This is a genomic window from Bacillus sp. AFS040349, assembly GCF_002577655.1.
Lineage (GTDB): Bacteria > Bacillota > Bacilli > Bacillales > Bacillaceae > Metabacillus.
The window spans coordinates 1-41,338 of sequence record NZ_NUMC01000136.1; the positions used below are offsets into that span (position 1 = coordinate 1).

The 41,338-nt window shown below is 35.0% G+C and carries 38 protein-coding genes and 2 pseudogenes; 25 read left to right on the forward strand and 15 right to left on the reverse strand.

The features are described from left to right. The first annotated feature begins 94 nt into the window (after nt 1–94). On the forward strand, nt 95–250 hold the full coding sequence (locus COD11_RS27105; RefSeq protein ID WP_176551215.1) for a hypothetical protein: 156 nt from the start codon (nt 95–97) through the stop codon (nt 248–250). A gap of 52 nt (nt 251–302) precedes the next feature. On the opposite strand, the gene COD11_RS23030 is transcribed toward COD11_RS27105, so the two are convergent. The 3 genes from COD11_RS23030 to COD11_RS23040 are packed head-to-tail and all read right to left on the reverse strand — an operon-like array spanning nt 303 to nt 3,559. After that, complete coding sequence (locus COD11_RS23030; protein ID WP_098799246.1) at nt 303–2,300, reverse strand: hypothetical protein; 1,998 nt, start codon at nt 2,298–2,300, stop codon at nt 303–305. Continuing rightward, on the reverse strand, nt 2,275–3,177 hold the full coding sequence (locus COD11_RS23035) for an ABC transporter ATP-binding protein (protein ID WP_098799247.1): 903 nt from the start codon (nt 3,175–3,177) through the stop codon (nt 2,275–2,277). The genes COD11_RS23030 and COD11_RS23035 overlap by 26 nt, the downstream gene beginning before the upstream one ends. Then, complete coding sequence (locus COD11_RS23040; protein ID WP_098799248.1) at nt 3,152–3,559, reverse strand: GntR family transcriptional regulator; 408 nt, start codon at nt 3,557–3,559, stop codon at nt 3,152–3,154. The genes COD11_RS23035 and COD11_RS23040 overlap by 26 nt, the downstream gene beginning before the upstream one ends. Before the next feature lie 182 nt (nt 3,560–3,741). On the opposite strand from COD11_RS23040, the pseudogene COD11_RS28270 reads away from it, so the two are divergent. From COD11_RS28270 to COD11_RS23060, 5 genes and pseudogenes are all read left to right on the forward strand, one after another. Then, a pseudogene (locus COD11_RS28270) lies at nt 3,742–4,275 on the forward strand (protoglobin domain-containing protein); the annotation flags it as partial. A gap of 273 nt (nt 4,276–4,548) precedes the next feature. Further along, complete coding sequence (locus COD11_RS28275) at nt 4,549–5,052, forward strand: methyl-accepting chemotaxis protein (protein WP_483296312.1); 504 nt, start codon at nt 4,549–4,551, stop codon at nt 5,050–5,052. 195 nt (nt 5,053–5,247) lie between these two features. Beyond that, on the forward strand, nt 5,248–7,143 hold the full coding sequence (locus COD11_RS23050; protein ID WP_098799250.1) for an ABC-F family ATP-binding cassette domain-containing protein: 1,896 nt from the start codon (nt 5,248–5,250) through the stop codon (nt 7,141–7,143). A gap of 389 nt (nt 7,144–7,532) precedes the next feature. Beyond that, nucleotides 7,533–8,258, forward strand: coding sequence for a 5-formyltetrahydrofolate cyclo-ligase (locus COD11_RS23055; RefSeq protein ID WP_098799251.1), 726 nt, complete (start codon nt 7,533–7,535; stop codon nt 8,256–8,258). A gap of 85 nt (nt 8,259–8,343) precedes the next feature. After that, a complete protein-coding gene (locus COD11_RS23060; protein WP_176551216.1) occupies nt 8,344–9,435 on the forward strand; it encodes a nitric oxide synthase oxygenase in 1,092 nt (363 codons plus the stop codon). A gap of 46 nt (nt 9,436–9,481) precedes the next feature. Here the strand turns inward: COD11_RS23060 and COD11_RS23065 are convergent, their stop codons facing one another. Continuing rightward, nucleotides 9,482–9,613, reverse strand: a complete 132-nt coding sequence (locus COD11_RS23065; RefSeq protein ID WP_098799252.1) for a YflJ family protein — start codon at nt 9,611–9,613, stop codon at nt 9,482–9,484. A gap of 349 nt (nt 9,614–9,962) precedes the next feature. Here COD11_RS23065 and COD11_RS23070 point away from each other — a divergent pair, with 349 nt between their 5' ends. Both COD11_RS23070 and COD11_RS23075 read left to right on the forward strand, forming a co-directional pair. Further along, nucleotides 9,963–10,937, forward strand: a complete 975-nt coding sequence (locus COD11_RS23070; protein WP_098799253.1) for a methyl-accepting chemotaxis protein — start codon at nt 9,963–9,965, stop codon at nt 10,935–10,937. Beyond that, a pseudogene (locus tag COD11_RS23075) lies at nt 10,923–11,441 on the forward strand (methyl-accepting chemotaxis protein); the annotation flags it as partial. The gene COD11_RS23070 and the pseudogene COD11_RS23075, both read left to right, overlap by 15 nt. Before the next feature lie 53 nt (nt 11,442–11,494). Here COD11_RS23075 and COD11_RS23080 read toward each other — a convergent pair. Further along, nucleotides 11,495–12,772 carry an MDR family MFS transporter gene (locus COD11_RS23080; RefSeq protein ID WP_098799255.1) on the reverse strand — a complete coding sequence of 426 codons (1,278 nt, stop codon included), beginning with the start codon at nt 12,770–12,772 and terminating at the stop codon, nt 11,495–11,497. Nucleotides 12,773–13,024: 252 nt separating this feature from the next. Between COD11_RS23080 and COD11_RS23085 the strand changes: the two genes are divergently transcribed. Together COD11_RS23085 and COD11_RS23090 are read left to right on the forward strand one after the other, a co-directional pair. Further along, the gene (locus COD11_RS23085) at nt 13,025–13,690 is read left to right on the forward strand and encodes a hypothetical protein (RefSeq protein WP_098799256.1); all 666 of its coding nucleotides are present in this window, start codon (nt 13,025–13,027) and stop codon (nt 13,688–13,690) included. A 230-nt stretch (nt 13,691–13,920) separates the two neighbouring features. Then, nucleotides 13,921–14,853, forward strand: coding sequence for an alpha/beta hydrolase (locus COD11_RS23090; protein ID WP_098799257.1), 933 nt, complete (start codon nt 13,921–13,923; stop codon nt 14,851–14,853). Between the two features lie 180 nt (nt 14,854–15,033). Here COD11_RS23090 and COD11_RS23095 read toward each other — a convergent pair whose 3' ends face one another. Both COD11_RS23095 and COD11_RS23100 read right to left on the reverse strand, forming a co-directional pair. Then, nucleotides 15,034–15,711, reverse strand: coding sequence for an ABC transporter ATP-binding protein (locus COD11_RS23095; RefSeq protein ID WP_369689298.1), 678 nt, complete (start codon nt 15,709–15,711; stop codon nt 15,034–15,036). Nucleotide 15,712: 1 nt separating this feature from the next. Beyond that, the gene (locus COD11_RS23100) at nt 15,713–16,207 is read right to left on the reverse strand and encodes a GNAT family N-acetyltransferase (protein ID WP_098799259.1); all 495 of its coding nucleotides are present in this window, start codon (nt 16,205–16,207) and stop codon (nt 15,713–15,715) included. A 127-nt stretch (nt 16,208–16,334) separates the two neighbouring features. Here COD11_RS23100 and COD11_RS23105 point away from each other — a divergent pair, with 127 nt between their 5' ends. Continuing rightward, the gene (locus COD11_RS23105; protein WP_098799260.1) at nt 16,335–16,850 is read left to right on the forward strand and encodes a type 1 glutamine amidotransferase domain-containing protein; all 516 of its coding nucleotides are present in this window, start codon (nt 16,335–16,337) and stop codon (nt 16,848–16,850) included. A 56-nt stretch (nt 16,851–16,906) separates the two neighbouring features. Here COD11_RS23105 and COD11_RS27110 read toward each other — a convergent pair whose 3' ends face one another. Beyond that, nucleotides 16,907–17,062 (reverse strand): hypothetical protein, encoded by a 156-nt coding sequence (locus COD11_RS27110; RefSeq protein ID WP_176551217.1) that lies wholly within the window; start codon nt 17,060–17,062, stop codon nt 16,907–16,909. A 58-nt stretch (nt 17,063–17,120) separates the two neighbouring features. Beyond that, complete coding sequence (locus COD11_RS23110; protein WP_098799261.1) at nt 17,121–17,348, reverse strand: DUF1128 domain-containing protein; 228 nt, start codon at nt 17,346–17,348, stop codon at nt 17,121–17,123. Between the two features lie 198 nt (nt 17,349–17,546). On the opposite strand from COD11_RS23110, the gene COD11_RS23115 reads away from it, so the two are divergent. The 3 genes from COD11_RS23115 to COD11_RS23125 are packed head-to-tail and all read left to right on the forward strand — an operon-like array spanning nt 17,547 to nt 19,202. Continuing rightward, nucleotides 17,547–18,017 (forward strand): low molecular weight protein-tyrosine-phosphatase, encoded by a 471-nt coding sequence (locus COD11_RS23115; RefSeq protein WP_098799262.1) that lies wholly within the window; start codon nt 17,547–17,549, stop codon nt 18,015–18,017. An 18-nt stretch (nt 18,018–18,035) separates the two neighbouring features. After that, on the forward strand, nt 18,036–18,368 hold the full coding sequence (locus tag COD11_RS23120; protein WP_098799263.1) for a YtxH domain-containing protein: 333 nt from the start codon (nt 18,036–18,038) through the stop codon (nt 18,366–18,368). Nucleotides 18,369–18,377: 9 nt separating this feature from the next. After that, complete coding sequence (locus COD11_RS23125) at nt 18,378–19,202, forward strand: YihY/virulence factor BrkB family protein (protein WP_098799264.1); 825 nt, start codon at nt 18,378–18,380, stop codon at nt 19,200–19,202. A 249-nt stretch (nt 19,203–19,451) separates the two neighbouring features. On the opposite strand, the gene COD11_RS23130 is transcribed toward COD11_RS23125, so the two are convergent. After that, the gene (locus tag COD11_RS23130) at nt 19,452–19,598 is read right to left on the reverse strand and encodes a BH0509 family protein (protein WP_098799281.1); all 147 of its coding nucleotides are present in this window, start codon (nt 19,596–19,598) and stop codon (nt 19,452–19,454) included. A 154-nt stretch (nt 19,599–19,752) separates the two neighbouring features. After that, nucleotides 19,753–20,949, reverse strand: coding sequence for an MFS transporter (locus tag COD11_RS23135; protein WP_098799265.1), 1,197 nt, complete (start codon nt 20,947–20,949; stop codon nt 19,753–19,755). Nucleotides 20,950–21,096: 147 nt separating this feature from the next. On the opposite strand from COD11_RS23135, the gene COD11_RS23140 reads away from it, so the two are divergent. Continuing rightward, nucleotides 21,097–21,483, forward strand: a complete 387-nt coding sequence (locus COD11_RS23140; RefSeq protein WP_098799266.1) for an OsmC family protein — start codon at nt 21,097–21,099, stop codon at nt 21,481–21,483. A gap of 47 nt (nt 21,484–21,530) precedes the next feature. Here the strand turns inward: COD11_RS23140 and COD11_RS23145 are convergent, their stop codons facing one another. Continuing rightward, nucleotides 21,531–21,950, reverse strand: a complete 420-nt coding sequence (locus tag COD11_RS23145) for a pyridoxamine 5'-phosphate oxidase family protein (RefSeq protein WP_098799267.1) — start codon at nt 21,948–21,950, stop codon at nt 21,531–21,533. Between the two features lie 390 nt (nt 21,951–22,340). On the opposite strand from COD11_RS23145, the gene COD11_RS23150 reads away from it, so the two are divergent. Further along, nucleotides 22,341–22,949: a YczE/YyaS/YitT family protein gene (locus COD11_RS23150; protein WP_098799268.1), complete on the forward strand. Its 609-nt coding sequence runs from the start codon at nt 22,341–22,343 to the stop codon at nt 22,947–22,949. A 131-nt stretch (nt 22,950–23,080) separates the two neighbouring features. Beyond that, entirely contained in the window at nt 23,081–23,875 is a 795-nt protein-coding gene (locus COD11_RS23155; protein WP_098799269.1) for a YfkD famly protein, read from the forward strand. A 23-nt stretch (nt 23,876–23,898) separates the two neighbouring features. Here COD11_RS23155 and COD11_RS23160 read toward each other — a convergent pair whose 3' ends face one another. Both COD11_RS23160 and yfkAB read right to left on the reverse strand, forming a co-directional pair. Continuing rightward, nucleotides 23,899–24,747: a mechanosensitive ion channel family protein gene (locus COD11_RS23160; RefSeq protein ID WP_098799270.1), complete on the reverse strand. Its 849-nt coding sequence runs from the start codon at nt 24,745–24,747 to the stop codon at nt 23,899–23,901. A 9-nt stretch (nt 24,748–24,756) separates the two neighbouring features. After that, complete coding sequence (yfkAB, locus tag COD11_RS23165) at nt 24,757–25,878, reverse strand: radical SAM/CxCxxxxC motif protein YfkAB (protein WP_098799271.1); 1,122 nt, start codon at nt 25,876–25,878, stop codon at nt 24,757–24,759. 161 nt (nt 25,879–26,039) lie between these two features. Here yfkAB and COD11_RS23170 point away from each other — a divergent pair, with 161 nt between their 5' ends. The 7 genes from COD11_RS23170 (at nt 26,040) to COD11_RS23205 (ending at nt 35,431) form a co-directional block, all read left to right on the forward strand. Beyond that, nucleotides 26,040–26,228, forward strand: a complete 189-nt coding sequence (locus COD11_RS23170) for an SE1561 family protein (RefSeq protein ID WP_098799272.1) — start codon at nt 26,040–26,042, stop codon at nt 26,226–26,228. Between the two features lie 192 nt (nt 26,229–26,420). Then, complete coding sequence (locus tag COD11_RS23175) at nt 26,421–27,959, forward strand: fumarate hydratase (protein WP_141549738.1); 1,539 nt, start codon at nt 26,421–26,423, stop codon at nt 27,957–27,959. Nucleotides 27,960–28,186: 227 nt separating this feature from the next. Then, entirely contained in the window at nt 28,187–31,228 is a 3,042-nt protein-coding gene (locus COD11_RS23185; protein ID WP_098799274.1) for an efflux RND transporter permease subunit, read from the forward strand. A 111-nt stretch (nt 31,229–31,339) separates the two neighbouring features. Further along, entirely contained in the window at nt 31,340–32,140 is an 801-nt protein-coding gene (gene pdaA, locus COD11_RS23190) for a delta-lactam-biosynthetic de-N-acetylase (RefSeq protein ID WP_098799275.1), read from the forward strand. An 86-nt stretch (nt 32,141–32,226) separates the two neighbouring features. Next, nucleotides 32,227–33,093, forward strand: coding sequence for a DNA-3-methyladenine glycosylase family protein (locus tag COD11_RS23195; protein ID WP_098799276.1), 867 nt, complete (start codon nt 32,227–32,229; stop codon nt 33,091–33,093). A 16-nt stretch (nt 33,094–33,109) separates the two neighbouring features. Then, on the forward strand, nt 33,110–34,513 hold the full coding sequence (gene rlmD, locus COD11_RS23200) for a 23S rRNA (uracil(1939)-C(5))-methyltransferase RlmD (protein ID WP_098799283.1): 1,404 nt from the start codon (nt 33,110–33,112) through the stop codon (nt 34,511–34,513). A 201-nt stretch (nt 34,514–34,714) separates the two neighbouring features. Then, a complete protein-coding gene (locus tag COD11_RS23205; protein ID WP_098799277.1) occupies nt 34,715–35,431 on the forward strand; it encodes a response regulator transcription factor in 717 nt (238 codons plus the stop codon). Nucleotide 35,432: 1 nt separating this feature from the next. Here COD11_RS23205 and COD11_RS23210 read toward each other — a convergent pair whose 3' ends face one another. Beyond that, the gene (locus COD11_RS23210; protein ID WP_098799278.1) at nt 35,433–35,567 is read right to left on the reverse strand and encodes an anti-repressor SinI family protein; all 135 of its coding nucleotides are present in this window, start codon (nt 35,565–35,567) and stop codon (nt 35,433–35,435) included. 115 nt (nt 35,568–35,682) lie between these two features. Here COD11_RS23210 and COD11_RS23215 point away from each other — a divergent pair, with 115 nt between their 5' ends. After that, nucleotides 35,683–40,863, forward strand: coding sequence for an ATP-binding sensor histidine kinase (locus tag COD11_RS23215; protein WP_176551219.1), 5,181 nt, complete (start codon nt 35,683–35,685; stop codon nt 40,861–40,863). The last annotated feature ends 475 nt before the right edge of the window (nt 40,864–41,338 follow it).

Sequence of the window (41,338 nt, forward strand, 5' to 3'; positions counted from 1 at the left end):
TGACATAGTACGCTGTCACTACCCGGTTTTTGTCGAATTAAAATAACTTATTTGTACATATTAAAAATGATATTGCTGTAAGGAGGGGTCATTTATGTCTAAAGAAGGCAGACAAAATTCGGAGCAATCAACTAAGCAGATGGCAAAGCAACAAGGCAAAAATGATATTGAATTTGGTACAGATGTTCAAATAGGAAATAGTCAGCATCAGAGCCAAAAGAAGAGCGGTAGACAGATGAATAAAAAGTAAGTTGAACTAATAAAGAAGCAGCTAAAAAGTTATTAGCTGCTTTCTTTCATTTCTATTTTATCTGCTCTTTCATCTGATCTGTCATATACTTATCAGGTATAGAACCATACCATTCATTTCCGTCCTTTAGAATGAGTTTCACATAATAAGTATGATCTGATGAATACTCAGTAAAGTGGCGGATAAGTGTTGTTAGAGACTCTTTATCAGTTATTGTCGCATGCTTTTGACCAGTTTGATAATACTCTTCTGGTGAGAACATATCTTCAGCTTGATTTTGAGGGTTTACAATTGTCAATTCAGCTTCCTTAATATCATGAACATCAATCCGAGCATCCTCTAAATAACCATGTTCATCTAACCACTTCGTAACATTGTCATAAGACTTTTTCCAATCAATTGAATAGCCGTCAAAAAAATGTTCCTCGTTATTACTACGCTTGAATTCAATGTCAATATAAGCCCAAGGAGTTGCTGGACTGACAATATCTTCTATAGATTGAGAGAGTATATCTTTTTCTAATACTCTTCTAAATTCTTCAATTTCTTTTTTATCTGAAATCGTAATCGTATTAGTGTGATGCCCAGGACCAACTGGATGAATTCTCATATTTAAAATATCTTCTCTTTGTAACTGGAAGAATTCAGGTTTGTTAACAATATAACCCTCTGATTCCATTACAGGTGTAAGATTTTTTTGGAAGGCTTCAGCAGGTAATTGATACTCGCGTGTAAATTGTTTACCGTCCTTCAGTCGGTATGTAATGAATCCTTGTACTTTGTTTATATCTGAATGCTGCTGTGATTCAATAAAATCTTTTTGATTGATAATTTCTTCATGGAGGTTTCTTACGTCTTGGATATAAAGCTTATTATCGGAAAATGGGTCAATATCGTTTCTAATTAACTCTTGCATATCATACTTATTACCGAAGTAAACTTCTTCGATTTGATCCATTCTAGGTAGATTAGCTTCATAATTGATTAAGTCTGTTTTAATACCTAATAGTACAGCGATAAATATAACACTGTAAATGATAAATCCTGTAAAGAAATGGAGGCGAAGGATACGCCATGTTTTGAGTAAAACCATTTCAGCTACTGTATAACCAATTAACGCTCCAATGATATAGCCAAATATAATCCAATTCCAATTAAGATCACCTGTAGCAGAAAAATAACTGCCACCTAAAATCATACTGCAAAAAGTTACACCATATTTAAAAATCGGTCTTAAGAAAGGAAAGGCAATAACATCAGTTGCTCGTTCTAGCTGTCTTAATTTATATAAAACTAAACCAATAACAAAAAAGAACACAGTAAAAAGAATATAGATCATTATTTCAAGGATTGAATATGGTTGAGGTCCTTCCCAGCTTCCAACGAATCGTAGAAATGGAGATAGATACATAAGTTCTTCTTCTATAAAGGCAGTCGTAAACCCAAAGAGAAGAAAAGAGAGATTATATGTAACCATCGTAACCATACCAATAGGTAAAAAAAGAAGTATATAAGTTAAAATTGCCTGTACAGTTGACATCCCTGTAATAAAACCAACTGCAATGGAAAAAGAAAACATCATGCACGTTAATAAAGTAACAATACCTATCCAAGAAAAAAGATCTGAAATTGTTAGAATATTAGAAAACCCTTCAATTGTATTTGTCACAAAGAATGTAATAATGGCCGTTATAATGATCGGTACAATTAATAGAAGTAGACCACTAATTACATGACTGACATATAATGTTTTTCTTTTAATAAGAAGGCTATGGATCATATCTACTGAAGCTTCATTTTGTATGTAGCGGAACAGTAATAATCCTGCAGCAACTGGGACTGCAAAGTATAGAACGATTTGTATCTCTGGATTCACCATTAAATAATTCTTATAATCTGAAAAAATGACATATTTTCTAGATGCGATTTGAAGGAGGCCAAGTGGTAATGTAAATAAAAGACTAACTAAATAGACAAGGCTAATCCATCCAAATTGTCTGAAGTCTTGCTTGATGACAGCATTTTTATAGAAGGATTTTCTCGATTTCATAACCCACATCCTCCATTTCATAAATAAATATTTCTTCTAATGTTAAAGGTAATAGATCATAAAGCAAAACATCTGTTGAATGAATGATTTTACTAATTTTTTCTTCACTACCTCGAACAATTAAAAGAGAAACACTTCCTCGTTTTTCATAATGTAAAATATGCAGCTGATTTAATAGATGCTCCTCGTGTGTAGGATCAGCTAAAGCTAGTTGAACCTTATGGGTATCAGATTTTAAGTCATCTATTTCTTTTTCAATCATGATTTTTCCCTTATGCATAATCCCAACATGATCGCATAAGTCCTCGATTTCTCGAAGATTGTGAGAAGATATAATAATTGTCATTTCTCTTTCAGCTACATCTTGAAATAATAGATTTTTAATTTTTTGCCTCATAACAGGATCAAGACCGTCGATTGGTTCATCGAGGATCATGACATCTGGCATCGCTGATAAAGCAAGCCAAAAGGCCACTTGTCGCTTCATGCCTTTAGATAGTCTATGTACCTTTTTATTTAAGCCAATATTAAAGGCTGAACTAAGCTGCTCAAAACGTTTTTGGTTCCATTTTGGATAATACTCTCTGTATTGAGATGCCATTTGAGCTACTGTCGCTTGCGGGAAAAAATAAAGAACATCTGGAATAAATATAACCCGTTCTTTTATTTGTACATTTTCGTAAGAGGGTATGCCATCAATCAAAATCGTTCCCTTATCAGCTCGATTAATGCCTGCGATTATTTTTAAAAGTGAGGTTTTTCCAGCCCCATTAGAGCCTAATAATCCATAGATTGATCCTTTCTTAACATGAAGGGTAAGGTCATCTACAGCAAGGTGATCGTTATATTTTTTATTTACGGAATTTACCTGAATCATTGTATTTTACCCCCTTTGTTTGGTGATGTGCTTCATCAAATAATACGTATAAATCTTCTTTTGTTAACCCTAAATAGATCGCTTCGGCAATTAGTTTTTTTATGTCGCTTTTTAGATCATCCAATTGTTCATTGCTTGGCATATGTTCTATTGCAGAAACAAAGTTTCCCTTCCCTTTAATGGAGTAGATATATCCTTGATTTTCAAGCTCACGATAAGCTCTTTGAATCGTATTTGGATTAATCGTTAACTGACTTGAGAGCATTCGAACAGAAGGTAATTGCTCATCAGGCTTAAGAATCCGGTTGATGATAAGCTCTTTTATTTTGTCGACTAATTGCTCATATATGGGCTTTCTGCTTCTTACATCTAATTGAAACATTTGTAACCCCCTTCGTCTTAACTGTATTAATATACTTAATACAGTTAATGGTAAAGTTTTATGGAAGATAATGCAATATAAAATTTAGATATTTTAAGTTATTTTGTAGGTGTAAAGATATACAAATGTAGTACAAATATTATACAATAATGAAAACGTGAAACTGAGAGGATGGAAGACAGATGTTTGGATTAAAGAAAAAACCAATAGAGGATTATACATTTCAACCAAAAATTAATTTTCCAGAAGACCATGAAATTGCGGTTGTTTCTGATAAAGAAATTTCTTTAAGACTTCAGTATATGGGCTTTAAAAAAGAATATCTTGAAATACTACAACAATCACAACCTTTTTTATTAGATATCATCGACGAGGTACTGCAAAATGTTCTAAATCACCTTTTCAAACAACCACTACTACAAAAGATAGCCACAGAAAATACGACTAGAGATCGGTTATACAAAGTGTTTGTACATTATTTTAAAAGTATCCTTAGTGGAAATCTTGATGAAGAATATTTTCAAATGAGAAAAAGAATTGGAAGTACACACAATGGTGCTAGTTTACCAGCGTCATGGTTTATTGCTACTTATTCTGCATTGAACACCTTGTTAATTCCTCAAATTGTAAAAAAGTTTGAAAAGGATCCAGAAATGCTATCAAAGGTTCTTTTGGCTGTAACACATGTGACAAATCTTGATTCACAATTAGTAATTGAAAACTATATTGGATCAAGAATGAATGAGCTGGAGCAACTAAATGCGTCCAAAGAGTCTCTACAGAAGGAATTAGTAGCTATTAGTCAAGAAGTTGCAGCTTCAGTAGAAGAAACGGAAGCAACGATCTATGAAACAAGTACAAAAGCTGACCAAATACGAAAGGAAATAGAATTAACTCAGAAAAGTAGTCAAAATCTAGTTAGCTTAACAAATGAAAATGAATCACAAATGGGATCAATGATTGGTACCTTTAATGATGTTATTGGCGGGATGGACAAGTCAATCAAGGGAATTATTGATTTGAAAAATACTTCAGAAATGATACTGGCTATGACAAGAAGCATCGAAGAAATTGCTGATCAAACAAATCTATTAGCATTAAATGCCTCAATTGAAGCGGCTAGAGCTGGTGAAGAAGGAAAAGGCTTTGCCGTTGTGGCATCAGAAGTAAGAAAACTCGCAGAAAACTCTAAAAAGATGAGTAATGAGATCAAAACATTAGTTGAAAAAAATAATAACTCTACTAAACATTTAGTTGATAATATGAAAGCGATGAATGACTCAACTCAAGCATCACAAGATAAAATTCAGCAGGTAAAAGGTGGATTACTTACAGTAAAGATGGAAATGGTAAACTATTTATCAATGTTTGATCGCAATAAACATGATCTTGATTCTATTGTTCAATCTATTAAAGAGATTAATCATACAACGAGCAGTTTATCTGTATTAGCTAACTCTTTATTAGAGAAAGCTGAGGATGGTCAACAGTAGATTAGGAGATGCCGCGTAATGCGGCTTTTTGTGTTTGGTGCTTACGCAGCTATTTTTGTCGAATGATAGATTATATGGCAAAATTGATAGATAAAAAAGGAAGTCCTTAATTTTGCCTCTATTGCTCCCACTTTTCTTACTATTAACTACCTGTTATGCTATACAATAGATAAAATTGTTGAAGGATTGGATAAAATGAGCATATTACAGGTAGAAAATCTATATAAAACATATGGTGAAAAGACATTATTTGACCATATATCATTTACCATTGCAGCAAAGCAGAGGATTGGATTAATAGGAGTTAATGGAACGGGAAAATCAACACTATTAAAGGTGATTGCGGGCATAGAGTCAGCTGATTCAGGTGAGATAACTCATTCAAATACAATAAGAATTGAATATTTATCACAGCAGCCAGAATTAACTGAGAACTTAACAATTTTAGAGCAAATCTATTACGGTGATGCCCCGATCATGCAGGTAATGAGAGAATATGAACTTGCTCAAAGTGAACTTGAACGGGACCCAGAAAATGAAACAAAGCTCAAGCATCTCATGAATGTGCAGGCGAAAATGGATCAGCACGATGCTTGGGAAGCAAATACTGTAGCAAAAACAATATTAACGAAACTAGGAATTACCGACTTTCAAAAGCCGGTCAACCATTTATCAGGTGGTCAAAAGAAACGGGTTGCTATTGCTAAAGCCTTAATTCAGCCTGCAGACATACTCATTCTCGATGAGCCGACGAACCATCTTGATAATGAGACAATTGAATGGCTTGAAGGCTTTCTAGCACAATATAAAGGTTCTATTGTTCTTATCACTCATGATCGTTACTTTTTAAACCGTGTAACAAATCAAATATTTGAATTAGATCAGGGCCAGCTTTATACATATTCAGGTAACTATGAGGTTTTCCTAGAGAAAAAAGCTGAGAGGGAAATGAACGCAGAGCTAGCTGAAGAAAAACGTCAGAACTTGTTAAGACGCGAATTAGCCTGGCTTAGACGAGGTGCAAAGGCACGAACTACTAAACAAAAGGCACGAATTGGTAGAGCGGAGGAACTTCAGGAACAAAAAGGACCTGCAGCAAAGCAAGATTTAGATTTTTCGATTGGTTCCACTCGACTAGGGAAAAAGGTGTTAGAGCTTGAACATATTTCTAAAGCTTATGATGGCAGAAGCCTTATAAATGATTTTAGTTATTTAATTACTCCAGGTGAAAGGCTTGGAATTATCGGTCCAAATGGAACAGGAAAGTCGACACTTTTAAATATTATGGCAGGGCGTATTAAAGCTGATCAGGGAACAATTGATGTAGGAACAACGGTTAAAATTGGTTTTTATACACAAGAGCATGAAGAAATGGATGAAAACCTTCGTGTTATTGAATATATTAAAGAAACAGCTGAAGTAGTCTATACGATTGATAATCAAGTCATAACAGCTGAGCAGATGCTTGAACGCTTTTTGTTCCCTCGCTCAGCTCAATGGACCTACATTCGTAAGCTCTCAGGTGGAGAAAGAAGAAGGCTCTACTTATTAAAAGTTTTAATGGAGGAGCCAAATGTTCTTTTTCTAGATGAGCCAACAAATGACCTTGATACACAAACATTAAGTGTGTTAGAAGATTATTTGGATCAATTTCCGGGAGTTGTGTTAACTGTATCCCATGATCGCTATTTTCTTGATCGTGTAGTCGATCATCTGATCGTTTTTGAAAGCAATGGAAATATTACTCGATTCCAAGGCAGTTATTCAGATTTCATGGAAGAGAAAAAACTACAGGAAATGAATTCAGTAAAAGAAGAAACAGCTACCGATAAAACCTCATACAAAAAGGATAAGAAAAAACGCCTTTCCTATAAAGAACAGCAGGAATGGGAAGGAATTGAGGATAAAATTGCCGAGTTGGAAGAACGAAAAGAGCAACTAGAACAGGAGATTGCTGCAGCAGGAAGTGACCTTGGAAAAGTACAAGAGCTTTATAAAGAGCAAGAGAAAGTCGAGCAAACCTTGGACGAAACCATGGAACGTTGGGAAGAATTATCTCTTCTAGTTGAAGAAATTGAACAGAGTAAATAATGGAAGAAGACTTAGTGCACCCTATGAAGTGTATTAAGTCTTTTTAGCTTTTTGATAGGTAAGTTATCTTGTGGAAGAGCACGATCTATAAATTTAATTAAACATTTGTTCAAACTTACATTGAGGAATTACATGGGTTGTGTTGTCTGTAGTCAGGTCAAACCGGCTTCTGATCAAGTCAAAATCATAAGACGTTAAGTCAAAACAAGGATTGGTCACGTCTAAATCCGGTAGTCACGTCAAAAGGTTCTCCGTTCTCAAAATGCAGTCAATCCATTCGAACTATCCGAATTGAAACATACACTTCATATAATCCTCATACGTGTGTATCCTTTTCACTTTGTTTATAATACAGGTAACAAACGTAATAGAATGGAGTTTAGTTTTATATGAAAACAAAGGATGAAATTAGACATAAGGTTTGGAATCAGCTTACTGAGGAGAAGAACGGGCGCTTTCCTTTTCCTCTAGTAAATCGGATTCTTAACTTTAAAGGATCGGAAATTGCTGCAGCTCATATTACAACATTGCCGGAATATAAAGAAGCAAAAGTGATTAAAGTAAATCCTGATGCTCCACAGCTTCCGTTGCGTAAACAAATTCTTTTAGATGGGAAGGTATTACTTGTCCCTACTCCACGTCTTAAGGCTGGTTTTATTTTGGTAAAACCGGAGTGGGTTCCTGCTGGGGAGGAACGTAAAGCCGCAAGCTTAAGTCACATTAAATCATATGGAAAAGAAATTCCTTTAACAGAAATACCGCCCATTGATTTAATGGTCGTTGGTTCGGTTGCAATTCATTCGGACGGGAGAAGACTGGGGAAAGGGGAGGGCTATGCTGATCGTGAATATGCAATTATCCGTGAGTTGGGTAACCCACCTGTTCCAATTGTTACGACTATTCATAGTACCCAATTAGTTGGTGATGATATTCCTAGAGATACATTCGATTTAACGGTAGATTGGATTGCAACTGAAAATGGACTTACAAAAACTAATTCTCCATATGAAAAACCTAATGGTGTTGAGTGGAACCATGTTTCAGAGGAAGAAATGATCGAAATGCCGGTATTAAAACAGCTTTGGGACCTAAAGTATTCTAAGAAAGAAATTTAATCAACGAGAGTTTAGAATAGACGCAAGGAACGGACAGGAAGTAAGATATAAGAAAATATGTAAGAACTTTTAAGAGGTGACCAGATTGGTTGCAAACGTGCAGCTAGAACATGAAGCAATTGAATTTATAAAAATCGCTTATAAAGAACTTGGGAAATCAAGCGACCAAATAGATGAACGAATAAAAGAACTTAAATCTCAAATAGAATACAAAGGCTATTACGACCATACCTTTGAAGAGCTCGAGCATGGAGCGAAAATGGCATGGCGAAACAGTAATAAATGTATTGGGAGATTATTTTGGAATTCATTAACTGTATTTGATCAACGCCATACACAATCAGAAGAAGAGGTTTTTCAAGCGTTGCAAAATCATATTTCCTTTGCTACAAACGCTGGTAAGATTAGGCCGGCTATCACTATTTTTAAGCCTTCATTAGGGAAAGAAAATGATGTTAGAATATGGAATCATCAATTAATTCGCTATGCAGGATATGAAACAGAGCACGGAATTTTAGGAGATCCGGCTTCTATCTTGTTTACAAAGCAATGTGAGAAACTAGGCTGGCGGGGAGAGGGAACGAATTTTGATGTGCTTCCACTCATTATTCAGGTTAATAATCAACATCCTAAGTTGTTTGCAATACCAGAAGATAAAGTATTAGAGGTGTCTATCGTCCACCCAGAAATAAAAGCTATAGCAGATCTTCATTTAAGATGGTATGGTGTTCCAATCATTTCCGATATGAAGCTGGAGATTGGTGGGATTGAGTATACAGCAGCCCCATTTAACGGTTGGTATATGGAAACTGAAATTGGTGCAAGAAATTTAGCTGATTCGTTTCGCTACAATCTTCTACCTAAAATAGCTTCGATTATGAATTTAGATACAAGAAGTCATGCAAATCTATGGAAAGATAGAGCGCTTATCGAACTGAATGCTGCAGTTCTTCATTCCTTTAAAAATGCAGGTGTAAGTATTGTTGATCACCATACTGCTGCTCAGCAATTCAAACGGTTTGAACAAAACGAACGTGAAAATTCCAGAGACATTACTGGTGACTGGACGTGGTTGATTCCTCCTGTATCACCTACAACAACACATGTTTTTCATCAAAGCTATGAAAATAAAGTGATAAAACCAAATTATTTTTATCAAGCATTACCATATGACTAATTAGGGGCACACATTATGGTGTGCCTCTAATTCTTTTAAGAGAAAATTATTTGCTATGTTTCTCAAGAAGGTTAGCTAGAAAATGTTTTTTGTAGCTTTCGAGTTTTCTCTCTTCATGACGGCGAACACCTAATTTCTTAAGTTCTTCAACATACCATCCTTTGCTTCCGTAATGCATTGAAATCACCCTTTCAGCTGAATTTTTTAGAATAAATAGAGCATCGTTCAATAGAACGTAACAAAAATAGCCTCTATTCCGATAAGAATAGAAGCCATTTTAAGTTTTGTGGTGTCATTGTAACATCTATAAAACTGTGTGAAAAGGGGGGATTTTCAACTTTTTTCTTAAAAAACTGCCGTAGAGCGATTTTAAAGAACAGAAAAATTTTATGATAAAAAACATTAGAAATTGACAAATGCTTTGTTTTTTAGAGAAAACTCGAATTATTTTGCAAATTATAATGGGATATTTTGCCCATTCATGATATATTTTCTTTATAAAAGGGGTACACATAAGGGGGATATGTATGAATGCGATAGAAAAAATGGTTAATACTGATATGACGAAAAAAAATACATTAATGTTTATTAGTTTCTCCATTTCCTTGATAATGGCTATGGCTAAAACAATAGCAGTTCAGGATATGTCCAAGGGGATTTTTTATGGAGGAGAATTGTTAGCGTTTACATTGCTGTATCTTATCTTTCAAAAGCTATTAAATAAACCAGTATTTTTCCCGTACACTAGTATTTTTACAATCTATGTATTTTTGATTTCTGCTCTTTTTATATGGGGGCCGAATGCTGAAATTATTATTATTATTTTATTTTTAACCTTAATTTCCTCTATCCATATGAAGAGGGATATCTTTGCTTTAGGCTATACACTAGGGTTCATCGCTTTTACTTTATCATTTATTTTGAGACAAGAAGATAACTTAGCTTTATCAACTATTTTTGCTTCAGCAGGAATTGTCTATGTATTATCAGGGTTAGTCCTTGGAATTGTTATTCAATTAAATGCACGACAATTCCGTCAGCTACAGAATTTTCTTGATCAGGCTGAAAGTGAAGCGAGTGAGAAAGAGAAACAGAAGCAACATCTTGAAATAAATGTATCTGGAATTGTGGAAGCCATTTCGATTGTTAATAAGCAAGTTCAAGATAGTTTAGAAGCGCAACAAGAAATGAAACAGGCTATTACAGAAGTGTCAGCAGGCAGTCAAAATCAATCAGATCAAATTAACGATATATCTGAAAATGCACAGCTGACGATGCAATCAATGGAAAAGCTTCATTCTATTTCAAATGATCTAAAAGAAGATTCCACTCGTGCAAGTAACATTATTCTTGAAGGGAATCAGCAGGTATATGAATTAAATTCAGATATGCACCAGTTAAAAGCTATGATTACTGAGTTAGATCATACGTTTAAGTTACTAACAAACACAATTACAGAAATGAATCAATTAACAAATTCAATAAAGGAAATCACTGACTAAACTGGTTTGCTTGCCTTAAATGCGTCTATTGAAGCTGCCCGAGCCGGTGAATCTGGCAAGGGGTTTTCAGTTGTTGCTTCAGAGATTAGAAAGTTAGCAGATGTGACAAGGGCTACAACAGAAAAAATAAATGAAAATCTTCAAACTTTAAATGAAAGTAATGCAGCTGCTGTTTCAAAGATGGAGGACAGTTATTCTTTTATTGATCGAAGTGTAAAGTCAACGGACAAGGTAAGTACATCGATCGATCATGTGAAGAAAACATTAGAAAACCTATCTTCGCAATTTGAACAATTTACACAGTTTGCTAATCTTGTGAAAGGTCAGTCACGTGATGTACAGCTATCCACAAATGAGCTGGCAGCTATTATTGAACAATCTTCAGCAAGTCTTCAGGAAATGAGTGCAACTGTTGAAAACTTAACAGAGGATAACAAGACAATTGCACAATTAATGGGAGAAACGTCTATAAAAGCTGAAAATTTGAGACATACAAATTTATGACATTCATACAAAAAAGCTGTAAAACGAGATACTTCTTCGTTTTACAGCTTTTTTTAACTAGCTTCTATATGTTTAACCTGTTTTAATTCTGCTTTTTGAAACATCACATAATATAAGAATCCACTTAATACTGCTAGTGCTCCAAGAATCACAAAAGTAATTTGATAACCAAACCATAATGACATTGGGATGGCGATTGGTGCAATCGTACGCCCAATTGTATATCGCAGGCTAGCAGCGGCAAAATATTGACCACGCATATGATCAGGGGCAAGTTTTGAAACAAACGTTTGTTGGATTCCGGCTGTCATAAGTTCTGCAAATGTAAAGATTGCCATAGCTAGGATGTAGAGCCAAAGAGAGCTCGTAAAACCGAAAACAACCATTGAGATTCCATAGATGAAAGAAGAAAGGACAAAAACATTCCTCTCTTTGAATGTCCCCATCCATTTTGTTATGAAAATTGTAAATAGAGCCACAAGTAAACCATTTTCTGAAAGAATCAAGCCAAATGCTTGCTCACCGTTTAATGTTAAGGACCAATCACCAAAGCGGAACATTTCTTGCTGTTGAATCATGTCTGTCATATAAACAGGAATAATCATATCTAGCTGCATAAAGGTAAGTGCAACGAGAACACCTGCAATTATATAAAGTAAAAACGTTTGGTCACGGAAGATAATTCGATAATCTTGGATTTGTTGTAGTATGGGACTATACCATCTCCGGGCCTCATCAGCTGAACTTGCTTTGTAGGGAGGTGCAGTTTCTCTTGTTTGCTTTGCTAATAAAAGAGAAAGCAACATACAAATGAATCCTGCAACTAATAATACTTCAAATGGATACTGAACATAAAAAATTGCACCTAAAATAGGTCCGATGACAACAGCAATATTAATAGATGTATAAAAAATAGCAAAAACGCTACTACGATGCTTTTCTTCAACTACGTCGGCAACCATTGCTTGAGAGGCTGGCCAGTAAAAAGAACCAAATACTCCTGCGAACGCAAAACAAATAAAGCCGAGAATAGGCATTTCGAGCCAAGGAGAATTTGATAATGCAAATATCATAAAGGATAAACCTTGACCACATGAAGCCATTACCATCATGGTTTTTCTTCCGAATCGATCAGCACAATATCCACCCATTAAATTGGCAAGAACTGAAAAAACTTGCGATATAATAAGGAATAAGCCGGCCTGTGCTTTACCGAATTCATCAGCGAAATAAATCGTTAAAAAGGGGAAGAACATCCAAAATGTTATGTTCATCAAGGCTTCACCAAATAATCGTATCTTAAGATTTGTATCCCAATCTCTTATTTTCATTTTGAATACCTCGATTCTAAAAATCTACGTTCCTCATCATACTCTTTCGGGTCACGAAATACAATAGAGTTTTGAAAAATTTTACTTAAACGTAATGTGGTTTTTTTGTATTTAAAGTTTTATTTAGACCTAACTCACATACATGAAGAGTTTCGCAAATGTTGTTTTCTTGTTCATAAAGAGGGAATTTATAATTTTAAAGGAAGTTGTACAAAATGAAATAAATAAAACATTCATTCGAGGAGGGCTAGAGTGAAAAAAACTTATCTTCTATTTCTTATTATTTTACTCTTAACAGGTTGTGTGCAAAGTACAGAAGAGCAAGGAGATCAACCTGTAGAAGAAGATAATGTAACAGAAGAAGAAACAATAGATACCGAAACAAATGAGGAAGAAGCAGCTGAGCCACCAAAAGATGATAAGGAGCTCGTATTAGAAAATGCTGAAAAAGTAATAGGTTACTTAAAGGATCAAAACTTTAAAGAACTTTCTACCTATGTTCATTCGGATAAGGGTGTGTTGTTTTCGCCATACGCTTTTATAGAGGACGATGCTGTTACATTCAAGCAGGAGGACATCTTGCATTTCTTCCATTTCGAAGAAGAGTATACATGGGGGGTAAGAGATGGAAGTGGTGAGCCAATTAAGTTAATTCCAAGTGAATATTATGATGAATTTATTTATGATGCGAGCTACCATCAGGCCGATGAGGTCGTTTATAATCCAGAACAAGCACGAGGGAATAGTATTAAAAATATCAGAGACAAATTTCCTGATTCTCAAGTTGTTGAGTATTACGTAAAAGGAACAGAGGAAAATGGCAATATGGATTGGAAGGCATTAAACCTTGTTTTTGAAAAAAATGCTAAGGATGAATGGAAGCTTGTTGCGATTGTTCATGATCAGTGGACGATATAACGTGATTAATCCTGTATACCTGTGAGTTTAAGCATCATAGGTGTACAGGATTTTTTTGTTTGCTTCATAATTGTCTTATCAATATGATAACAACTGATCGTTCCTGTTCCCAGAAAGACACCATCACCTTAAATTCAAATCGGAAGGTTTTTAATCCTGTTCCGTTTCTTGTCACACCTTCTTGTGCATTTCAATAAAATATAAAAAAGCCTAGAAGGGAAGAGAAGTGAATGTGGCAATGGCTTATAGGGGTAGTTCTTGTTTCGATGCTCGTCTGTTCAATAGGTGTGTATTTGCTAAGCCGTCTTCTTCTTTCGCCGAAAAGGGTTCCTTATGACAAAACGTATAAGCTTGGCATTCAAAAGGGAGAAATTGATGCTAACATCTTTCACACGTTAGAAAAAGAAGAATTATATATTCCGTCCTACCATGGATATAAGTTGCATGGAATGCTTTTTCCAGTGAAAAACAGTACAAAAGTAATTATTATTGCTCATGGAATTCGCTGGTCTTTGTTTGGGAGTTTTAAATATGTACAAATGTTTCAGGAAAGAGGATTTCACGTTTTGTTATGCGATCATCGGTTTCATGGATTAAGTGGAGGAAATTATACCTCTTTTGGTTACTATGAAAAAGATGATTTAAGAGCGTGGATTGACTACTTATCAGTGCGAATGGGAGATCGTGCATTTATAGGTTTGTTGGGCGAATCACTTGGAGCTGCCTCGGCATTAGAGGTAAGCAAACGAGACAACAGAGTGCAGTTTTGTATTGCTGACTGCTCATTTAGCGATTTTTCAAGCTTATTAAAATTAAGATTGAGGCTTGATTTAAGGCTGCATTTTTATCCTCTTATTGATGTTGTAAGTCTTATAATTAAGTTACGTCATGGGTGGAGTTTCCCTGAAATTTCACCAATAAAAGGGTTAGAAAAAACAAAAACCCCCATTCTATTTATTCATGGTAAAGAAGATACGTTTATTCCTTTGCAAATGACGTTAGACATGTTTAAACGAAAAAAGGGAAATAAAAAGCTCTATTTAGTTCCTGAAGCAGGTCATGCAGAAGCATATAATACAGATCCGAAGGGCTATGAAAAGAAAGTAAGTGACTTTATAAAGGAAATTGAAAGTGGGTTAAGAGAAGAGGCCAACTTATGTTAGTCGGCCTTCTTTGTAAAGAGGTAAGAAAGAAAGTTTAAAATTTTGTACGTAGTTTTAGTGTCTAGCGCAAGCACCTAGCCCCTCGAGGTCATAAGCTAATTTGCCATTGAAGGCCAAGAACGCCTTCCATGGCAAATCATCTTATTGCCCGAGGCTGGTCAAGGCGCTTGCGCTTTTCTATTATCCCAAATCCCACGCTTCATGCAGCTTAGGTACGTCAGAAATGAGCTGCTGTGTGTATGGATGCTGAGGGTTCATTAAGACATTATCGGCACTCCCTTGTTCAACAATTTTTCCTTTTTCCATGATATAAAGTGTATCACTTACATAATAGGCAAGACCGACGTCATGAGTAATGAAGATAATCGTCATATTGTTTTCTTCTCTTAGCTTTAGTAACATATCTAAAATAGTAGAGCGAGAGCAGGCATCAACCATTGAGGTTGGTTCATCTGCTAGTAATACCTTTGGATGAAGAAGAAAAATTCTAGCAATCATCAACCGTTGCATTTGTCCACCTGATAGCTCAAAAGGATATTTATTATAAAGCTCTTCAAATTTCAGGTTAACAAATGTACATGCTTCTTTCATTTTCTCAAAGCGTTCTTCTTTAGAAAGCTTTAAGCCTTGTAATTCGATGCAGTCATTTAATAGTTTTTCTACTTTGTGAAATAAATTAAAAGAAGAGAATGGGTCCTGAAAAATGGCTTGGATATCTTGCCAATAAGCTTTTCGATCACGATGATTCTTTAGTTTGCGTGGCTTTCCTTTATACTCGATATCTCCACTTGTTTCCTTTAGTAGACCCATGACCATTTTAGCGAGTGTGGTTTTCCCACTAATTAATCCCTTAATTATTTCACAACTCTCCTAACTCAGCTACCATGTTCCAAGAAGTCCCGTCGATCCCAGTTTTCTGAAATCCAAATCTTTCATATAAACGTCGAGCAGGATTGGAGGGATCTACACTAAGTGAAATTCTTAGATATCCTTTTGATGCTGCTTGTGATTTAATTTCTTTTAATAACTCTGATCCAATGCCTTTTCCTCTGTATTGTGGAAGAGTGGCCATGCTGAGTATTGGTGTTTCCTTATCAATGTAACCATACGTTTTATTTATATCGTCAAAAAGGCGGATCCAAATAGCTCCAAGCTTATCTTCATTTGAATCTACAGCAAGTAATGCTAGATCTCCGTGTCTTCCCCAGTCTTTGACGTAACTTGCCATCTCAGGTGTTTCAATAATACTGCGTGGGGGTTTATCTGAATTTTCATCCACATAAACAGCCTCGTACAACATATCCCAAAGAAAATGTACATCGTCTTTTGTGGCTTCTATAACTTTTATTGTCATTTATATCAACTCACTTCTTTTTTGTTTATATTCGCTATTAGTTGGAAAAAACCTTTTGCTAAGAGTTTATATGTGGACGAGTACGGGTAATACAGAAATGTATTCAAAAAGAGGAGGTTATAACAATATGTCTAAGCATATTGCTGTAGTATTAACTGATTCATTTGAGGATATTGAATATACTGACCCGGCAAAAGCATTCAAAGAACAAGGCCATTCTATAACTACAATTGAAAAAGTTAAGGGGAAAACAGTAACAGGAAAACAAGGTGAAGCGAGAGTTGAAATCGATGCTTCTATTGATGAGGTAGAATCTAGTCAATTTGATGCCTTATTTATTCCGGGAGGATTTTCTCCAGATCAATTAAGAGCGGACAAGAGATATATTAGTTTTGCAAAAGAGTTCATGGAAGATCAAAAACCTGTTTTTGCGATTTGTCATGGACCACAATTGCTTATCTCTGCTGAATCATTAAATAACCGTGATGTAACTGGTTATCAATCCATTATGATTGATTTGGAAAATGCTGGTGCAAATGTACATGATAAAGAGGTTGTAGTTTGCAGCAACCAACTTGTAACAAGCAGGAACCCTGATGATTTACCTGCGTTTACTAGAGAATCATTAAAGTTACTTTCTTAAATAAACGTTTGTTTAATATGCATTGTAAAACCCCCCTAACAAATAGGGGGGTTTACTTATTCTTTATTCTTTCTACTATCTTCAGTTGGCAATGGATCAACACGATAGGAATCTTCAGAATTAACAGCAGCTTTTAAACCATATAGAACAAGGATAATTGAGGTAATGAGGAATCCACATAAACTGATTGTAGCTAACCACCAATTTAACATAAAAAAATCCCCCTCCTTGTTACATTCATATGTAAGTAGGGAAGGAGACAGAATCAGTTTATTGTCCTTTGCGAAGATTTCCTAATTCTTCTGCTATGGCTTGCATTTCATTTGGGCTGAAGGAGTTTCTCTTCATAACATGTTCGTAAATATCTTTTAATTCTTCGTACATTTCTTCATCAAAATGAGAAGGTTTAATAGCACCTAGATTTAGAACTCTGAGTTTTTCCTTGATTTGCTCAATCATATACTCAACATTTTCAACTGACTTTTCAGTAAGGTTCATTTCCTTCAATCCTTTCTCGGAATGGTAATCGTTATGGTTATTGTAACATGAAATACTAGCGCACATTCAAAAACTTGATACTTTATCCTAATCAAGTGTTAAAGCGAATTGTATTCAAATAAGGAAACATATTATCATAATAATTAGAAGAACTTGTTTTTAAAAGAAAACTATTGGGAAATAAGTAAGGAGGACATAATGGTTAGTATTTTATTTGTTTGTTTGGGGAATATATGCCGTTCACCAATGGCTGAAGCTATTATGAGAGATTTAGTTAAGAAGGAGGGGCTAGAGGAGGCCATTCAAATTGATTCAGCTGGTACAGGAAACTGGCATACAGGGAAACCTCCACATGAAGGAACTCGTCGTATTTTAGATTATCATAACATCTCTTATGAGGGACAAAAGGCAAGACAGCTTACGAAAGAAGATCTATCTCAATATGAATATTTGATTGGGATGGATAATGAAAATATTGGGAATATTAGACGGCTAGCAGGATACAATTCAACAGGGGAAATTCGAAGATTATTGGACTATGTCGAAGACTCAGATAGTGTAGATGTTCCTGATCCTTATTATACAGGTAACTTTGATGAAGTTTTTGAAATGGTCCATAAAAGCTGTAGCAATTTATTAAAAGAAATCAAATCTTTACATAAACTTTAATCATAGGAGGTATGTTAGGTGGCAAATGAAAATAAGTTAGTTAGAGGTATGGTAATCGGCGCCCTTGTTGGAGCAGCTGTTTCATTATTGGACAAACATACTCGTGAAGACGTTATACAAGCAGGTAAAAATGTATCCTCAAAAATTAAAGGCTACGTTGATGAACCTACTACATTAACGAGCGAGGTTAAGCAAAAGATAGATAATGTGAAGGATAAAGTACAAGAAGTGTCAGAAGATATTTCCTTTCTAAATGAAAAGGTGAAAGAGCTTAGAGAAACTACACCACAAGTTGTAGGCTTAGTACAAGAAACAAAAGAAAGGTTCATTCCGAAACGAGACCAATCGTGAGGTGAATGCATGTTTAAAGAAGGTTCGTTCCTAAAAGAATTAGTGAAAAGATTTACAAGTGATGAGGTACCAGGTCTTTCAGCTCAGCTTTCTTATTTCTTTTTATTGTCGTTATTTCCTTTTCTCATTTTTTTAATCACATTGCTTGGGTATTTACCGATTTCTCAAAAGGATGTATTAAACACAATTAAACAGTTTGCACCTGGAGAATCAATGCAACTCATCAATGATACGCTAAATCAAATTCTAAATGATAAAAATGGTAAGCTTTTATCATTTGGTATTATTGCGACTCTTTGGTCAGCATCGAATGGGATTAATGCCATTGTTCGAGCTTTTAATAAGGCATATGATGTAGAGGAAAGCCGTTCATTCGTAGTTGCAAGAGGAATGGCGATTGTACTGACAATTGCTATGGTTTTTGTCATTATTGTAGCTCTATTGTTACCTGTGTTTGGAAAAGAAATTGGTCTTTTTATTTTTTCTCATTTTGGTGTTTCAGCTGAGTTTCTAACGATTTGGAATACATTGCGCTGGCTTGTTAGTGGAGTAATACTGTTTATTGTGTTTACAGCCTTATATTTTGTTGCACCTAATAAGCGTTTGCATCTTAAGGACGGAGTACCAGGTGCGATTGCCGCAACAATCGGCTGGATTGCTGTATCACTTGCGTTTTCTTATTATGTTGGTAATTTTGCAAATTATAGTGCCACATATGGAAGTATTGGAGGAATTATTGTTTTAATGGTGTGGCTTTATTTATCAGGAATGATCATTATTCTTGGTGGAGAATTCAATGCGCTTTTATATAAAAGGAAGCATGCTTTAAAATAAATTACCAAATGTTTTAGTTCATATTGCATCCCTTAAAGTGAAATAGTAAGTAAGAAGACAAAAGTCTTTATTTTTAAGAAGGTGGGGGATTCAACAATGGCAAAACATACAAAAAAAGGCGGAAGCCATAACAAGCAAAACTCTAAACAAAGTCCAAAACATAAAACAAGCGGTAGTGCAAACGGTCAAAACGGTTATCATTAAACAGAGAAGGCTGGCTAGGATTAAAACCTAGTCAGCCTTTTTTCTTTACTCAGCATGTTCAAGACAGTTGTTATAAACGGTGCTGTAAATATGTTCAATATCAGCATCTGTCATATACAGTAAAGAGTCTTTGTCAATTTCCTTCATTCTTTCAATAAATTCAATCATATTCTTACGTTCCTGTCTGTTCATCAATTTTCCCATCTCCCTTTGGTTATTGTTATGATACAGTTTATTGTTGTTAGTTGTATTATATAACAGTTTGAATGAAATGTTCAAACATTTTTTTGAAAATTTTCAAAAAAGTCTATAGGAGGTTTTGAAAATGAAAAAAGCTGACAAAATGTCAGCTTGAAAAATGATCCATAGAGGGTTTAGTAGATGGCTCTGTCGATAACATTGGTTTATAGAGAGTAACAGCTATAAATATGAGTAACAACATACTGCTTATGATGAAGAAATAGCTAATATCATTGGTGTACTTGATAAAGATACCACCTAGATAAGGACCTGCTAGACTGCCTACACTAAAGGCAACTCCGCATAGGAGATTTCCAGTTGGAAGAAGGTTTTTTGGCATTAGGTCAGTCATATAACTGATTCCTAGGGAGAAGGTAGAGCCAACAACCATTCCAGATATGAATAAACAAATAATGAGAGCTATAGGTGAATTTTCAACAAAACTGGCGGTTGTAAAGCTCAAAAAGCCTGTGAATAAAATAAACATTAACACAGTTCTTCTTCCAAATTTGTCACTTAATATTCCAAGCGGAAGTTGAAATGTGATTGCCCCTATTGCAAAAGAAAACAATAAAACAGAAATATTCGTTACATCAAGACCAATTCGAAGTGCGTAAACAGGAAAGCTACCGTTTAAAGAGGACTCTAAAAAGCCGTATCCTAAAGGGGGTAAAAATGCAACCCAGCCGTATTTCCATGCACTTCTAAATCGTTTCATTGTTTCTTTCATCGAATTAACCTCAATGGTTTGTTCAGGATAATCGTTTTTTAAAAGAAACAATAGAGACCAGCCAATGAAACAAAGAACAGATGAAATGATAAAAGGTAATGCTTCGTTAATGTTGACTAGTGAAGCGAGTAATGGGCCTGCTGCAAAGCCAACGCCAAAAAATAGACCGTACAGTGAAATGTTTCTTCCTCTTTTATCTTCAGACGAAAAGGAGGTAATCCATGTTTGTGTACCAAAATGTAAGGCATGGTCACCAATTCCAATTAGTAGTCGTAGGCAGAACCAAAACCAAAATGATTTCCATAACGGAAATAATGCAAGAGAGGAAGCAACGACTAACCCGCCGAGGATAATAATTGGTTTATAGCCAAAACGTTTTAAAGGATATTCCATAAAGGGAGATACTAAAAGAATCCCAACGTATAAAGCTGTTGCGTTGAAGCCGTTTAAGTCCGAAGATACCCCACTGTTTTCAAAAATAATAGCAATTAGTGGTAGGAGCATTCCTTGGCTGAATCCTGAAATCCCGACGATCGAAACTAATATCCAAAAACGAACTCGTTGAGTATTCATGTAAGCACCTCACGTGATAGTAGAAATAATTCTTAAATGCCAGTAATACTTTATACTGAATAATAAAATTATACAAGAAAAATAAGATAACATTCTTTTGTAATCGTCATTTTTTAGATACAATAACTAAAAGCTGAGGTGAAGATAATGGAATTTAAAATGAAGAAAGACGTTGGTTTTACAACAACAACAGAATATGGAGAATTGCATGTAGCAGGAGATGAGGCCTATGGATATAGACCGTATCAACTAATGGTCGCATCAATTGCTGTTTGTAGTGGTGGTGTATTACGTAAGATATTATCAAAGAAAAGAATAGAGATAGAGGATATAACTATATCTACTGATGTAGAACGTAATGAGGCTGAAGCAAATAAGATCGAAAAGATACATATTCACTATAAAATCAAAGGTCAAAATTTAAACGAAAACAAGATTCATCAATCAATATTATTAGCTAGTAAAAATTGTCCAATGGCTCAGTCGGTTAAAGGGAGTATCGAAATTGAGGAAACATTTGAGTTAATTTCATAGAGGAAATAAAAAAGCCAGATGAAATAATAATTCACCTGGCTTTTCCTTTATAATGACAGTGTTTCTGGTTCACTTGAAGACTTTTCAAAATAACGATAAGAGGAAGGGGAAATCTTTAAAAGCATATAATCAGGATCATCGGCACTTGGTATCCAGTTTTTTAAGTGATCATTCCAGAACTTTTCTTTAAGTTCTTTAGATTCCTCCACCATAACTGTCCCTTCAATTTCCACATATGGGTCGTCCCATCCTTTACAATCATTCCCTAATAAAATATGAACATTAGGGTTTGCGTTAATATCCTCAACCTTGTGAGTATCTTTATTGGTGGCAGTATATAAAACTAAATCTTCATTAAAAAACAGCATGAAACGAGAGAAAGGCTTGTTTTGTCTAATAGTTGCTAATGTACCTACTTTATGATTTTGTACGACTTCAAGTAATTTTTTTTTCAAATCCTCACTCATTGGATAAGCTCCTTTCTTTCCTCATACAATATATTTGCGTATGTAAATAGCTTCACACTATATTAATGTGCAATAAAACGATGGATTTCATGCATCTTTAGTGTAAAGGAAGTTAAAGAAGTGGGAATGATTTTTATTCACTTTAAACAAAAAGAGACTCTGTGTATAATACACAGAGTCTTATAATTTGTGTAGGACGAAACAGATAACTAGAGAAATTGGTAACGCTTGCAAAAAAGCGTTAAATTCCTAGGGACACTTTATCGTGTACCTATAGGATACTATAATCTTTAAGGGTTGTAAATATTCTGTTTATTAATTTTACTATTTGTTTTAAAGTAATGTTTGTCCACATATTTATTAGCATCTACTTAGAAAGGAAACTGAAGGATGAAGATTAGAATTTTGTTTTATTTAATTGGCCTCTTTTTAATGGGGTTTGGTGTTACGCTGACAATAAAAGCTGACTTGGGAGCTGGAGCATGGGATGCCTTAAATGTGGGTCTGTCAAATGTGATTGGGCTAACAGTAGGAAGTTGGGTCATTATAATTGGGGTTATCTTAATATTTATTAATGCATTAATTGTTAGAGGTAAACCTAAACTCCTGGCTGTTGTTACGATTTTATTAATTGGTTTTTCAGTTGATTTTTGGCTGATAGTAGTGATGAACAAAGTTCATTTAAGTACATTGGTATTACAGGTTATATCTCTTATCGCAGGCATTATTCTTATTGCCATTGGTGTAGCCATGTATTTGCAAACAAAATTTCCTGCCAATCCAATTGATCAACTAATGATCTCTTTGCATGAAAGGTTTCATTTGAACTTTATGATCGCTAAAACAATTGGAGAGGTAACTGCATTAATCTTAGCCTTTATTTTACAAGGCCCCATTGGGATCGGTACGATCATCATTACTTTTTTAATTGGTCCAATGATTCAATGGTTAAATAAACCAATGACGAAAAGATATGAGTTATTGCTAAAGAAATCTTAGAGAAATCATATTTGGTTTGTGATTCCGAGGCATGTTAGGATTTTACTAAGTAGCTCCGATTTAAAAATTTTGGATAAACAAATTCCCGATTGAAAACAATAATGATAAGCATGTTGAAAGGAGTAAAAACCATGAAAAGAAGATTGCTCATTTCTTTAGTTTTGCTTTTATCATTTAGTTTTTCAAGTGCTGTATTAGCAGAAGGGAAAACACAAAAGCCGAAGATGCCTGGATCGGTAATGGATATATCAAAAGAAAACACATATCCAAACCCTACTCAGGATTTACCCTATTTACAGCCAAGTGAGCTAACTCAGCAACTGATTGACACATCAGAAGTTCCAATTGAGAATCCTGATTTGATTCGGATTTTAAATGAATCCACCATTTCTGATGCACCACTTGCCTTCGGATATCGTGCCACCATTTATTTAGGTCAGTGGGCACTTAATTATGAATCAACTGAAACAGCAACAAATTGGGAGTATCAAAAAATAAACACAAATTATCAAGATAATCGTGGTGGAAAATCACAAATTCAAATGCATTATCGCCAGGAGGCGCAAAAATCTGTAAAAGGTGGCTTAACCGCAAAAGTCCCTGAAGCAGAGCATGTTAAAAAAATGATGTTGTTAGAGGCAATGAAGAAAACAAGTTTACCATTAGCGTTTGAAACAATCATTGGGGCAGGAACAAAGAAGGATCAGGTGTATAATGTACCACCTAAAAAATTAGGCTACTTATATGCTTATGCTCCTGCAGTTAATGAAAAAGGAAAAGTAACGTATGGTGAAGTTTATTTGGTATTAAAAGGTAATAAGAAAAGCATTGTTGTAAAGAATATAACATCACAAGGAATTGGCGCATGGATTCCATTACAAGATCATGCATCATTTGGATTTGTTACATCTGATCAACCTAGATAACCATAAAAAATCAGTACCTTGTGTTAGGTACTGATTTTTTCATTTTGGTTTAATGAAACTCTTTCTTCTGCCAACTGAATATTTTCATCGAATAGAGCTTTAGCAATGATTTTTCTAGCTTCCTTCGCCGCATTCCAATAATGTTGGTCATCAACTAAACCGATTATTGCATATTCGTAGCCCCGATAATTAGCATTTAAAGAGGTAATCCCGAATAAGTGAAAGGGCTCGATAATTGTGTCAGATAAATCTCTTTTTAAGTAGTCTCCCAATTCCTGGTTTACTTTTTCACAGGTGTGTTCTAGTACTGTCCACACTTTATCTGGATCTTCTCTAAAGCTTGTCACAACACGCTCAATAACCCTCATCCGGTCTATGTTATAGTTATGAATTTGCTTTATTTCACCGTTACTAATCGTTAATAATTTTCCGCTCCATTCTCGTACCTTTAAAGAGCGGAGTCCGATTTCTTCAACAGTGCCATTAAATGTGTTGTTGATTGTAATGAAATCACCTTGATGAAGCTGTTTTTCATAAATTAAAAACATTCCCGCTAAAATGTCCTTTATTAAGCTTTGTGCTCCAAACCCGATTACAATACCTGCCACACCGGCACCTGCTAAGATGGATCCGAAATTTTCAACAAATAAAGAAATAATGTATAGGATGAAACCTATAGTTGCCGCGTATCTTGTAACAGATCGAATCAAACTTTCAATTGTTTTTTCTTTTCGTTCTTCTATAAAATCTGTTCGTTGGAAGAACTTTCTAATAAAGAAATTAATGATAAAAACACTTAATGCTAAAAGAATTGCAACTATAATCACTTTTAATAACTCATATTCTTTTAAAAACGCTAGTGCCTGATCCATCTTCTCACCTTATATATTCGATTTTCTTTTTGTAAAATCTATATCTTGGTAATAACTATTTTTAACAAGTACGTTAGGTCCTAGACATTGAACTGATGGGCAGTGACAATTTAGTGATTTAGCAAGTTTAGTGTTCATCCAGTTTGAATATGCTGATTGTAAAGTGTTATGTTGTATATTTCCTAGTGGCGGAGTATCGCCGAAGTCAGTCACAATAATATCTCCATTAAAGATATTTACATTAAGTCTTGAACGGCCATCAGGATCATTTCGTACCGTAACACTTTTACTTTCACGTAAACGTTTGATGAGTTCTAAATCCTCTTCATTTTGACTGCAAGCATAAAAGGGCAAAGTTCCAAACAACATCCATACACTTTCATCCCGAAAATCTAATAACTGATGAATTACTTTTCTCATTTCTGGAAGAGAAAGAGTTTCTAAGGCACTTGCAAAATCACTTGGATACATTGGGTGAATTTCATGACGCTGACAAAGCATTTCTTCAACAATTTGCTTATGTATTTTCTCTATATAAGGAAGTGTTCGTTTATTAAGCATCGTTTCAGCAGATACAATCACACCCGCTTTTACTAGAGCTCTGCTATTCTCAATCATTCGATCAAACAAAGCAGCTCTTTGTTTGTAAGTTGGCTTTCGCTCCATAACAGCAAACCCGACCTCGACGAATTCATCAATCGTACCCCAATTATGAGATATATGTAAAACGTCGAGGTAAGGTATAATTTTTTCGTAACGCTTTAAATCCAAGGTTAAATTAGAATTAATTTGTGTACGAACACCGCGTTCGTGGGCATACTTAAGAAGAGGTACCACATACTGTTCAACAGATTTTAATGAAAGCATCGGCTCCCCACCTGTAATACTTATAGAACGTAAAGTTGGTACTTCATCTAACCTTTTTAACAGGAGATCAATAGGAAGTGCTTTTGGATCTTTAGGTTGTAAGGTATAACCAACTGCACAATGCTCACATCGCATGTTACAAAGAGTTGTTGTGGTAAATTCAATATTCGTTAACGTCATTTCGCCATACTGCTCAATATCTAAATAGGCTTCCCACGGATCATATGAGGTTGTAATTGTTTTTAATGGTTTTAGTGCATTCATAATGTTTGCTCCTTTTTAAAAGGGTGAAAATGAAATATATAATATACATTCGCTTATTTTAACAGAAACCTTAAGGGAGAACATCCATTAATTCTGATGATTATACTTGTCAAAGAATTATTAATCATCTACGATACATGTATCTGAAAGGAGAGGAAATAATGGGTAACGCAGTACACGATAAGGATTCTCAACTATCCTATTTAAAAAATCGCTTAAATATGTTTTTAGAAGTCATTGATTCGATGGATCCAGAATCTACAGATGTAGACGATGTTGATCGTTTAATACAAATGCTTGATGATCTTGAATTAAAGCATAATCAGTTTAAAAAAGACTGGAAAGAATGAGCTGGCACAAATTGTGTCGGCTTTTTTTGATAATGCAGCATACCAAAAGAACCCTGAAAACGCTTCTTTTCAATAAATCGCTTGAGGAGTATAATGAAAATTGTGGGAAAAGACCGAAAGTTTATAAATTAGTAGTGATTAGTGTAGGCACATGCTTAGTTGCTGAGCTTTCACACGAGGGGGAGAATCGAGATGGAGAACTTTTATGAAAGCATGTATCAATTAATAGTAGAAACTTCAACTAACTTACCAAAAGATGTAAGAAGAGCAATTGCAGCAGCAAAATTAAAAGAAAATGCTGGAACACGCTCAGCTATGTCTCTTGCAACGATTACAAATAATATTAAAATGGCTGATGATAATGTTTCTCCAATTTGCCAGGATACAGGCTTACCTACCTTTAAAATAAAAGTGCCGGTATCTGCTAATCAGATTGAGATGAAAAAGCAAATTAAACGCGCAATCGAACAAGCTACGAAAGACGGAAAATTAAGACCAAATTCTGTTGACTCTATTTCTGGTGATAATAGTGGGGACAACCTTGGAGAAGGAACACCTGTTATTAAATTTGAACAATGGGAAAACGATTATATTGATGCCCGCCTCATTCTAAAAGGAGGAGGTTGTGAAAATAAGAATATCCAGTACAGTCTTCCTTGTGAGCTTGAAGAGTTAGGAAAAGCAGGCCGTGACTTAGATGGAATTCGTAAGTGTATTATGCATTCTGTATATCAAGCACAAGGACAAGGCTGTAGTGCCGGCTTCATCGGTGTTGGGATTGGTGGAGATCGTACAAGCGGTTATGAGTTGGCGAAGGAACAGCTGTTTAGAAGAGTTGATGATGTGAATGAACGTGAGGAGTTGCGTCAGCTTGAAGAATATGTTATGGAAAATGCCAATGAGTTAGGAATTGGAACAATGGGCTTTGGTGGTGAAACAACGTTACTGGGTTGTAAGGTTGGAGTTATTAACCGTATTCCAGCTAGTTTCTTTGTTTCAGTTGCCTACAATTGTTGGGCATATCGCCGTTTAGGTGTATACATTGATCCAAAAACAGGTTCAATTAATGAGTGGTTATATCAAGATGGAGAAGAAGTTGACTTTTCACAAGATGAAGTTGCGGCAACTCATGAGCAAAGCGAACAAACAAGAGAAGTAGTCCTTGAAGCTCCTATTACAGAAGAAAAAATAAGAGAGCTAAAGGTAGGGGATGTTGTTCGTATTAACGGAATGATGTATACAGGTCGTGATGCTATTCATAAATACCTTTCAGAAAATGATTCTCCTGTTGACTTGAATGGTCAAATTATTTATCATTGTGGCCCTGTTATGTTAAAAGATGAAAATGGAAACTATCATGTGAAAGCTGCTGGTCCTACAACTAGTATTCGTGAAGAGCCTTATCAAGGTGATATTATGAAACGTTTCGGTATTCGTGCGGTTATCGGAAAAGGCGGAATGGGACCGAAAACATTAAAAGCACTAGGAGAGCATGGTGGTGTTTACTTAAACGCAATTGGTGGAGCAGCACAATACTACGCTGATTGTATCAAATCAGTTGAAGGTGTTGATCTTATGCAATTTGGAATACCTGAAGCTATGTGGCATTTAAAAGTAGAAGGCTTTACTGCTGTTGTTACAATGGATTCTCATGGTAATAGCCTACATGCAGATGTAGATAAAAGCTCACTTGAAAAACTAGCTCAATTTAAAGAGCCTGTATTTAAATAAACGTTTAATTAGAGAAGACCTGGGTATGTTGCCATGGTCTTCTTTTAATTTATGTTGGATTAAAAGAAGAAATATTATGAACATTAATGGAATGTTTCATTGTAAAAAATCTGTAAAAAAGGAAGATTTTTCCTTTACATTCATTTATAATCAATCCTTGGGTGCTTACGTTACTATAGGCACACTATTCTATAGGGAAATAGGTTTAGTGAACGGGGGGGAAAGCTTTGCTTAAGTTTATTATAAAGCGAAAGATTTTAGTAAGTTTAGTTACGGTTTTAGTGTTAATCGTAGGAAGCTATTCATTACTGAAGCTGGACAAAGAATTAATGCCACCCATTAATTTTGATGGTGCGTATGTGGATGTGAGTGCTGGTGAAATGTCTGCAATTGAGGTGGAGAGGACCATCACGAATCCACTAGAACAAAGCATTCAAGGTATTGATGGAGTTGAAGAGGTTAGCTCTACAACTTCAATCGGAAGAAGCGCTTTAAATATTACAATAGAAACAGGGCGGGGTGATGAAGTTTCAAAAGAAATAGAATCTGTCGTCCAAGCAACAACTGCAGATATTAGCGGTATTAATGAGGTCGTTACAGATCAAATAGGAACAAGTTCTACTTATGAGTTCTATATGGATGTTTCAAATGGTGAAATGGAAGAGATGACGGCTTTTGCTGAAGAAGTTTTAGAGCCACGACTTGAGGAACTTCCGGAAGTAAGAGATGTTTCTTTGGCTGGAATTCAAGAACATGAAATGAATATTGAGTTTGATCGCGAGAACGTTCAGGAAAAAGGTTTGGATCTCTCACAAATTAGTACTGTAATAGGGCAGGCAAATAGTGAGGCAACATTAGGAGAATTAAGTGAAGACCAGGATGCGCCTTCTTTACGTTGGAATACAAAGTTAGAATCTGTTGAGGACATAGAGAACATTCAAATTATGACTCAAACAGGTGCTATTAAATTGAAAGAGATTGCTGATGTATCGATAGATCCAAAGGGAAATTCATCATTTGTATGGAAAAACGGTACAAAAGATTTTGTATTTGTCCAAATCGGACGAGTGGCAGATGTTACTCAAATTGAAATGGCTGAAGCAATAAGGGCAGAAATCAAAGAAATTAAAGACGAAGGATTAGTTAAAGATTTTGAATTAAATGAGATGGTTGCACAGGCTGACTATGTTAAGGAATCGATTGATGGAGTTTCAAGTAATATCATTATCGGGGGCGTAATAGCAGTTATTATTTTATTATTATTTTTACGCAACGTGAGAGCCACGATTATTGTCGGACTCTCCATTCCAACCTCGATCTTACTTACGTTTTTAGCAATGTGGGCATTAGACTATAGCTTAAATATGTTAACTCTAATTGGATTAGGCTTAGGAATTGGAATGATGGTTGACTCATCTATTGTTATCCTTGAATCTATTTATAGGAAAAAAGAACAAGGACTGAAACCATTAGAGTCTGTTGTGGAGGGGACAAAAGAAGTTGCCTCAGCTGTATTTGCGTCGATGCTAACAACAATTGTTGTTTTCCTACCAATTGGTTTGTTAGGCGGAGAAATGGGGCGATTTATGATCCTTCTATCCGTGGTTGTCTCTGCTACATTAATTAGTTCTGTTATTGTTTCTTTTACCCTTATCCCGAGTTTATCTGAGAACTTTTTAAAGCTAGGGAAGAAACAGGTGAAAAAGGAAGGACGATTGTTAAAAGGTTATAGCCGTTTTGTATCATGGGTTATTACGAAGAAACGAAACAGCTTTATCATGGTCGGAATTTTCTTTATGATGTTTGTTGGTTCGTTTTTCTTAGTGTCAAAAATTCCGATGACCATTATGCCTGATGTTTATAACCGATATTCAGAGTTGATGGTTGATCTGGAAACAGGTGTGTCTGTCGAGGACAAAGAAAAAATTGTTGAACAAATTAACGAAAGTCTCTCTAAGATTGAGGATGTTGAACAAAATTATGTAATGGATAATGGCTCTATGCTTTACACTATTATTAATATGACCAAAGGTAATGACATCGTAAAAGGACAAAAAGAAGTCAATGAGGAAATATTGAGCTCCTTACGAAAGATCCAAGAGGATTACCCTATTGAAGGCATTCAAACAGCTGCTTCAACAGGTGGAGGTTACCCTGTTCAAGTGTTAATTAAAGGTGAAAGTTTTGATGAGCTAAAAACAATTGCAGATAATTTCTCTAGTGAATTAGAAAAAATCGAAGGTATTGTGGCTGTGAAAAATTCTATTGAGCGTACTTCTGTTGAAGAAGTTGTGCAGTTAAAAGAGGATGCAATTGAAGATGCGGGATTATCTTCATCACAGGTTAGACAATTTATTGAGCAGGCCTTTTTAAATATGCCACTGGGTGAGGTTACGGTCGAGGAAGAAAATATTCCCCTTATAATGAAGTGGAATGAAAGTACAAATAATAAGGATGCACTGTTAAAATTAAAAATTCCTACAAATGATGGAGAAAAGAGTCTTTCAAGCTTTATTGAACTAGTCAGTGTTGATACTCCAAATGAAATTTCTCATGATGAAGGAGATCGTTTCATTACGGTTTCGGCAGATATTAAGGAGACAGATCTAGGAACAATCAATCGAGAAGTTCAATCTTTAATAGAAGATTTTGAAACACCGACTGGTTACAATGTATCGGTTGCGGGTGATTTGGAGCAGCAACAAGAACTGATCCAAGATATGATTCTAATCCTAGCTATTTCAATATTCTTAGTTTACCTTGTTATGGCTGTTCAGTTTAATAATTTGGCTCATCCTCTAGTTGTGATGTCTATTATACCTATGACTATTGTGGGTGTTATAGCAGGACTATTCATTACACAACGTGAGTTAAGTATTATGTCAGGAATGGGGATTGTCATGTTAATAGGAATCGTTCTAAACAATGCAATCCTGCTTATTGATCGTACAAATCAATTACGCAAAGAAGGATATAATGTGACTGAAGCTATCGTCGCAGCAGGAAAAGATCGGATCCGACCGATTTTTATGACAACTTTAACAACAGCAGGAGGAATGCTTCCACTTGCATTAGCATCAGGTACATCTGGAAACTATCAGGCTCCAATGGCTACAGCGATTATCTCTGGATTATTATTTGCAACATTTATTACATTAGTACTTATTCCAGCTGTTTATCGTATTTTTAACAGTATCGGCAATGGTTTTAATCGTTTTTCTAAGAAAAAGAATAAAAAAGAAAAGATTATTGAGGAAATCGCTAGCTGATGATTGAAACCCTTCATTTATTTGAAGGGTTTCTTTATGGTAGTTTTTTTCAGTATTTAAATTCTCTCTTTAACAACACTATAAATAATAACAAGAATGAGGAGAGAGTTTATGAAAAAATTGACTGTTGTTTTAGTGCTTTTTTGCTTATGTTTTATTTCAATGAATTCTGTTTCAGCAGTTTCGAATAAGCCTATTCATTGGGGATTTAAAAAGAGTCGAAATCATGAACCTGCAACTGCTGGTGAGGAATTAGATGCATTGCTTTCAAAATATGGCGGCTTTTATATAGGTGATACAACGAAAAAAGATATTTACCTTACATTTGACAATGGTTACGAAAATGGGTATACACCTAAAGTACTTGATGTTCTTAAAAAGCAAAAGGTGCCTGCAACATTTTTTGTGACCGGACATTATCTTGATTCAGAGCCTGAACTAGTAAAGCGAATGGTTAATGAAGGTCATATTGTCGGAAATCACTCATGGTATCATCCTGACTTAACAACTCAAAGTGATGAAGAATTTAAGAAAGAATTAGAATCTGTTCGTATCAAAGTAGAAGAACTGACAAGTCAACAAGGCATGAGTTATCTTAGGCCTCCAAGAGGGATTTTTAGTGAAAAGGTGCTTGCCAAAGCTGAAGAGCTTGGATATACTTCTGTTTTTTGGTCACTTGCGTTTGTTGACTGGAAAGTAGACTCTCAAAAAGGCTGGAAGTACTCATATGATAACATTATGAAGCAAATTCATCCCGGTTCTATTATTTTGCTTCATACTGTATCAAAAGATAATGCCGAGGCATTGGATCATGCGATTGAAGAATTAAGGAAACAAGGCTATACCTTCAAAAGCCTAGATGATTTGATGATAAATAAAATGATGGATCATCCATATTTACTTTCCCTTTGATACGATCAAAGGGTTTTTTCCTTTTCCGTAGGTTCCTTATTTTAAAATGATATAATAAAAATAAAAGAAGAAGAGGAAGAAAAAGCATGTGGATGGAAATCATAACATGTAAAGGCCCATATCATTTTGATTCAGTTCTAGATCGTCTATCATTGGATCCTATCATACATATTAATAAGGATGAACAATTGGTCAGAGTCCCTTTTGTTATAGAAGGAAAGTCATATGTACTTAATGTAAGAGCAATCGGAACAGTAAAAGAACCTGCTTTTGAGTTATGTGGTACTGACAAAACGATTAAGGAAGAGGCTATAAGGCAAATTAGAAGGATATTTCAGTTTGACTTTTCTTTAGATGAAGTTATGAGTCATTTTCATCAAACAAATCTTTCTAGAATCTTTCAGCAACATGAAGGAACACCAATTGTGTTAGAATTTGATTTTTATAGCTGTTTAATGAAGTGTATTATCCATCAACAGTTAAATTTAGCTTTTGCTCATACATTAACATCTAGATTTGTGAAAGAGTTTGGATATCAAATAGAGGGTGTTTGGTTTTATCCTACACCTGAGACAGTAGCCGGGTTGGAGTATGATGACTTAAGGGCATTACAATTTAGCGGTAGAAAAGCAGAGTATGTAATTGATACCTCAAGACTTATTGTAGACGGAAAGCTCAATCTAATGGAGTTGGACTTGCTCCCAGAGGAAGAATTGATGAAGGAACTAGTGAAAATACGTGGTATTGGTCCATGGACGGTGCAAAACTTCATGCTTTCTGGTCTTGGGCGTCCAAACCTATTTCCCAAAGCTGATATTGGTATACAAAAAGCAATTCAAAAGCATTTTAACCTTGAGAAAAAACCAACTAGTGATGAAATGGACGAATATAGCAAAGGGTGGTCTCCTTATTTAAGTTATGCCACATTATATTTATGGAGAAGCATTGAGTAGAAACGGAGCGTTAAATATGAAAGAAAAGAAACAGGTGCAAACTAGCCAAATTAAAATTTCAAAGGGACAAACTTTCCCGTTAACAATAAAGCGTTTAGGGATTAATGGAGAAGGTGTAGGCTATTTTAAACGACAAGTTGTCTTTGTCCCTGGAGCACTGCCTGGTGAAGAAATATTAGTAGAAGCGACTAACATTCAATCAAAGTTTGCGGAGGGAAAAGTAAAAGCAATACGAAAGAAATCCCCATTCCGTGTTAAGCCGCCTTGTCCAATTTATGAGGAATGTGGTGGCTGTCAGCTTCAACATTTAGCCTATGATCAGCAGCTGAAGGAAAAGCGTGATATTGTTGTTCAGTCTATGGAAAGACATACAAAATTAAAAATCTCCTCCTTGGATATTCGTCAGACTATCGGTATGGAAGACCCGTGGAACTATCGGAACAAAAGTCAGTTTCAAGTGGGGCAGCAAAAGGGGAAAGTAATTGCAGGCCTATATGGATTGGAATCACACCGCCTTATTCCTATTCAGAATTGTATGGTTCAGCATCCTCTAACAAATAAGGTAACTGAAGGGGTAAAGCAAATTCTCGAAGATTTCCAGGTGCCGATTTACGATGAACGAAAGAGAAAAGGGATCGTAAGAACAATCGTTACACGTGCCGGTTTTCAAACAGGAGAAGTACAGGTCGTTTTAATTACGACTCAAAAAGAAGTACCTCGTAAAAAGTTAATCATGGCTGAAATACAAAAAAGGTTTCCTGAAGTAAAATCTCTTGTTCAGAATATAAATGGAAACAAAACATCGCTTATTTTTGGTGAAAAAACATTACATCTAAGTGGTGAAGAAGTTATCCAGGAAACGTTAGGAGACTTGAGCTTCGAACTTTCAGCAAGAGCATTCTTTCAACTGAATCCTGTTCAAACTGTAAAGCTGTATGATGAAGTAAAGAATGCAGCAAGTCTTACCGGCAATGAAAAAATTGCTGATGCATATTGCGGAGTAGGAACAATTGGCTTATGGTTAGCGAAGGATGCAAGTGAAGTGCGCGGAATGGATACAATTGAAGCAGCTGTTATTGATGCACAAGAAAATGCTCGTAGACACGATATAGAAAATGCAACCTATGTAACAGGCACTGCAGAGCACTGGCTGCCAAAATGGGTAGAGGAAGGCTGGCGACCAGACGTTGTTGTGGTGGATCCCCCACGTACGGGCTGTGATCGGAAGTTATTAGATGCGATTAGAAAAGTGAAGCCGAAGAAATTTGTTTATGTATCGTGTAATCCTTCCACACTTGCGAAGGATATTGATTATTTAAGTAAAGATTATAAAGTCGAGTATATTCAGCCAGTGGATATGTTTCCGCATACGGCGCACGTGGAGTGTGTTTCAAAGCTTGTATTAAGAAATGATAACTAATATCTTTTGGCCGTTTTCACCAGGTAGAACTCAAAGAGTTCCTACCTGGTTTTTTATTCGTTAATAAAGTAATTAATATTGATGTAGGATGTTAGAAATGTGTCGGTATGATCCTCCATACCCAAAAGATTGGATAATATAGGTAGTTGATGGTATATTATGAAATAGTTGTATTTTGATAGATATTGGTAGGTGAGTTAGATGCTCAAGGAAAAAGTGATGCTGGTAGAAGATGATCATGATATACGTGAAGTTTTGCAATTATACCTATTAAAGGAAGGGTATTCTGTCATTCATGCTGAAGATGGCCTAACGGCATTACAATTAGTAGAAACGGAAAAGCCTGATATCATCGTTTTGGACGTAGTACTTCCGCGGATGGATGGGTTTGAGGTATGTCGTTTACTTCGTCAAAAAACAAATATTCCTATCTTGTTTTTGAGCTCAAAAGAAGATGAATTTGATAAGATATTGGGGCACAAAATTGGTGGGGATGATTACATTACTAAACCCTTTAGTCCAGCTCTTGTAACAGTGAAAATTCAAGCCCATCTACGTCGGCATCATAATATTGATCACCAATTAAGGCCTGTGAAGGAGCAGTTTTTGAAAAAAATAGAATATCCAGGATTAATTATAGATAAAGTAAGCTGTGTTGTAAAAGTGAATGGTGCAACTGTCCCCTTGTCTACAAAGGAATATCAACTCCTTTGTTTATTAGCAGAACATCCTAATCGTGTTTATAGTGTTGAAGATTTATTTGAACTAATCTGGGGGGGAGAAAGCCTAGGTGACCACCGTACAGTTATGGTTCATATAAGTAATTTACGCAAAAAAATTGAACCTATACCAGCCGATCCCATGTATATTGTTACAGTTAGAGGGATGGGGTATAAATTCATTGCTTCTCAGGAGTGAGTTAGTTATTTTTAAAAAAGTTGTGTATTTCTTCGGGAGTCATGCCAAGGTTTTTTGCTTCCAAGATGAGCTGTACCCATTCCTGGTCTATCTCTTGATCATCATTACTGCAATTCAATAGATTCGTTTTTTCCATCTCCAAACCTCCATGAACATTCCTACATAAATATAATAATGTTAAAACTATAAGGTCTGTTTAAGATTACTTAAAGTTTAGTTAAAGAATTGGAAATTCCTAAAGGATGACAATAATGAACAGAATGCCGATATTAAATAACTATAAAATAATTAATATTGAAGTTGAAAATAGTAAATCAATTATCTATAAAGGATATTCTTTACAAGAAAAAAAGCTTGTTCTATTGAAGACCATGAAACAGTCTACCCCACCCCCGCACGAAACTGCATCCAGCATACATGAATTTTACATAACAAAAGAAATGAATATGGATGAAATTATCCGTCCAGTCAAAATAGAAAGTTATTTAAATGAACCAATCCTAGTGTTGGAATATTTCTCTGGTGTTACCATGAGAGACTTTCTTAAAACTCAAAGGAAGGATATTTTAGAATTTCTTTCTATTGCAGTTAAACTAGCATCTGCTTTAATAAATGTACATCAACATCAGATCATCCACAAAAATATAAATCCTGAAAACATAATTCTTAATACATCAAATGGTCAAATGAAGATTACGGGATTTAATCATGCAACAAAACTAAAAAAGGAAAACCAGAGTAATAGTTTAACTCCGTATGAACTTGAAGGTCATCTTGCTTATATTTCTCCTGAGCAAACTGGTAGAATGAACCGATCTGTAGATTATCGAGCAGATTTATATTCTCTTGGTGTTTTATTTTATGAAATGTTCACAGGAATTCAGCCTTTTACTAGTAATGAATCAATTGAGTTAGTACACGCGCACTTGGCAAAAACTCCTCAGAATCCAATTTCACTAAACGATAATATTCCAGAAAGTATTTCTAATATTATTATGAAGCTTTTAGCAAAAATTCCAGAAGATAGATATAAGAGTGCATTTGGGCTACGAGAAGACTTAAAAAAGTGTATGGATCAACTTCGGCTATTCGGTGAGATAGAAGTATTTCAGCTTGGACAGGATGATCCACTTAATGTCTTTGAGGTAGATGGTAAGCTATATGGAAGAAACGTAGAAATTGAAAAATTAAAATTGGCATTTAATAAGGTGAGTACAGGACATTCTGAGTTAGTGTTAATTCAAGGACATTCGGGTATAGGAAAAACTGCGCTTGTAAATGAAATTCAAATTCCGCTTGTTAGAGAAAAAGGCTACTTTATATCTGGTAAGTTTGATTTACTCCAAAGACAGAAGCCATACTCGCCAATACTTTCTGCATTTAAACTATTAATAAGGAAATTATTGACTGAAGGGGATGCAAGAATTCAGAATTGGAAAACAGCTATTGAACGTGAACTATCAGGTAGTGCTTCGATTATTACATCACTGATCCCGGAATTAAAATGGATAGTAGGGAGCAACTCGCAGGAAGAGCAGCTTTCAGTTAAGGATGCGCATCTACGATTTCATTTGATCTTCCAAAAATTTGTGAATATATTCGCTACAAAGGACCACCCGTTAGTTCTATTTCTTGACGATCTTCAGTGGGCAGACACAGCCTCATTGGCATTGATTGAATATTTACTAACACACGTAGATTGTCGTTACTTTTTATTAATTGGAGCTTATCGCGATAATGAGGTTGGAGTTGAACATCCATTCACGGAAACCATTCATAATCTTGAAAAGAAGAAAGTTGCAATCTCAACAATTTCTTTAACTCCACTAAAGGAAAGTGTTGTTAGTCAGTGGGTGGAAGAAACAATTATGAATGATGAAAAAAAGGCTGGAAAACTAGCTGAACTAATGTTCAGAATTACTCAAGGAAACCCGTTTTTTATCAAACAGCTTTTTCAATCTTTTTATGAAGATGAAACAATCTTCTTTAATGCAAATTCAGGCAAATGGTCTATTCAGTTTGATATGGTGATGAAAGTCTTAGAAAAAGAAACGATAGTTGACTTAATGGTTAAAAGAATAGAACAACTTCCAATGGAAACTCAGGCTCTACTAAAACTAGCTTCGTGCATAGGTAATGAATTCGATTTAAAAACATTATCAATTATTTGTGAAGAAGAATATGATACGATCGGAAAGCAACTATGGTCGGCTCTTGAAGTAGGGCTGATTTTACCAGAAGATTTAGCTTATAAATGGATATATCCGGAAGGCCTCAAACAATTTATAGATAATCAACCTCCTGCATATCGATTCTTACATGATAGGGTTCAGCAAGCTATTCATTCTATGATGGATAAAGAAGAGCGAGAAAAGACACACCTTAAAATTGGAAGACTCTTAATTAGGTTTGGAGCAGGTAATGATTCCTTATTTGAAATTGTTAATCATTTAAATATCGGAAGAAAGTACCTAAATAAGAATGAATTGATACCTTTAGTTGAAAGGAATGTAAAAGCCGGTGAACAAGCAAAAGCATCAGCTGCATTTAAGGAGTCACTTGAATATTATAAAATAGCACACGAATTACTTGGTGAAGCATGGGAAGATCATTATGATTTAACAACCCGGTTAATGACAGGTCTTGGTGAATGTCAATATTTAAACAGTCAATTTGATGAATCTGAATCTACATTTAACCAAGTGTTAGAACGTGTTAAGACAAAACATGAAAAGTTAGAAATTTATAACCTTAAAGTTGTCCTTTATACACATGTTCATCGTGTACAAGAGGCTGTAGAATCTGGGATTGCTGGATTAAGACTATTTGGATGGAATATTAATCGCAATCCAAATAAGAGGTTAGTTGCAAAAGAGTTTCTTTTCGTTAAAGCAGCACTGTGGGGGAAAAGTGCAGAAGATTTAATGAAGCTTCCTGAACTAATAGATCAAGAAAAACGATTATTATTAAATACGATGATAACGATGAATGCACCATCTTTTCACGTTGATCAAAATTTAGCAACTATTTTAATGCTAAGAGCATTACGTTTTTCTCTAAAAAACGGAATCACTGATATCACATCTTTAGTAGTTAATAATTACGCACTTATTTTAAGTGCTGGTTTTAGTGACTTTGATCATAGCTATGAGTTTGGTAAGCTTGCAATTGAACTTGCTGAAGGTTCTGGTGATCCAGGGTTAAAAGGAAGAGTGTATTTTGTTTATGGTAGCTTTATTAATCATTGGAAGCACCACATTAAAGATAATTTACAATACTTGAAATGGTCGCAGCACTTTTGTATAGAGGCGGGAAATATTCACCTTGCTGGAGCGAATAGTTCTTTTATCGCGATTACACTGTTTATGATGGGAGATCACTTAAAGGATGTACTTGCTGGTATTAAGAATCAACGTATATTTATAGATCGAATCGGATATGTCATTTCGAAAGGATTTTTAAATGAACTGATACAATGGGTCGACATTTTAATGAACGAAAAAGCAAAAACAAGTTGGGATTTTGAACAAGTTTTAGATGATGATTCAGCCAAAATCATTCATTATACATTAAGGTTACAGTTGTCTTATTTGTTTAATGAAGAGAATTTTGCGAGTAATTTAATCAATCATTTAGATAAATTAGTAAGTAATCGATTAACTCTAGTTATTATATCTGAGTATTATTTTTATGATTCTCTTTGGGCTTCACGATTATATGATAAGGCAGACTCATCAAATAAAAAGTTACTTTATAAAAGAATCAAAAAAAATATCAAGAAACTCGGAAGATGGGCAAAGCTTTGTCCGGAAAATTATCTTCATAAATGGAAACTATTAAAAGCTGAATTAGCAAAAATAGATCATAATCATTCTATTGCAAGGAATGAATATGATGCAGCTATTCAGTTGGCAAAGGAAAACAACTTTGTTCAAGATGTTGCTATTAGTAATGAAGCTGCAGGTTATTATTATTTTTCAAGAGGTCTTGAAAGCTTAGCTGGCGCTTATTTGACAGAAGCATACCGTACGTATATGAAATGGGGTGCGTATGCAAAAGCCCTTAAATTACAAAAGGAATTTGATAGCTTCATTAATAATGTAGAAAAAAGCGGTCCTGATTTTCGGATTTCTCAATTTGATTTTGATGCTTCATTAAAAGCCTCTCAAGCGATATCGAGTGAGATTATCCAAGAAAATCTGGTGAAGAAGTTAATGGATATTACAATGCGAAATGCTGGTGCAGAGCGCGGAATTCTTCTGCTTAATAGGGAAAAACAATTATCTGTAGCAGCTGCAGCCAATATTGATAGCGAAATAGATGAAGAGTTATCCTTTCATATAGTAGAAGAAAACAAAGTATACCCTGAAATGATTATTCAATATGTAGTTAATAGCAGGGAAGCTGTTGTATTAAATGATGCAACAGTAGAAGGTATGTTTACAGGTGATCCATATGTGATTGCCGAAAAGCCAAAGTCTATTTTATGTCTACCAACAATTTATAAAGGAAATGTAAATAGTGTTTTATATCTTGAGAATAATCAAACAACATATGCATTTACTCAAGAAAGAATAAAGTTTTTAACTTTTCTTTCTACACAAGCGGCAATATCTATAGAAAATGCAGAACTTTATGGAAATCTTGAAGGAAAAGTAAAAGAGCGTACAAAAGAGTTTGAAAAAGTCAACAAACACCTCGAACAAGCAAATAGCGAACTTGCTAGAGCAGAACAAGAACGTAGGCATTTGTTATCGAATATATCACATGATTTAAGAGCCCCTATTACAACAGTAAGGGGGTATGTTGAGGCGATATTGGATGGATTAGTAGAAACAGAAGACCAAAGGGATGCGTATTTGAGGAGATGTATTGAAAGAATAGACGGGTTGAATGTAATGATTAATGATTTATTTGAACTTGCCCAATTAGAATCTCGACAAATCAATTTTTCGTTTGACATTGTCCCAATTGATCAATTGATAAAACGTTTATGTAGTCAATATGAATATGATATAAAAAGTAAGGGTTTTTTCTTTAACGTAATAATTGAAGAAATCAATGAAGAAACATATCCAATGGTTTCGGTGGATGTAAAAAGATTTAATCAAGTTTTTTCAAATATACTTATAAATGCTACGAATCATATAAAAACAGGGGGGATCTCAATTTCTTTAAAATTTGATAAAGATCTTGGTGATGCCTTTATTACAATAGAAGATAGCGGGGAAGGTATTTTGGAGGAAGATCTTCCTTATATATTTGATCGGAACTTTACGAGATCAAGAAAAGGAAATGGACTCGGATTAGCAATCTGTAGAGAAATTATTCTTTTGCACAAGGGGCGTATATGGGCAGAAAGCATACACGGTGAAGGCTCAATATTTTGTATTCAATTACCGGTCTTTCAGGTAGATCAACTAATAAGGTGAATAAAAAAATGTACTGACCACCTGGAAGTGTGTTATTACGGCTATGTGGTCAGTTTTTAACTTGCTACTCGGCGAGCTTTCTTTATGAATAATCTTTTAGAGAAATTATAAGGAGTAGAAACGTTTCGGAGTGGGCTTAATCATAGAACTTTGATGTATTTTTAAAGAACAGAAAAAAATGATTTAAACACTTGACTTCTACGAATCATGATGATAAGATATCACTTGTCGCTAATTAGAGGCGAAAAGAGCTTGATTCTAAATCAGTTAGTTGGTGCATTATATTTCGAAAAAACATCTATTAGTTATTGACTTCTACGAAGTGTTGTGATAAACTAATTTATGTAGTCGAGACGTGTTAAAGATAAACAAAATGATATATTATCGACTAAAACTTCTTCTTAGAAGTTGCGAAGTGAGAAGTTGTTTGGTATGATATTGCTTGTCCTTGAAATAGTAGTTCTTTGAAAACTAA

Excerpts from the sequence above, each read along its gene's own strand:
- COD11_RS23210 (WP_098799278.1), bottom strand. The coding sequence starts at position 35,567 with ATGGAAAAAACGAATCTATTGAATTGCAGTAATGATGATCAAGAGATA.
- COD11_RS23175 (WP_141549738.1), top strand. The coding sequence starts at position 26,421 with ATGGAGAACTTTTATGAAAGCATGTATCAATTAATAGTAGAAACTTCA.
- pdaA (WP_098799275.1), top strand. The coding sequence starts at position 31,340 with ATGAAAAAATTGACTGTTGTTTTAGTGCTTTTTTGCTTATGTTTTATT.
- COD11_RS23065 (WP_098799252.1), bottom strand. The coding sequence starts at position 9,613 with ATGCATTACGGAAGCAAAGGATGGTATGTTGAAGAACTTAAGAAATTA.
- yfkAB (WP_098799271.1), bottom strand. The coding sequence starts at position 25,878 with ATGAATGCACTAAAACCATTAAAAACAATTACAACCTCATATGATCCG.
- COD11_RS23140 (WP_098799266.1), top strand. The coding sequence starts at position 21,097 with ATGGAATTTAAAATGAAGAAAGACGTTGGTTTTACAACAACAACAGAA.
- COD11_RS23145 (WP_098799267.1), bottom strand. The coding sequence starts at position 21,950 with ATGAGTGAGGATTTGAAAAAAAAATTACTTGAAGTCGTACAAAATCAT.
- COD11_RS23040 (WP_098799248.1), bottom strand. The coding sequence starts at position 3,559 with ATGTTTCAATTAGATGTAAGAAGCAGAAAGCCCATATATGAGCAATTA.
- COD11_RS23070 (WP_098799253.1), top strand. The coding sequence starts at position 9,963 with ATGAATGCGATAGAAAAAATGGTTAATACTGATATGACGAAAAAAAAT.
- COD11_RS23205 (WP_098799277.1), top strand. The coding sequence starts at position 34,715 with ATGCTCAAGGAAAAAGTGATGCTGGTAGAAGATGATCATGATATACGT.
- COD11_RS27105 (WP_176551215.1), top strand. The coding sequence starts at position 95 with ATGTCTAAAGAAGGCAGACAAAATTCGGAGCAATCAACTAAGCAGATG.
- COD11_RS23195 (WP_098799276.1), top strand. The coding sequence starts at position 32,227 with ATGTGGATGGAAATCATAACATGTAAAGGCCCATATCATTTTGATTCA.
- COD11_RS23080 (WP_098799255.1), bottom strand. The coding sequence starts at position 12,772 with ATGAAAATAAGAGATTGGGATACAAATCTTAAGATACGATTATTTGGT.
- COD11_RS23160 (WP_098799270.1), bottom strand. The coding sequence starts at position 24,747 with ATGGATCAGGCACTAGCGTTTTTAAAAGAATATGAGTTATTAAAAGTG.
- COD11_RS23170 (WP_098799272.1), top strand. The coding sequence starts at position 26,040 with ATGGGTAACGCAGTACACGATAAGGATTCTCAACTATCCTATTTAAAA.
- COD11_RS23090 (WP_098799257.1), top strand. The coding sequence starts at position 13,921 with ATGTGGCAATGGCTTATAGGGGTAGTTCTTGTTTCGATGCTCGTCTGT.
- COD11_RS23100 (WP_098799259.1), bottom strand. The coding sequence starts at position 16,207 with ATGACAATAAAAGTTATAGAAGCCACAAAAGACGATGTACATTTTCTT.
- rlmD (WP_098799283.1), top strand. The coding sequence starts at position 33,110 with ATGAAAGAAAAGAAACAGGTGCAAACTAGCCAAATTAAAATTTCAAAG.
- COD11_RS23125 (WP_098799264.1), top strand. The coding sequence starts at position 18,378 with ATGTTTAAAGAAGGTTCGTTCCTAAAAGAATTAGTGAAAAGATTTACA.
- COD11_RS23030 (WP_098799246.1), bottom strand. The coding sequence starts at position 2,300 with ATGAAATCGAGAAAATCCTTCTATAAAAATGCTGTCATCAAGCAAGAC.
- COD11_RS23155 (WP_098799269.1), top strand. The coding sequence starts at position 23,081 with ATGAAAAGAAGATTGCTCATTTCTTTAGTTTTGCTTTTATCATTTAGT.
- COD11_RS23055 (WP_098799251.1), top strand. The coding sequence starts at position 7,533 with ATGAAAACAAAGGATGAAATTAGACATAAGGTTTGGAATCAGCTTACT.
- COD11_RS23105 (WP_098799260.1), top strand. The coding sequence starts at position 16,335 with ATGTCTAAGCATATTGCTGTAGTATTAACTGATTCATTTGAGGATATT.
- COD11_RS23215 (WP_176551219.1), top strand. The coding sequence starts at position 35,683 with ATGAACAGAATGCCGATATTAAATAACTATAAAATAATTAATATTGAA.
- COD11_RS27110 (WP_176551217.1), bottom strand. The coding sequence starts at position 17,062 with ATGTTAAATTGGTGGTTAGCTACAATCAGTTTATGTGGATTCCTCATT.
- COD11_RS23110 (WP_098799261.1), bottom strand. The coding sequence starts at position 17,348 with ATGAACCTTACTGAAAAGTCAGTTGAAAATGTTGAGTATATGATTGAG.
- COD11_RS23115 (WP_098799262.1), top strand. The coding sequence starts at position 17,547 with ATGGTTAGTATTTTATTTGTTTGTTTGGGGAATATATGCCGTTCACCA.
- COD11_RS23135 (WP_098799265.1), bottom strand. The coding sequence starts at position 20,949 with ATGAATACTCAACGAGTTCGTTTTTGGATATTAGTTTCGATCGTCGGG.
- COD11_RS23150 (WP_098799268.1), top strand. The coding sequence starts at position 22,341 with ATGAAGATTAGAATTTTGTTTTATTTAATTGGCCTCTTTTTAATGGGG.
- COD11_RS23035 (WP_098799247.1), bottom strand. The coding sequence starts at position 3,177 with ATGATTCAGGTAAATTCCGTAAATAAAAAATATAACGATCACCTTGCT.
- COD11_RS23050 (WP_098799250.1), top strand. The coding sequence starts at position 5,248 with ATGAGCATATTACAGGTAGAAAATCTATATAAAACATATGGTGAAAAG.
- COD11_RS28275 (WP_483296312.1), top strand. The coding sequence starts at position 4,549 with ATGGACAAGTCAATCAAGGGAATTATTGATTTGAAAAATACTTCAGAA.
- COD11_RS23130 (WP_098799281.1), bottom strand. The coding sequence starts at position 19,598 with ATGAACAGACAGGAACGTAAGAATATGATTGAATTTATTGAAAGAATG.